The sequence below is a fragment of the Parahaliea aestuarii genome, from assembly GCF_008064635.1.
GTDB classification, from domain to species: domain Bacteria; phylum Pseudomonadota; class Gammaproteobacteria; order Pseudomonadales; family Halieaceae; genus Parahaliea; species Parahaliea aestuarii.
In genome coordinates, this window is the sequence record NZ_VRYZ01000007.1 from 57,672 (window position 1) to 115,342 (window position 57,671).

The window sequence follows — 57,671 nt, forward strand, 5'->3', positions numbered from 1 at the left end:
CCCCAGTGCAACAATACGATCGCCCTCCACCACCACCGCGCCGTCGCGAATCTCCGGCTGCTGCGGGTCCATGGTGAGGATGTAGTCGCCGTAAATAATCAGGTCCGGGGCGGCGTGAGCCGGTCCACTGCCCAGTCCGCCGGCCAGTGCGACACAGGCCAGCAGGCCGGCCACCGGCCCTGCCAATCGAGATATCACGGTTTCATTCCCCCTGTCATGAGATAGCTGCACCCGCAACGCAGCCTGTGCGGCGGTTGCGGAAAGCAATTCTGGTACTTTTGCTGAAACGGGCTGCGAGTTCCCTGCGATAAGAGTAAATTTTGCACACTTGTGCCAATAACACCAGTTGGGGTCGCCAGAGCCCTGCACATCCCCGCATAGAACAACATCAAGTGACCTTTGCTAGGAGACTCCCATGAAACGTTTCACCCCTGCGCGCCTGGCCCTTGCTGCCGCCACAGCGTCAGCCCTCAGTGCCGGTCCGGCTCTGGCCCAACTGGAAGAAGTGATTGTCACCGCCCAGAAGCGGGAACAAAGCCTCATCGACGTACCTCTTTCAGTGGCCACCCTGTCCGGTGAACGCTTCACCGCGCTGTTCGAGGGCGGCGCCGACATCCGCGGCCTGTCCGCCCGGGTGCCGGGCCTGTATGTGGAGTCCTCCAACGGCCGGGTGGCACCGCGCTTCTATATTCGCGGCCTCGGCAACATCGACTTCGACCTGGCGGCCTCCCAGCCAGTATCGGTGATCATGGACGAGGTGGTGAAGGAAAACGTCGTCCTCAAGAGCTTCCCCCTGTTCGACATCGACCGGGTGGAAGTGCTGCGCGGCCCCCAGGGCTCCCTGTTCGGCCGCAACACCACCGCCGGCATCGTGAAATTTGACTCCAACAAACCCACCTACGAGCCGGAAGGCCACGCCAAAGTCGATGTGGGCACCCTGGGCACGACCAACTTCGAAGGCGCCATGAGTGGCGGACTCAGCGAAACCCTGGCTGGCCGCATCGCCGTGCTCTACCAGAGCCGCGAGGACTGGATCGACAACGGCTTCACCGGCGAGGACGACGCCCTCGGCGGATTCGTGGAAAAAGCCGCCAAGGGCTTCCTGCTGTGGGAACCGAACGACCAGTTCTCTGCCCTGCTCGGCGCTCACTACCGGGATCTGGATGGCACAGCGGCCGTGTTCCGCGCCAATATCTTCGATCCGGGCAGCAATGACCTGAACGACAACTACGACCGCGATACGGTGTTCTTCGATGACGGCGACAACAATCCGCAGGAATACCAGAACGGCGGCGCCAACCTGAAGCTGGATTACGATATCGGCGCCGTTACCCTGACCTCCATCACGTCCTGGGACGAGGCCGACGGCCGCAGCCTGGGGGATATTGACGGCGGCAACCTGGTTACCGGCCCGGGCTTCATTCCCTTCCCCTCCGCCACCCAGGATTCAGCGGACGTGGAGCAGTTCACCCAGGAATTCCGTGTATCCAGCAACAGCGACGGCGCCTTCAACTGGCAGGCCGGCGCCTTCTACTTCGACGGTACCCTGGACGTAGAAACCGACCCCGGCTTCACTGCCCCTACGCTTGTTAACCACGACAACACCACCTGGGCGGTGTTCGGCCAGGGCGACCTGGCCCTCGGCGACCTGTGGACTCTGACCGCCGGTATCCGCTACACCGACGACGACAAGGACTTTACCGCCCCCGGCTACGATGTCAGCGCCTCTGACGATCATGTCAGCGGAGACGTCGCGCTGTCCTTTGCGATCAGCGACAACAGCACTCTGTGGGCCAAAGTCGGCAGCGGCTTCCGCGCGCCGACCATCCAGGGCCGCGACGTGGCCTTCGGCGCCGCCCCCTCGGTAGCGGATTCAGAGACCATTCTCTCCTATGAACTCGGCTACAAGGCGGAGCTGTTCAACAATCGCCTGCGCCTGAACACGGCCGTGTTCTACTACGAAGTCGACGACATGCAGTTCACCGCCGTGGGCGGTACCGACAACCTGATCCAGCTGGTCAATGCCGACCAGGGCACCGGCCAGGGCGTCGAACTGGACGTGGAGTGGGCCGTTACCGACAACCTGCAGGTGACTTTTGGCGCTGCCTATGCCGACACCGAAATCGAGGACGGCGACCTGCGCGTCGGCGGCTGCGGTTCCGGCATGTGCACCATCACCAACCCGGTGGACGCCAACGGCCTGGTGTTCGTAGACGGCAACCCCTTCCCCAACGCCCCGGAGACCACCTATAACTTCACCCTGTCCTACAGTGTGCCGGTGGGCCGGGAGTCCGAACTGTTCGCCTTCACCGACTGGTCCTACCAGGGCGACACCCAGATCTTCCTCTACGACGCGGTGGAGTTCCGCACCGAGGACCAGTTTGAAGGCGGTGTGCGCCTGGGCTGGCGCCTGCGCGACGGCGGTTACGAGATCGCCCTGTTCGGCCGCAACATCACTGACGAGGAGAACGTGCAGGGTGCCATCGACTTCAACAACCTGACCGGCTTCACCAACGAGCCGCGGGTGTGGGGTCTGTCTCTGGCTACCCGCTTCTGATGGCGCGTAGCTAGACTGAAAGCGATCTTCTACACTGGAAGAGCGCGTGTGAGAAAACCCCGGCCCGCCGGGGTTTTTTCTGCCCGGGCAATGATTGCCGTGCCTGACAACACAACAATAGAGGGCTGAATCATGTTTATTGTGGAAAGTTATGCCGTGGCGGTGGCACTGTGTTTTGTCACCATGCTGTGCTGGGGCTCCTGGGCCAACACCCAGAAAATGGCCACCCAGGAGTGGCGCTTCCAGCACTTCTACTGGGACTACTCGATCGGCGTAGTTCTACTGGCCCTGCTGATGGCCTTCACGCTGGGCAGCAGCGGCGAGCAGGGGCGCAGTTTCATCCCCGACATTTCCCAGGCCGACGGGAATGCCATCGCCATGGCCCTGCTGGGGGGCGCGGTGTTCAACTTTGCCAATATCCTGTTGGTGATTGCCATCGATATCGCCGGTATGGCGGTGGCCTTCCCGGTGGGTATCGGGCTGGCGCTGGTGATCGGCGTGATCGCCAACTACGACCCTGCCCAGGTACACAACCCGACACTGCTGTTTATAGGGGTGGCGCTGGTGGTAGTAGCCATTGTCATCGACGCCCTGATCTACCGCAAAATTCCCGGAGAAAAAGCCGCCAATGTCGGCAAGGGCCTGGCCATCTCCATCGTCGCCGGCATCGCGATGGGTTTTTTCTACCGCTTCGTGGCCCAGTCCATGTCCTTCAACTTCAGCGCGCCAGAGGCGGGCCTGATGACGCCTTACTCCGCCGGCGTGGTGTTTGCCATCGGCCTCCTCCTGTCCAACCTGCTGTTTCTCCTGCCGCTGATGTACAAACCGGTAACCGGTGAGGTCGCGCCACCCGGGGAGTACTTCAGCCGCGGCACGCCGCGCCTGCACATCGTCGGTATGCTGGGCGGCGCCATCTGGGCCACGGGTTTCTGTTTCAACATCATCGCCGCCGGCAAGGCCGGTTACGCGGTGTCCTACGGACTCGGTCAGGGAGCGACCATGGTCGCGGCCTTCTGGGGCGTATTTATCTGGAAGGAGTTCCGCGACACGCCGGCGGGCACCGGCAAACTGATCGGCGCCATGTTCGCCTGCTTTCTGGTCGGCCTGGGCCTGATCATCTACTCCAATCTGCAGGGGGCCGGCTGATGGCGCAGCTTCTCGTGGTCGGTTCCAGCAACACCGACATGATCCTGCAGGTGCCGCACCTGCCGCGCCCGGGTGAAACCGTGCTCGGCGGTACCTTCAGCACCGCCGCCGGCGGCAAAGGCGCCAACCAGGCGGTGGCCGCCGCCCGCGCCGGGGCAGACGTGAGCCTGATCGCCCGGGTGGGCGACGACAGCTTTGGTACCGCGGCCCTGGCCGGCTTCGCCGCCGATGGTGTGGACACCCGCTTCTGCAGCGTAGATCCGAAGCTGCCCTCCGGTATTGCCCAGATCCTGGTGGCGGCCGACGGGCAGAACTGCATCGGTGTTGCCTCGGGTGCCAACGACGCCCTCGCCGTGCGCCACCTGGAGGCAGCCAGCGCGGCCTTTCGCAGGGCTGCCGTGGTGCTGCTACAACTGGAGACGCCACTGGAAACCGTCCTCCACGCGGCCACTCTCGCCCGCGACGCCGACGCCGTTGTCATCCTCAATCCAGCGCCGGCCCGGGAATTACCCGCAGCACTCTACCCCCTGCTGGACATCATCACACCCAACGAATCCGAAGCGGAAATGCTGACGGGGATCGCCGTCGACAGCGAGGACAGTGCCGCTGCCGCGGCCAATGTGCTTCACGGGAGGGGAGTCGGCACCGTTTTGTTGACCATGGGCCAGCGCGGCGTGTACATGTCGCGCGACGATGGGCAAAATAGCGCCCAGCGGCAGCAGCTGCCGGCCTACCCGGTTCAGGCTGTGGACAGCACCGCTGCCGGCGATGTTTTCAACGGCTGCGTGGCCGCGGCCCTGGCCCGGGGACAGGCTCTGACCGATGCCATTGCCTTCGCCCAGGCAGCTGCCGCGCTGTCGGTGCAGACCCTCGGCGCCCAGACCAGCGCACCGCTTAGAGAGGCCATCGACCACTTTCTCCAGTCCCGTTAATCCAGCAAGGAATCTTCCGATGTTCAAAATGTTCCCTGTCATCGCGCTTGTGCTGCCACTGTTGGCGGCCAGCCTGTCACTGCGTGCGGCTGAGGGCCCCATCCCCGTCAAGGTGGTGGTGGTCACCATGTTTGAAACCGGCGCCGACAGTGGCGACGAAGCCGGCGAGTTCCAGCGCTGGAACGAACGGCTGCCACTGGACAAAGTCTTCCCGGCGCCGCACATGCACCACGACATCCACTACAACGAGAAGCTCGGCGTGCTGGGCATCGTCACCGGCATGGGCACGGCCAACGCTGCCGCCAATGTGATGGCCCTGGGACTGGACCCGCGCTTTGACCTGAGCAAGGCCTATTGGCTGGTGGCCGGCATCTCCGGCTTCGACCCGGAAGATGCCTCCCTCGGCTCCGTGGCCTGGGCCGAGTATCTCGTGGATGGCGACCTGGCCCACGAAATCGACGCCCGGGAAATCCCGGAAGACTGGGAGACTGGCTACTTTCCCCTGTTCAGCCAGGGCCCCAACGATCCCGAGCGCAAAAGCTACAGCCTGGGCGAAGTGTTCCAGTTGAACAGCACTCTGGTGGAATGGGCCTTCCAGTTCACCCGCGACATGGAGTTGCCGGACGACCCCGCCCTGGCCGCGACCCGCAAACTCTACCCCGACTACCCGGTGGCCCAGCGCACCCCCTTCGTACTCAAGGGCGACCAGCTCGCCGCCATGACCTTCTGGCACGGCAAGCTGCTGAACGACTGGGCCAATGACTGGACCGACTACTGGACCGATGGCAAGGGCGAATTCGTCAGCTCGGCCATGGAGGATACCGGCACCTTCCAGTCGCTGACCTACCTGCACGAAGCGGGCAGGGTGGACAAGAACCGCGTGCTGGTCTTGCGCACCGCCTCCAATTTCACCATGCCCCCCACTGGCAAGAGTGCCGCTGAATACCTGCGTGAAGAGCAGCACGACAGCTACGCCGGACTCGACGCCGCGCTGGAAAATGCCTTCCTGGTGGGCAGCAAAGTGGTACAGGAAATCAGCGGTAACTGGAGCCGTTACGCCACCGAGACACCGCAGGCAAAGTGAGTTCCGCACTCGCTTTGCCATTTTTTCACAATTATAGGCTGTACTTTTTACACCACTTGACAAACGTCCCGCACTAGACTCGAAGGTGTAGGGAATCCGTAGAGATGTAGAAGGTACAGTATGAAACGTCGCGATCAAGGCAAAGCGAGTCTGGTAGACATTCTTCGCAGCATTAAATTCAGCCGTGAAAGCAGCAGCCGCAACACCGACGATTGCAGCACGCATTTTGCCGATTTCGAGCAGCGCGCCCGCACCCGTCGCCAGTACAGCGCTGAAGACGCCCAGCTGATTCGCAGCGCCAACTAGGGCGCAGCCTGGCCAACCAGCGCAGCCGCCTGTGCTGCGCAGCTCCACAGCGGAGCGCCCCGGCGTTCCGTGCTAGAATTCGCGGCCATTTCCTTGCGCACTCACACAAGGACTACCCGTGAGCGACTCCCGCGATAACATCTACGCCGAGCCGGTCGACCCCGCCCTGTTTCGTTTTGACGACAAGGTGGCCGAGGTCTTCCCCGACATGATCAAACGTTCGGTGCCCGGCTACACCACCATTGTGGCCATGACCGGCCTGCTGGCCGGGCGCTACGCCAGCCCCGGCAGCAAGCTCTACGACCTCGGCTGCTCACTCGGCGCCTCCACCCTGGCCATGCGCCAGAATGTGCACCACAGCGACTGTGAAATCATCGGCGTGGACAACTCCCAGGCCATGCTGGAGCGCTGTCGCAGCGTGATCGATACCGACAGCCACGACGTGCCGGTCAGTCTGCACTGCGCAGATTTGCAGGACGTAGTCATCGAAGACGCCTCCGTTGTCGTACTCAACTTCACCCTGCAGTTCATCGCACGGGAAGAACGCGATGCGGTAATCCAGCGTATCCACGATGGCCTGCGCCCGGGCGGCATCATGGTGCTGTCGGAGAAGGTGACCTTCGAGGATCCCCACCTGGACGAACTCAATATCGACCTGCACCACAATTTCAAGCGCGCCAATGGCTACAGCGATCTGGAAATTGCCCAGAAGCGCCAGGCACTGGAGAACTACCTGCGCCCGGAAACGCTCGCCGAGCACAAGCAGCGCATTGCCGGGGCCGGCTTCGACAGCTGCGATGTGTGGTTCCAGTGCTTTAACTTTGCCTCGCTGGTAGCCCTCAAGCAGCAATGATCGACTACCAGCCACTGATCGAGCGCTGGCGCGATGGCGAACTCGACACCTGGGCCGGACGCTTGCCAGAGCAAATTGCCGCTGGCCTGTCCCACCAGCGCTACGGCGACCTGCCGCGCTGGCTGGAAGTGCTATCGGCCCTGCCAGACCTGCCGGTTACCGTGCGCCACCTCGACGGCGACCGTGTCGGCGCCGACTGCGATCCACCACTGGACGCAGTCACACAAAACGCCCTGCGGGAAACCCTGCAAGGGCTGCATCCCTGGCGCAAGGGACCCTTCGAGTTGTTCGGCGTGCACATCGATACCGAGTGGCGCTCAGACTGGAAGTGGGACCGCATCACTCCCCACCTGGATGACCTCGACGGCCGGCGGGTACTGGATGTCGGTTGCGGCAGCGGCTACCACTGCTGGCGCATGGCCGGCGCCGGCGCCGGCGAGGTGATCGGAATCGATCCGACGCCCCTCTTCGTGGTGCAGTTCTGGGCCCTGCAGAAGTACCTGCAGCAACCCCATGTCTGGCTGTTGCCGCTGGGCATTCAGGATGTACCGCCGAAACTGCAGGCCTTCGATACCGTGTTTTCCATGGGCGTCCTCTACCACCGTCGTTCACCGATGGACCACCTGCAGGAATTGCGCGACTGCCTGCGACCCGGCGGGCAGCTGGTGCTGGAAACCCTGGTGATCGAGGGTGGACCGGGTGACACGCTGGTGCCGGAAGGCCGCTATGCACGCATGGGCAATGTGTGGTTTCTGCCCAGCACGGATACCCTGCTCAGCTGGGCGCGCAAGCTCGGATTCGTCGACGCGGCGCTGGTGGATGTTGCCACCACCAGCGTCGAGGAACAGCGCGCCACGGACTGGATGCGCTTTCATTCACTGGCCAATTTCCTCGACCCGGAAGACGCGAGTAAAACCATCGAGGGCTACCCGGCTCCGCGCAGGGCGGTGATTACCGCCCGCGCGCCGGGCACTCGGAGAGCGAAAAATCCATGAAGCTGAACGACGGCGCCCGGACCGGCTTTTTCTTTGGCGCGACCTCCGGTGTGATCACGCCCTGCGGCCTGCTGGTCGGCCTGGCCGCCGGTACCGGCTCGGTCACCACCGTGATCAGCGGCATCCTGATCGTCGCCATCGCAGATTCAATGTCGGATGCACTCGGCATTCACCTGTCCGAGGAGTCCGGTGCCGGCAATAGCCACCGCCGGGTGTGGATTGCCACCATCACTACCTTCATCACCAAACTGCTGGTGGCGCTGACCTTCGTGCTCCCTTTCCTGATACTGCCGATGGATGGCGCGATCATTGCCGCCCTGCTGTGGGCCTCCATACTCATCACCTTTATGAGCTGGCAGATCGCACGCCTGCAGGGCGAACGGGCAGGGCCGGTGGTTGCAGAGCACCTGCTGGTAACCGCCGCGGTGGTAGTGGTTTCACACCTGGTCGGGATATGGATTCACGGACTGTTTGCCTAGCCTTCAGCTCGTGACAGAATCCCGCCGATGAGCGCTATCTTTTCCCACCCGCAGCTGGTGGTGGTTCACCAGATCGCCAGCCTGCTGCAACAATCCGGCATTGCCACCGAACTGCGCAACGAATACGCGGCGGGCGCCGCCGGCGAGCTGTCCCCCATCGATGCGTGGCCGCAGCTGTGGCTGCGGGATTCACGCCAGGCCGATTGGGCCCGGGAGGTCATCCGGCAGTTTCAGCACGCCGAGCCCGGTCCCGACTGGCACTGTCCCGCGTGCAACAATACCAGCCCCGACACCTTCGAGACCTGCTGGCATTGCGGGGCGGCGCGCAGCTGAAAATAGCGCAGATTCACGGCGCCAATCAGTGCAGGGCTTTTTCGAGCCGGTGCTCGTGGAACACATACTCGAAGACTTCGCGATAGGTGCGGGCAAAATGCACCGTCAAGCCGTCACGCAAGTAGTCAGGCAACTCCTCGAAATCGCGTTTGTTGGGATGGGGCAGGATCAGTTCCATGATCTTGCTGCGGCGGGCGGCAATCACTTTCTCGCGAATGCCGCCCACGGCCAGCACCTGACCGGTCAGGGTCAGCTCGCCAGTCATGGCCAGCGGGCGCTTGATGCGTTCCTTGCGCGCCAGTGACACCAGAGCCGTGGCCATGGTGATGCCGGCGCTGGGCCCGTCCTTGGGCGTGGCGCCCTCGGGCACATGCAGGTGCACCATGCTCATATCGAAAAAGTCCGGGTCGCAGCCGTAGTCCTTGAGGTGGGCAATCACATAGCTGTAGGCGATCTCCGCCGACTCCTTCATCACATCGCCCAGCTTGCCTGTGGTTTTGAAGCCCCGGTTGAGAGTGTGTATCTGGGAGGACTCGACGGCGAGCGTTGCGCCGCCCATGGCGGTCCAGGCGAGGCCGGTGACAACGCCGACGCCGCGCAGGGTTTTCTCCGGTGAAAACGGCGGCTTGCCCAGCAGGTCCTCGATATCCTTCTTGCCGACCCGCAGTTTCTCTTCGCTCTCGTCGAGCATCTTCACAATGCTCTTGCGCATGATGCGGGACAACTGTTTTTCCAGATTGCGCACACCCGCCTCGCGGCAGTAGGACTCAATCACGTACTTCATCGCCGCGTCGTTGATCTTCAGCTGATCGTCGGCAAGACCGTGACGCTCGAGCTGCTTGGGCCACAAATGGCCCTTGGCAATGGCGAGTTTCTCTTCCGCCACATAGCCCGCCAGGCGGATGATTTCCATGCGGTCCAGCAGCGGGCCGGGAATGGTGTCGAGCTGGTTCGCGGTGCACACAAACAACACCTTGGACAGGTCCAGGCGCAGGTCCAGGTAGTGATCCAGGAAGTCACTGTTCTGCTCCGGGTCCAGTACTTCCAGCAGGGCCGACGCCGGGTCGCCCTGGTAGGAGGCGCCGATCTTGTCGATCTCGTCCAGCATGATGACCGGGTTGGAGACTTCCACGTCTTTTAGCGCCTGCACCAGCTTGCCCGGCATGGCGCCGATATAGGTGCGGCGGTGGCCCTTGATCTCGGCCTCGTCGCGCATGCCGCCGAGACTGAAGCGATAGAATTTGCGCCCCAGGGCATCCGCCACCGAGTGGCCGATACTGGTCTTACCCACCCCGGGCGGCCCCACCAGCAGCAGGATGGAACCGGTGATCTCGCCCTTGTAGGCGCCGACGGCGAGGAATTCAAGGATGCGATCCTTCACGTCCTCGAGGCCGGCATGCTGCGTGTCGAGCACCTCGCGGGCGTGAGCGAGCTTGAAGTTATCCTCCGAGGTCACCCCCCAGGGCACCTGGGTGGCCCAGTCGAGATAGTTGCGGGTAACACCGTATTCGGGGGAGCCCGTCTCCAGTACCGACAGCTTGTCCAGCTCATCGTCAATGCGCTGGGCGGCGACTTCCGGCAGCGTCTTGCCGGCGATACGCTCGCGGAACAGTTCCACGTCCGAAGTGCGATCGTCCTTGGAAATGCCCAGCTCTTTCTGGATGACCTTGAGCTGTTCGCGCAGGAAGAACTCGCGCTGCTGCTCGGAAACCTTCTCGTTCACCTGGCTGGTGATCTTGCCCTGCAGTTCCGCTACCTCGCGCTCCTTGCGCAGCAGGGTCAGCGACTTGTCCATGCGCGACAACAGCGGCAGGGTATCGAGAATTTCCTGCAGTTCATCGCCCGCCGCTGAAGTAAGGGCTGCGGAGAAATCCGCCAGCAGGCTGGGCTGGTTGGGATTGAAACTGGACATGTACTGCTTGAGCTCTTCGCTGTACAGCGGATTCAGCGGCAGCAATTCCTTGATCTGTTGCAGCAGGGCCATGGCGTAGGCCTTGACCTCGTCCGAGTCGCGATCACCCTGGCTCTTGGGATACTCCACCTGCACCAGGTAGGGCGGCTTGTCATTCAGCCAGCGCACAATGCGGAAGCGCTTGAGCCCCTGGGCCAGAAACTGGCCGGGGCCGGCGCCGCTGCCCTCGGGGGGCTGGTGCAGGCGCACCACACAGCCGATGTCCGGGAACTGGCGTGGCCCGGGGCGCTCGCCATCGCCCTGGTCGACGTAGCTGAGACCGATCACATTGACTTTGGCCCTGGCGACAGATTTGAGGGTATCTCCCCAGTCTTTGGGGTTAATCGCCACCGGCTGTACCTGCCCGGGAAAGAACGGGCGCACAGGGTTGGGAATCAGGTAGAGGGTATCGGGGAGCATATCCTCCGCCACCGCCGGCGTCTGCCGGCCCTGTGGCTCCTCGTAAGACACTGAAAGCTGCTCGGTACCGCCGTTTCCGGATTCATCCATGCCTTTGGCCGCCTTGTTTCTCTGTGGAAAATGCTTCCCCACAATATGGGCCCGCACTGCGGGAATTCAAGCCGGGCCGCATTCAATACCGCAACCACAGGCGCTATACTTGCGGCCTTTTGTTTTTGCGGGCCCAGAGGCCCGCGCCACTCCAAAGGAGCACAGCGTGCATATCGAACAGGCCTCCGAGAGCGAGCTGAAAGCCCAGCTTGAAGCACTCTACGCCCGCTACGACCAACTGGCCGAGCGCAAGCTGGCCCTTGACCTCACCCGCGGCAAGCCAGGCAGTGCCCAGGTGTCCCTGTCCGACGCCCTGGACGGCATTCTCGACGGCGATTACCGCGCTGCCGACGGCACTGACGTGCGCAACTACGGCGGCCTCGACGGGCTGCCCGAGGCCCGCGCCCTGTTCGGTGCCCTGCTCGGCACCACCCTGGAGGAAACCCTGGTGGGCGGCAACAGCAGCCTGACCCTCATGTACCAGGTGATCGACTTCGCCATGAACGAAGGCCTGCGCGGCGAAGACACCGCCTGGGCGCTGAATGACAGGGTCAAATTCCTGTGCCCGGTGCCCGGCTACGACCGCCACTTCTCCATCTGTGAATACATGCGCATTGAAATGATCCCGGTGCGGATGCTGGACAGCGGGCCGGACATGGACGAAGTCGAACGGCTGGTTCAGGCAGACCCCTCGATCAAGGGCATCTGGTGCGTACCCCGTTTCAGCAATCCCTGCGGCACCGTATACAGCGACGACACCGTCGAGCGCATCGCGAAACTGCCGCAAATTGCCGGCGATCATTTTATCGTCATGTGGGACAACGCCTACGCCGTGCACACCCTGTATCCCGACGCCCCCGAACTGGCGTCCATCAGCGAGCTCTGCCGCAAGCACGACACCATGGACGGCGTATTCCAGTTCGGCTCCACCTCCAAAATCACCTTCGCCGGCGCCGGCGTTGCCTTTATCGGCTCCAGCGAGCGCAACCTCTCCACCCTCAAGGCCCACCTCGCCTTCCAGACCATTGGCCCGGACAAGGTCAACCAGTTGCGCCATGTGCGCTTCCTGAAGGATGCCGAGGGCATAGCCGCCCACATGGAACGGCACGCCGCCCTGATCCGCCCGCGCTTTGAAGCGGTGCTGGACACGCTGGAACGGGAACTGGCCGGCAGCGGCATGGGCGAGTGGACGGCACCCCGCGGCGGCTATTTTATTTCCTTCGATACCCGGCCGGGCCTGGCCCGGGAGGTGGTGGACCTGGCCGGCAATATCGGCGTGAAGCTGACCCCGGCGGGAGCCACTTTCCCCTACGGCAAGGACGAAGCGGACCGCAATATCCGCCTGGCGCCCACGTTCCCATCCGAAGCGGATGTGCAGGCGAGTGCGGATGCGTTTGTGCTGTGCGTGAAGCTGGCGAGTGTGAAGCAGCGGCTGGCGGAGATCGCCGCTTAATCATCCAAACATGCTGAGCGAGTCAATTCTCGCTGCGGCGGCGGCCCCCTGCCGGGAGGGACGCGAAACGACCGTCGACGGCCATGGATGGCCGGCGTCGAGCGCGCCATGGATGGCAAGCTGTTAGCGTGTCGTAGAGCGGCCCTGCCGGTAGGCGGGCGCCACCGAATTACAAAATAGAACTGCAGTGGACCGGTGAGAAAATCAGTCCTCCGTCTGCTGCCCCGGCAAATGCGCCCCGGAGAACGGAAAACTGGCCACATTGCTGCCCTCGCGCGCCGGGCTGTCGGAGACCTTCACCGAGCCCTCTTTCTCCACCTCGTCAATCCGGATCACCGACTGCAGCGGCACATAACTGCGCTTCACACCACTGAACTCGTTCTTCAGCTTCTCCTCACTCGGATCCACCACAATCTGCGAGCGCTCGCCGAAGATGAACTCCTCGATCTCGATAAAGCCCCACATATCGCTCTGGTAAATCTGCCGCGCAAAGACCTCGAACACCTGCGTGCCGTTCTGGAAGATCACCTTGTAGACGGGTTGGTTTGCCATGCTGTCCTCTGGGCGGGCCGCTCTCGACAGCGGCCGCGTGGTTGTCCCCGGCGACTCGGGTGGTAGACCCGATTCGTCAGGGCGCGCAATAGTACCACCGTGACAGGGAATTTCCACCCCACAGGCCGCGTAAATGCTGGGTTTTACAGGGATGACTCTGTATAATCCGCAGCCCTTTCGGAACCGGATTCGCCGCGGCAAGCGGCCACAAGCGTGCAAAAGAAGCTATACATCAAAACCCACGGCTGCCAGATGAACGAGTACGACTCCGCGCGCATGCGCGATCTGCTCGAGGCCAGCCACGGCCTGATCGCCACCGAAAATCCGGAGGAGGCCGATGTACTGCTGCTAAACACCTGTTCTATCAGGGAAAAGGCCCAGGAGAAGGTGTTCCACCAACTGGGCCGCTGGAAGCACCTGAAGCAGAAGAATCCGGACCTGATCATCGGTGTCGGCGGCTGCGTGGCCAGCCAGGAAGGTGAGGAGATCGGTAAACGGGCTCCCTATGTCGACCTGGTGTTCGGTCCCCAGACCCTGCACCGCCTGCCCGACATGATGGCCCAGCGCGCCGCCAGCGCAGGCAGCGGCCCGGGGGGCACGCTGGTGGTGGATGTGAGCTTCCCGGAAATCGAGAAGTTCGACAACCTGCCCGAACCCAAGGTGGAGGGCCCCACGGCCTTTGTCTCCATCATGGAAGGCTGCAGCAAGTACTGCACCTTCTGCGTGGTCCCCTACACCCGCGGTGAAGAGGTCTCCCGCCCGCTGGACGATGTGATCGCCGAGATCGCCCACCTCGCCGCCAGCGGTGTGCGCGAGGTCAACCTGCTGGGCCAGAATGTGAACGCCTACCGCGGCGACAACCACCTCGGCGAGACCGTGGACTTCGCCGAGTTGCTGCACTTCGTCGCGCGCATTCCCGGCGTCGAGCGCATTCGCTACACCACCTCCCACCCGGTGGAGTTTTCCGATGCGCTGATCGACGCCTACGCTGACATCCCCCAGTTGGTCGACCACCTCCACCTGCCGGTGCAGAGCGGCTCGGATCGCATACTGATGGCGATGAAGCGCGGTCACACCGCGCTGGAGTACAAGTCCAAGATCCGCCGCCTGCGCAAGATCCGCCCGGACATTTCCATTTCCTCCGACTTCATCATCGGCTTCCCCGGCGAGAGTGAGGCGGACTTCGCCGCCACCATGAAACTGGTGGAGGACATCGGCTTCGACACCTCTTTCAGCTTCGTTTACAGCGCCCGCCCCGGCACCCCGGCGGCGGAATTGCCCGACGAGACCGACGAGGACACCAAGAAGCAGCGCCTGCAGATCCTGCAGAGCCGCATCAACCAGCACGCCCAGGAAATCAGCCGGCGCATGGTCGGCAAGGCCCACCGGGTGCTGGTGACGGGGGTCTCCAAAAAGGACCCGGGCCAGCTACAGGGCCGCACCGAGAACAACCGGGTGGTCAATTTCGCCTGCGACGATCTCGAATTGATCGGCCAGTTTGCCGATATCATGGTCCACGAGGCCCTGCCCAATTCCCTGCGCGGCGAACTGCTGTGCGGTTGACTGTGCCCGATTCCCGTATATCCTTTGAATTTCAATCTCTTGCCCCCGTGGCCGACTATCGATTTGAACACTGAATCCCCGACGCCTCCCAGCGAGGCGGCGACACAACAAAGCCTTTCCCTGGAACCCAATGACCCGCGCCACCTGGCCCTGCTGTGCGGCCAGCTGGACAGTCACCTGCGCCAGATCGAAAAGCGCCTGGGTATCACCATCAACAACCGGGGCAACCAGTTCCTGCTGAGCGGGCCGGCGGACCAGGTCAGCGCCGCTGCCCGGCTGCTGCAGTACCTCTACGCCGAGGTCTGCCAGGGCGTGGGACTGTCACCGGAATCGCTGCACCTGCAACTGCAGCAATCCGGCCTGGAGGCACTCGATGAGCACGGCGCCGCCGGGGGCCAGGTGGCCGCCATCCAGGTCATTCGCACCAAGCGTGCCTCGGTCAAGCCACGCGGCAAGAACCAGCAGGGCTATGTACGCGCCATCAAGGATTGCGATATCAACTTCGGCATCGGCCCCGCCGGCACCGGCAAGACCTACCTCGCCGTGGCCTGTGCGGTGGAGGCCCTGCTGGAGGAGAAAGTACGTCGCATCCTGCTGGTGCGCCCGGCGGTGGAAGCCGGCGAGAAGCTGGGCTTTCTGCCCGGCGACCTGAGCCAGAAGATCGACCCCTATCTGCGCCCCCTGTACGACGCCCTCTACGAAATGCTGGGCTTCGAAACCGTCAATAAATACATCGAGCGTAACGTCATCGAGGTCGCGCCGCTGGCCTTTATGCGCGGGCGCACCCTGAACAATTCCTTCATCATTCTCGACGAAGCGCAGAACACGACCCGCGAACAGATGAAGATGTTCCTGACCCGTATCGGTTTCGGTTCCACGGCGGTCATCACCGGCGACGCCACACAGATCGACCTGCCCCGCGGAGTCCAGAGCGGCCTCACCCACGTCAGCAACATCCTGACCGAAGTGGAGGGCATCAGCTTTACCTGGTTTGGCAACAAGGACGTGGTGCGCCACCCGCTGGTGCAGCGCATCGTGGAGGCCTACGATGCCGCTGAAGACCGCGCCACCCCGCTGGACAAGAGCCGACCGTGACCCTGACCGTGGATATCCAGCGCGCCACCGCCGAACCTGTACCCGACGAGGACGACATACGACGCTGGATTGATGCCGCCCTGGCCGGCCACCGAGATGGCCAGGACACAGAAATCGCCCTGCGCCTGGTGGACCGAGAGGAAATGGCCATGCTGAACGGCCAGTACCGCGGCAAACCGCGCCCGACCAACGTGCTGTCCTTTCCCTCTGACCTGCCCGCTGAACTGAACCTGCCGCTGCTGGGCGACATGGTGATCTGCGCGCCGCTGGTCGCCGAGGAGGCCAGCCAGCAGCACAAGCCCGCCACAGCCCACTGGGCCCATCTCTGTGTCCACGGCACCCTGCACCTGCTGGGTTACGACCACATCGAGGACGGCGAGGCCGAGGCCATGGAAGCCCTGGAAACCCGGGTGCTGGCCACCCTGGGCTACCCCTGCCCCTACACTGAAACTGCCCATACCCCCTGCCCCGACGCGGCAGGAATCCCCGCAGACACCGCCAAGGAGCACAACCCCCAATGAGCGAAGACCGCAACGGCAGCGATTCAGGCGACAAGTCCTGGCTCGAAAAGATCGCCCTGCTTTTTTCCTCGGACCCTCACAGCCGTAACGACCTGGAAGAGGTTCTCCTGATCGCCGCCGAAAACGAGGTGATCGACGAAGACGCCCGCAGCATCATGGAAGGGGCGATGAAGGTCAGCGACATGCAGGCCCGGGACATCATGATCCCGCGCGCGCAGATGGTGGTGATCAAGGCGGAGTGCACCCTGGAGGAAATCCTGCCGCAGATCATCCGCTCGGCCCACTCGCGCTACCCGGTGGTGGGCGACAGCCCGGACGACGTGCTCGGCATTCTGCTGGCCAAGGACCTGCTGCCGCAGATTCTGGCCAAGGACAACGACAACTTCCAGATCCGCGACCTGCTGCGCCCCACCGTGGTGGTGCCCGAGAGCAAGCGCCTCAATGTGCTGCTGCGGGAATTCCGCGAGAACCGCAACCACATGGCCATCGTCATCGACGAGTACGGCGGCGTGGCCGGACTGGTGACCATCGAGGACGTACTGGAGGAAATTGTCGGTGACATCGAAGACGAAACCGACCACGAGGAAGACCAGTTCATCCGCAAGATCTCGGACGAAGACTACTTCATCAAGGCCCTGACGCCGATCGAGGACTTCAACGAGCACTTCAAGACGACCTTCAGCGACGAGGAGTTCGATACCATCGGCGGGCTGGTGATCCAGGCCTTCGGTCACATGCCCGCGCGCAATGAGGTCACCACCATCGACAACTTCGAGTTCAAGGTAATCAACGCCGACCAGCGCAAGATTCACAGCCTGCGCATGCGGCCGCTGGAAGAGTAACGCCGTGCCCGTGATGCAGCTGCCGGGGCGCCTGCAAAGCGTGGCAGTGGCGCTGGCCTGCCTGTTCGCCGGCGCGCTGGTCACCCTGTCGCTGGCGCCCTACAACTTCTGGCCGGCCGGCATCCTCTCCTGCCTGCTGCTGTGCGCCCTGCTCGACCGCGCCACGCCGCGCCAGGCCCTGTGGCGGGGCTGGCTCTACGGTTGCGGCTTCTTCGGTGCAGGCACCTCCTGGGTCTACGTCAGCATCCATGTCTACGGCTACGCCCCGGTACCGCTGGCGCTGTTTCTCACCGCGCTGTTCTGCGCCGGCCTGGCCCTGTTCCAGCTGTTGTTCGCCTGGTGCTATGTGCGCTGGGTGCGCGGCCAACCCGCCGGTGTGCTGCTGGGTTTTCCCGCCCTGTGGGTACTCTCGGAGTGGTTGCGCAGCTGGTTGTTGACCGGCTTTCCCTGGCTCTACCTCGGCTACGGCCACCTGGATACGCCGCTGTCCGGCTGGGCGCCGGTCACCGGTGTTTACGGCCTGTCCTTCGCCTGCGCCATCACTGCCAGCTGCCTGTTTATCAGCTGGCGACGCCGGCGCATCTCGGTATGGGTGTCTACCGCTCTGGCCCTGCTCATCACCTGGGCCGGCGGCGCCCTGCTGAGGCCGGTGGAGTGGGTGGCGCCGGCCAGTGAGGAGCCACTGCAGGTCGCCTTTTACCAGCCGAATATCCCCCAGGAACTGAAGTGGGAGCGCAGTTATCTGCCGCACATCCTGCGCCAGTACGGCGAGGCGATGGGCCCGCTGTATGGCAAGGACATCGTCATCTGGCCGGAGTCGGCCGTGCCGCGCTACTTCCAGGACATGCAGGACTGGTTCCGGCCGATCGCCGAACGCACCGGCAATGCCAACGGCACGCTGATCAGCGGCGTGCCCTATCGCGGCGACAGCGCCGGCGAGTACTACAACAGTGTGGTGGCCCTCGGCGACGGCGCGGGGGTCTACCACAAACAGCGCCTGGTGCCCTTTGGCGAGTACGTACCGCTGGAGGACTGGCTGCGGGGTCTGATCGCCTTCTTCGACCTGCCCATGTCCGGCTTCAGCGCCGGCGACAGCGACCAGCCCCCCCTGCTTGCAGGCCCCTGGCGCGTGGCACCGCTGATCTGCTACGAAATTGCCTATCCACAGCAGGCCGCCGAGGCCGCGCGCTCCGCCGACCTGCTGCTCACGGTCAGCAACGACAGCTGGTTTGGCGATTCCATCGGCCCCCTGCAGCACCTTGAAATGGCGCAGATGCGGGCCCTGGAGAATGGCCGCTACGTGCTGCGCGGCACCAACAACGGGGTGTCTGCGATTATCGACCCGCGGGGCAAAATTACGGCAGCCAGCGAACAGTTTGAGGAGACGGTACTCACCGGAGAAGCCCAGGTGATGCTGGGGCGCACACCGTTCACCAGCTTTGGTGTGTGGCCGATGATCGGCGGTTGTTTGCTGGCGCTTTTCGCGATGGGCATTGCCCAGCGGCGATAGTCGTTTTGGGTGATTTTCGGCTCAACTTCATACGCCACCTATCGTATCCCCCAGTGCACCTCCCCCGGTAAATCGCAGTACCATGACCCATCGTCATAATAATGAGGAGGGTAGTGGTGACCAAAAACACAGAGAACTGGGTGGAGATTCGCTCACGGGTCAAGACCTTCCTCGAAGAGAAAATCTACCCGGCGGAACCTGTATTACAGGGCAATGACCGCACCGCCGCCAACCTCGCCATGGCGGACCTGATCGAGCAGGCCAAGGCTGCCGGCCTCTGGGCGCTGGGCCACCCGAAGGAAATCGGCGGCCAGGGCATGCCCTTTATGGAATACGTCTACATCAATGAAGTGGTAGGTCGCTCGGAGTATGCCCAGACCGTGTTCGGCACTCTCAGCCACCAGGACTCCATCATGCTCAATCTCTACGCCTCGGAGAAATGGAAGGCGGAGTACCTGGGGCCGCTGGTGAACGGGGATATCTACCCCAGCTTCGCCATGACCGAGCCGGATATCGCCTCCTCCGACCCCACCCAGTTGCAGACCCGCGCCGAACTGGAGGACGGACACTGGGTCATCAACGGACGCAAATGGTTCACCACCGGCGCCGACCAGGCCGCCTATACCACCATTATGTGCCGCACCGAGCCCGATGCGCCCCCACACAAAGCCTTCAGCATGATCGTGGTGCCCACCAACACCCGCGGCTACAACATCCTGCGCGACACCCCGGTGCTGGGCCTCAACACCGGCCACTTCGAAGTCGCGTACGACAATATCCGGGTGCCGGAGGACCACCTGCTGGGCCGTCGTGGCGAGGGCTTCCTGATCGCCCAGAAACGCCTTGGCCCCGGCCGTATCTTTCACTGCATGCGCTGGCTGGGGCAAGCCCAGCGCGCCTTCGACCTGATGTGCGAACGCCTGCACGAGCGCAGCGCCTTTGGCGGCTCGCTGGCAGACAAGCAGCTGATGCAGAAGCACGTATTCGACAGCCTGTCCGAGATTTCCGCCTGCCGCCAGCTCACCCTGCAGGCCGCCCGCCGCATCGACAGCGGCGATCCGGCCCGTGTCGAGATCGGCGTAATCAAGGTGGTAGGGGCGCAGATGCTGCACAACGTCATCGACCGCGCCATCCAGGTCTTCGGCGCCAAGGGCCTCACCGACGACACCCCCCTGTCGCGCATGTACCGCCACGCCCGCGAAGGCCGTATCTACGACGGCCCGGACGAGGTGCATGTACAGTCGGTGGCGCGCCAGATTCTCAAGCGCTACCTGGATGGCGGCCCCGGCTGGGACTTTGGCGAACGCGACAGCGAACTGGTCTGAAGCGGCATCGGCATGGACAAGACAACCGTACAGGAGCGGCTGGGAACAGCCCTCTCCCGCAGCGTTAGCGAAGACTTCCGCGTTGACGGCCTGCGCCTTCTGACCGGCGGCTCCGCCGCCCAGACCTGGCGCTTTACCCTGCACCGCGACAGCGGCGCAGAGGACTTCATCCTGCGCCTGGCCCACGGTGGCGAGCCCTTCGAGATGGGCATCGACAAGCGCATGGAGGCCGCCGTGCAGTCTCACGCGGTAGCCCACGGGGTGCTGGCCCCGGACATCATCCTGGTCATCGAGCCGGAAGATCAGCTCGGTGAAGGCTTTGTCATGAAGCTGGTGGAAGGCGAGACCATTCCCCAGAAGATCCTGCGCCAGGAACGCTTCGCCAACGCCCGCCCGCGCATGGCGGCTCAGAGCGGCCGACTGTTGGCGGATATCCACCGGGTGCCGGTGGCGGAGCTGGACTTCCTGCCGGACCTCAGCGTAGCGCCGCAACTGGCGGCGCTGGAACGCTTCTACGCCAGCTTCGGCGAACCCGTCCCCCTGTTCGACTTCACCTTCCGCTGGCTGCAGCGCCGCATGCCTGCCGCCGCGCGCAAAACCCTGGTGCACGCCGATTTCCGCAACGGCAATCTGATGGTGGACGAGAGCGGTATTGTCTCCATTCTCGACTGGGAACTGGCCCACCTGGGCGACCCGATGGAAGATCTGGGCTGGCTCTGTGTCAATTCCTGGCGCTTCGGCAACCGCGAGCTGCCGGTAGGTGGTTTTGGATCCCGCGAAGACCTCTACCGCGGCTACCGGGAGGCAGGCGGCGAGCTGGATGAGGACGCTGTGTTCTTCTGGGAGGTACTCGGTGTGCTGAAATGGGGCTTGATCTGCCTCTACCAGACCGGTGTCCACCTCAAGGGCATCGACCGCTCCGTCAACCGCGCGGCCATCGGACGCCGCGTTTCCGAAACCGAAATCGACCTGCTGTCGCTGCTCAGCGATCCGCGGGCGCGCTGAAACGCGTCGCCCCTACCAGGAGAAGAGACATGCCCCTCAATCGACCGGACCGCAACGAGCTGGTAGCCAGTGTGCGGGAAATGCTGGAAACACAGTTCCTGCCGGTGCTCGAAGACAAGAACCTGATCTACCAGAGCCGGGTGGCCATCAACATCCTGAACATTGTCGAGCGCGAGCTCGACGGCAGCGAGGCCATGCTCGCCGCCGAACGGCAGCGTCTGGTTGAGCTGCTCGGCGAAGATGACGACGTCAAAAGACTGAATGAAAGGCTGGTCACAAGCATCCGCAACGGCGACTTCGACGACGATGACGAGGCGTTAATGCAGCATTTTCTGACGACCACCCTGGACAAGATCGCCATCGACAATCCGAGCTACTCTACATACACCGACTATCAGGAGAAGCGGCGCTCTATCAACTACTGAGCACCGCCCGGCGAGCCAGGACAGGCGGGGCACCCCGCTAGACAATCGGTAACGACAAGCCCCCGTCCACAGTGATACAGGTACCCGTCATGTAAGCTGACGCATCAGAGGCAAGCAACAGGATTGCACCGCTGAGATCGTCATATACGCCGAGGCGGCGCTGGGGAATACGCGCCAGCAGGGCCTTACCTTTTGGACTTTCAAGAAATTCGCCGGCGAGATCTGTGACGTAATAGCCAGGCGCAATGGCATTGACGGTGACACCGTATCGCGCCCACTCCACCGCCATATTACGAGTCAGGTGCAGCAGGGCGGCCTTTGACGCCGAATAGGGACCCGTGCCTTTTTGCACCGCCGATCCCAGGATGGAAGAAATGTTGACTACCCGGCCGGGCTTTTCCGCCGCTGCGAGACGGCGCACGGCCTCACGCGCAACCAGCCATGGCCCCTTCAGGTTTGCCGCCTGTACGTTGTCCCAGGTTTCCACGTCCGTATCCAGCAAAGAGGGCTTGGCCACCACACCCGCGTTGTTCACCACCACGTCGACAACGCTGTCCCCCACCGCAGCCGCGAACGCCTCCCTGACGCTGTCTTCGGAAGTCACGTCCATCGCCTGAGCGACGGCCTGGCCACCCGCTGCCTCGATCGCCGAAACCGTCTCCGTAAGCTTCTCTACACGACGGGCGCAAACGATAACGCGTGCCCCTGCTGCTGCCATTACTTCTGCAAAATGGCGGCCCAGGCCGGTGCCACCGCCTGTTACCATGACGGTCTTGCCGGTCAGGTCAAAGATAGAATCTTTCATGGTATTTTCCTGTCTTTACAACGCGTTCCGCTAAACTATCGCAGAATCCAGCCCCCTGTGAGCTGCCTGTTCATATAGGGTCAAATGTCAGACCACGCCTTCCGCGCGCAGGGCCTCAATAGCCCCGTCATCCAGCCCCAGCAGGCCACCGAGAATTTCATGGTTGTGACTACCCACCGCCTGCCCCGGCCAGTCCGTGCGGCCCGGAGTTCCCTCCAGTTTGGGCATGATAGCGGGAATATGCAGGGGCTTGCCGTCAACCTCCACCTCTTCGAACATACCCCTGGCATTGAAATGGGGGTCCCGCATCTGGTCTTCCACGCTGTACACCAACCCAGCCGGCACTCGCTCGGCTTCGAGAATGGCAACCACCTCCTCTGCCGAGTGGCTCGCACACCAGTCGGCTAGCGCTTTATCGATGACCTCGACATGTCGGACGCGACCTTCGTTGTGGGCCATCTCGGGATTCTCTGCCATTTCCGGATGCCCCGCCGCCACCATGAGTCGCTTGAAGATTGAATCGCCATTGCCGCCAATAATCACGTATTTTCCATCACTACAGGTGTAGGTATTGGTTGGCACAATGCCGGTTACGGTTGTGCCGGAAGCCTCGCGAATTACCCCGGCACCGGAAAACTCGGGGACAACGCCTTCCATCAGGTTGAACATGGATTCATACAGGGCTACATCCACCACCTGTCCTTCACCGCTATCACGCTGGCGCTGCAGCAAGGCAAGACAAATACCAAGCGCGGCATGAATGGCCGCAATCGTGTCACCGATACTGAGATTGGGCCGCACAGGCGGCTCCCCGGGAAAGCCATTCACAAAGCGGAAACCGCTTACACCCTCTGTCACTGAGGCATAGCCTGGTTTGGAAGCATAGGGCCCGGTCTGGCCGTAGCCCGAGATACGCGCATAAACTACGCCGGGGTTAGTCTTTTTGATGTCCTCTGGCCCCAGCCCCCAGTCTTCCACCACACCTGGCCGGAAATTCTCCACCACCACATCTGCCTTGCCCATCAGTTGGTACGCCAGTTCGCGGCCTTTCTCGCTGTTCAGATCGAGAGTGACGCTTTTCTTGTTGCGGCCCAGGCTGCGGTACCAGTAAGAGGTACCGTTATGCACTTCTCGCCATCCGCGGATGGGGTCTCCCCTGCCCGGCGGTTCAATCTTGATCACCTCTGCCCCAAAATAACCAAGAATGGTGCTGGTAAAAGGGCCGGCTAAAAGCTGGCCCAGTTCGATGACCCGGATACCATCGAGGGGACGCTGCGGCTTTGAAGTACTCATACTGTTCCCCAGCGAACGGTTACTGGCCCCGGTAACTCACCCGATACACCACACCGGCATAGTCGTCCGACAGCAGCAGGCTGCCATCCACCAGCGGCAGTAGCGCCACGGGCCGCCCCCAGTAGGAATCGTCTTCGTCGTTATTCAGCCAACCGTCAATGAAAGGCCGGTAAGCGGTGACTTCATTGCCCTCCAGCACCGCCATCTTCACCTGGTAGCCTACTTTTTTGCTGCGGTTCCAGGAGCCGTGCTCAACGATGAACAGGTGGCGGTACGCCTCCGGAAAGGCTTCTCCTTCGTAGAAGTACATCCCCAGCGGTGCCACATGGGCTCCCAGCTTTGCCACCGGCGCCGTGTAATCGCCCGGGTCTTTACCTTCGCCATACTCCGGGTCGCGCACGTCACCGGCGTGAAAATAGGGGTAACCGAAGTGCTCGCCGGGGGTGCTCACCCGGTTCAGTTCACAATCGGGAATATCGTCACCCATCATGTCGCGGCCGTTGTCGGTGAACCACAGCTCCCCGGTCTGCGGGTGCCAGTCAAAGCCGACGCTGTTGCGTACCCCGCGGGCGTAGACTTGGTAATCACTGCCATCGGCGGCCACTCGCAGGATGGTCGCGAAGGGCTCCTCTTCGTCGCAGATATTGCAGGGCGCACCCACCGGCACATAGAGGTGGCCGTCAGGCCCGAAATCGATGTACTTCCAGCCGTGGTGCTCCTCGGTGGGCAGTCCATCCACGAAGATCGAGAACTCCAGATCAGCACCGGAAGCCAGCTGGCTCTCGATAGCCGGGTAGCGGCGAATCTGGCTTACCTCTGCCACGTAGAGATCCCCCTCGTGCACCGCCACGCCAGAGGGCCGCGCCAGCTCCGAGGCAATCACCCGCTTCGCATCGGGACGTCCATCGCCGTCACTGTCCTCGACGGCGTAGACGTCACCCGCCGCACGGGTACCGATAAACAGTGTCCCCGCGTCTCCCAGCGCCATCTGTCGGGCATTGGCGACATCGTCGACATAAACCTCGATGACAAAGCCCTCCGGCAGATTCAGTTTCTCCAGCGGCAGCTCTGCCGCGGCGGCGCAACCCGCCATAGCCATCGCCAACAATCCACTTACCCAGCGCATACCACTCTCCTCACTCGACTTTGTCGGGCTGACCACAGGGCCACGCCACCGACAAATGCGTCATTATAGCGACACACCGGCAGGCTGCGTCACGGATCAAGGGTCACGATCGAGAATCACCGGCCCACTGCGCTCTTCGCCGAGTACATCCTCCGGGTTGTAAAGCGGGCAGTTGTCCATCGACAGGCAGCCACAGCCTATGCAGCCGGTCAGCGAGTCACGCAGCTTTTCCAGTTTGCGAATGCGGCTGCTGAGGGCTTCGTGCCAGCCCTCCGACAGGGCCTGCCAGTGCCGGCGATTCGGCGCCTTGTGGCGCGGCAGACTGGCAAATGCCGCCTCGATCTCGGCCAGCGTGACCCCCAGCTGCTGGGCGGCCCGGATCACCGACACGCGACGGATGACGTCCTTGCCATAGCGCCGCTGATTGCCGGCATTGCGGCCGCTGAAGATCAGGCCCCTGCGCTCGTAGAAGTGCAGCGCCGATACACTTACACCGCAGCGCTTCGCCACCTGCCCGACGCTCAGTTCCTGCCTTTCCATCCCTCTATCAAACCCCGCGCTCATATGCCCGAAAAAACGCTTTACCTTAACTTTAGTTGAGGTTTTAGCATGGCCTCACGATGTCGACAAGGAGCACATCATGAAAGAGCAGAACAACAACCGTAGCGATATCCACACAGCCGGAGCGCCGCACCGCCATGGCCAGTGGTGGCGGCAGTACTGCCGCCTGCTCCGCAACACCATGTACCTCAAATAGGAGAGTCACCCATGCTCAGAATTGAACACCTCAACCTCGTCGTCCGGAACCTCCCCCGCAGCCTGGCTTTCTACAGTGCCGCCCTGCCCCACTGGCGGGTTCGCGGCGAAGGCGAACAGGACTGGTACGGTACCCACCGCCGCTGGCTGCATTTCGGCGACGACTACAACTACCTCACCCTGAACGACCACGGCCAGGGCGACAACCGGGATCTGCAGGGCAACACCGTGGGACTGGCCCACTTCGGCCTGGAGGTCAGCGACCTCGATGCGGTGGTCGCGCGACTGGCAAAGGTCGGTTACCAGAAGGCCAAGCCCGGCAGCGACGACCCACATCGCAAAAACGTATACTTCGTCGACCCGGATGGTTTCGAGGTGGAATTTGTCGAATACACCAGCGACCAGCCCGCAGAGCGCAACCTGTACCGCGAGTGATCGGCCGGCCAGTCACCGGCATCGCGGCGCCCGCCGATAACTGTTAGAATTTCGCGCTTGATTTTGCCCCTGCACCCGCCCGATACAGCGCTGCAGCCGGGCCCTTCCCCGGAGGCGTCGAAGCGGCTGTAGCCCTGCGCAACCGTCAGCGCCCTGGATGGGCGCTGCCGAGCCCCCATGGACGGGTTCACGGCGTGTTGCGCAGGGCTGCAGGCGGTTCGGCGCCGGACCAGATATCAGCAGCCAGGATTCCGACGCGGGACCCTGGCGAGTTAACCGCAGCTCATTGCCCAACGCGACCAGAGACTAAACGCCCACAATGGACCAGCACTACAACGCCCAAGCCATCGAACAGTCCACCCAGCAACACTGGCTCAAGGACAACAGCTTCGCCGTGCAACAGGACGACAGCCGCGAGAAATTCTACTGCCTCGCCATGTTCCCCTACCCCAGCGGCCAGCTGCACATGGGCCACGTCCGCAACTACACCATTGCCGACGTCATCGCCCGCTACCAGCGCATGCTGGGCAAAAATGTGCTGCAGCCCATGGGCTGGGACGCCTTCGGCCTGCCGGCGGAAAACGCCGCGATCAAAAACAACGTGCCGCCGGCCAAGTGGACGGCCCAGAACATCGACTACATGCGCGAACAGCTGCGCCGGCTGGGCTTTGCCTACGACTGGGACCGGGAAATCGCCACCTGCAATCCCGAGTACTACCGCTGGGAGCAGTGGTTCTTCACCAAGCTGTTCGACAAGGGCCTGGCCTACAAGAAAAAGGCCGAGGTGAACTGGTGCGAAACCGACCAGACCGTGCTGGCCAACGAGCAGGTGGTGGACGGTTGCTGCTGGCGCTGTGACAACCCGGTAGAACGCCGCGAGATCGACCAGTGGTTTATCAAGATCACCGACTACGCCCAGCAACTGCTGGACGACCTGGGCCAGCTCGACCAGTGGCCCGAACAGGTGCGCACCATGCAGCGCAACTGGATCGGCCGCTCCGAAGGCGTGAACCTGCGCTTCGGCCTGCCCGATGGCGGTGATGTCCAGGTCTACACAACCCGCCCCGACACCCTGATGGGCGCCACCTACATGGCGGTCGCGCCCCAGCACCCGCTGGCAAAGGAAGCCGCCGCGTCCAACCCTGCGCTGGCCCAGTTCATTCGCGAGCAGGGCAATGTAAAAGTCGCCGAAGCCGACATGGCCACCATGGAAAAGCTGGGCATGGATACCGGCCGCACGGCCATCCACCCCGTCACCGGGCAGGAAATACCGGTGTGGGTCGCCAATTTCGTGCTGATGAGCTATGGCTCAGGCGCCGTGATGTCGGTACCCGGCCACGACCAGCGCGACTTCGAATTCGCCAACAAATACGGCCTGCCCATCGAGCAGGTGGTGGACAAGCCCGGTGAGGAGTTCCAGTACGACCCGAGCACCTGGCAGGACTGGTACGCCGACAAGGAAGGCACCATCAGCATCAACTCCGGGCCCTTTGACGGTCTGGACTTCCAGGGCGCTTTCGACGCCATCGCCAACTACCTCGAGGAAAAGGGCAAGGGCGAGCGCACCGTCAACTTCCGCCTGCGCGACTGGGGCGTGTCGCGCCAGCGCTACTGGGGTGCCCCCATTCCGATCATCAACTGCGGCAGCTGCGGCGCTGTGCCGGTACCGGAAAAAGACCTGCCGGTGGTCCTGCCCACCGAGGTGGAATTCGAAGGGGTGGGCTCGCCGATCAAGAAAATGGCGTCCTTCATCGACACCACCTGCCCCAAGTGCGGCGGCCCGGCCGAACGCGAGACCGACACCTTCGACACCTTTATGGAGTCCTCCTGGTACTACGCCCGCTACGCCTGCGCCCGCAATGACAGTGTCATGCTGGATAGCGAGGCCGATTACTGGGCGCCGGTGGACCAGTACGTGGGCGGTATCGAGCACGCCATCCTGCACCTGCTGTACGCACGCTTTTACCACAAGCTGCTGCGGGACGAGGGCCTGGTCAATTCCGACGAGCCCTTCACCCGCCTGCTGACCCAGGGCATGGTGCTGAAGGACGGCGCCAAGATGTCCAAGTCCAAGGGCAACACCGTGGACCCGCAGGACCTGATCGACCGCTACGGCGCCGACACCGTGCGCCTGTTCAGCATGTTCGCGGCGCCGCCGGAACAGTCGCTGGAGTGGTCCGACTCCGGCGTGGAAGGCGCCAACCGCTTCCTCAAGCGCCTGTGGAAACTGGTGCAGGGGCATGTCGAGGGCGGCGCGGTGCAGCCCCTGGATGTAAACAGCCTGGGCGAGGCGGAAAAGGCCGCCCGCCGCAAGACCCACGAAACCATCGCCAAGGTCGGCGATGACTACGGCCGGCGCCAGACCTTCAACACCGCCATTGCCGCGGTCATGGAGCTGTGCAACGAACTGGGCAAACTCGACTCGGCCAGCCCCCAGGGCCGCGCCGTGCTGGACGAGGGCCTGCGCGCCGTGGTGCTGATGCTCAACCCCATCGTGCCCCATGTCTGCCACAGCCTGTGGCAGCAACTGGGCGGCAGTGGTGAACTGCTGGATGCGCCCTGGCCCCGGGTGGATGCATCCGCCCTGACCCGCGAAAGTATCGACATGGTGGTGCAGGTAAACGGCAAGGTGCGAGCGAAAATGTCCGTGGCCGCAGACGCCAGCAAAGACGCGGTAGAAGCCGACGCCCTGGCCCAGGACAACGTGCAGCGCTTCCTCGATGGCGTGACGGTGCGCAAGGTCATTGTGGTGCCCGGTAAATTGGTTAACATTGTGGCGAACTGATGCCGGAGACCCTGATGTCACTTTCGTTCCAGCGCCTTGCCCGCTTATCCTTCGCGCTTGCGCTTTGTGGCCTGCTGTCCGCCTGCGGCTTCCAGCTGCGCGGCAACAGCAGCGCCACCGCCCTGCCTGAGAGCTGGCGCAGCCTCTACCTGGACACCGGCAACCCCAACAGCGAATTCAGCCGCGAAGTCATGGCGCGTTTTTCCGCCAACGGCATCACCTGGGTGGAAGAGCGCGAGGAAGCCGCCTTCATCCTGCAACTGGGGCCGGAAAATTTCAGCCAGCGCAACCTGTCGCTCAACCGCGAGGCGCGGGCGGCGGAATTCGAACTGACCATGCAGACCCGGTTTGCCGTGCTGCAGCCGGACAATACCGCGGTCATCGAGCCGAGCGGCGCCTCCGTCGTCAAACAGATGGAAAACGACCCGCGCAATGTAGTGGGCAAGGCAGAGGAAATCCGCATTCTCAAAGGGGAAATGCGCACCGAACTGGCACAGCAAATCCTGCGCCGTATCGGCTTCTTCGCCGCCAACGCCGCCGCCCAGCAGGCGGGCTGATCGCAGCGTGCGGCTCTATCCCGAGAAACTCGCCGCCCACCTCAAGCAACAGTGCCTGCCGGTCTATCTGGTCAGCGGTGATGAAACCCTGCTGGTACAGGAGTGCGCCGACCAGGTGCGCGCCGCCGCCCGCGCCGCCGGCTGCACCGAACGCGAGCTGATCGAGGTCGCCGGCAAGGATTTCGACTGGCAGGTGCTACTGAACAGCGCTGCCGACATGTCGCTGTTCGGCGACCGCAAGCTGATCGAGCTGCGCATCCCCTCTGGCAAACCCGGCGCCGATGGCAGCAAGGCGATCTGCGAATACCTGGAGCGCAGCAGCGGCGACGACATCCTCCTGCTGGTGCTCGGCAAAATCGACAAATCTTCCCAGAACAGCAAGTGGTTCAAGGCCATCGATGCGGCCGGCGCCTGGCTGCAGGTGTGGGAGGTCAAAGCCCAGGAACTACCGCGCTGGCTGCAGCAGCGCATCGAGGGTGCCGGCATGACCGCGGACCGCGATGCCCTGCAACTGCTGGCAGACCGGGTGGAGGGCAATCTGCTGGCGGCGGTACAGGAAGTGGAAAAGCTGAAGCTGCTGGCCCCGGACAACCACATCAGCGCCGAAACCGTCACCAGCGCCGTGGCCGACAATGCCCGCTTCAACCTCTTCGCCATGGTGGACTGTGCCCTGCAGGGCGATGCCGCTGGCAGCCTGCGCATGCTGCACGGCCTGCGCGGCGAAGGCACCGACGCGACCGTGGCCCTGTGGGCCCTGGCGCGGGAGATCCGCAGCCTCTACGAGTTGCAGGCACAGTGCCAGCGCGGCCCTTCGCAACAGCAGGTGCTGCAGCAGGCAGTGAAGCAGCGCAAGCTGTGGCAGAACCGCCTGCCCATGGTGCAGAGCGCCCTTGGTCGCCACGATCTGGATGCGCTGGGCGAACTGCTGCAACTGGCGGCTGCCGTCGATGGCAGTATCAAAGGCTACGCCCGGGGCAATACCTGGAACCAGCTCGACAACCTGGTGACTGCTCTTTCGGGCACACGGACAGGCAGCCTGGCTGGCGCGGGCCGTTAGCGCAGTACCGGCAACTGCAGACTGTTTTCAATCTTCAGGCTTTTCGAACAGCAACACAAAACGATCCGTCTTGCCGCGAATCACCGGGTCGAATACCTGCAGGCTGCGATCATCTTGCGGGTTGCGCAGGACCTCGGTGCCACCGATATAGCTCAGGCCAGCAGCTTCTATGTCCCGCCTGGCGACACTCTCCTCGATACGGTGCAGCGTATGGGTCGCTTCCAGCCCGGCGCCTTTCCGTGCAGCGTGGTCAACGATCAAAAATCGCCCTCCCGGCTTCAGGGCCGCAACAATCTGCCCCATGAAATCTTCCCGGTCGATGGCCGGCCAGCCCTCTTCGCCATAGTAGAGGTCGTGGTAGGACATGACGATCAGTGCCGCGTCCAGAGTATTGACGCCCAGTCCCAATTGCTCTGCTTCGCTGTCCAGTCGCTCCACGCCCCGCACATCGCGCCCGTCGAAGCGAGTGGCGAGCGCCTCGGTGGCATATTCGAGATAGGGCGCATTATTCTGCAGATAGACTTTGCCGCCCGGCGCGACCACCCGCCCGATCAGCTCGCTGTAGTAACCGCCGCCGGCAAAAATATCAGCCACCACATCGCCCTCACGCAGCTGTAGCAGGGCGAGAATTTCACCGGGATGGTCGCGGGCGTCGCGCTCCCTATCCGCCGCTGGCCGCTCCGGGCTCGCCAGGGCATCGGCGACTGTCCCGGCTTGCGCCAGCTGCAGTCCAGCGACCAGTGCGGCCACCAGAACGATCAAACCCGCCGTAGACTTACCCATCACCGCCTCCTGTCAGGCACCGTGCAATCTCCAGTGTCGCCCCGGAGCACCTGTCGCTCAAGCCAACTGGTCGCAACCAGAGCTCTACTCACCCCGTTCCGGGCCTATTGCATTATCCCCGGCGGCCGACTACTGTATATCCATACAGTTAATCACAGTAGCCCGCGGGAGCACTGCCATGAATCCAGCCAACAACCCCTTTGAACAGGTTATGCGCCACCGCGACACCTGGCGCGGCCGCACCTCTGATTTCAGCGCCATGACCGGCTCGGCCAACAGCGAACGGCACCATCCGGCGGGCCTGCCCACCGGCTACACCGGGCTCGACGCCGCCCTGGTGCACGAAGGCTGGCCGCCCGGCACCTGCATCGAAGTCCTCAGCGACAGCTGCGGCATGGGCGCCATGGGCCTGTTCCTGCCGGCGATGGAGACTCTCACTGCCCAGGGGCGCTGGCAGGCCTTTATCGCCCCGCCCTTCACCCCCTACGCCCCGTTGCTGAAGGCCCGTGGCGTCGACACTGGCCAGGTGCTGCTCATTCACCCCACCAGCCGCGAGCAGCAGCTTCGCAGTATCGAAAAGGCCCTGCGCAGCACCCACTGCAGCGCGGTATTCAGCTGGCTGGGGGCCGCTGATTATCCCTGCGACGAGTTGCGCAGGCTGGAACGGGCCGCCGCTGACAGCGACACACTGGCGGTGTTGTTCCGCGCTACCAGTGCCGCCTACAGCCCCTCACCCGCCGGCCTGCGGCTGCAGATAAGCGATTACCGCAAGGTGCGTATCCTGCAGCAGCTGGGTGGCAGTCAGTGGGGTGATATCTGTCTGTCAGCCGATGACGACATGCCCCAGCAGCCACAGCTGTGGGACCTGCCTGCTGCACTTTGACAGTGCCCTGCCCGCCCCCGACAATCCTCCGGCACAGGCCGAAAAGGACGGAACGGGCAGGATGAAATTCGATGAATGGCTGAGCGACTGGGGCGTCACACTCGGCGTAGGCGCCCTTATCCTGTTGATGATCTTTATCGTCTGGGATCTCGCCCGCCGCAGCAATGCCGGCAGGTTCGGCACAATGATTCTCTATATCGGCCTGGCGATGGGGATTTTCGGCTTCCTGATCAAGGTAGTGATCACCTACATGATGGAGCGGGCCGGGGTTTAGGTGAGGGTCTAGGTGAGGGGCCAGGCGAAGGTCCATGACAGGGTATAGCCGGGGAAGCCCCGGCTGCATAAGGCGGTGTCTACAACGCCGGAATCCGCAAACTCTGCCCGGGATAGATTTTGTCCGGATCCTTGAGTATGGGCTCGTTGGCCTTGAAGATCACCATGTACTTGCCGGCATCACCGTAGTGGGCCTTGGCGATGGCGCCCAGGGTGTCGCCGGACTGCACGGTATAGAACGCCGACTCGCCGGCAGGGCTCGCCGCAGGTTCTGCGCCACTGGCCGTGGCTGCAGCGGGAGCGTCCACCGACAGCTGGCAATCCACCTGGGCAATACCGTGCTGGTTGCCGGCGCAGAGTACGATTTTCTCCAGTGCCTCCTGGCTGGGGGCGGACCCTCTGAGCGTGGCCTTGTCACCGCTGACACTGACCTCGACCTGCTCACCGTCGATATCAAGTTCAGCCACCATACGGCTGATATTCTGCTGGCGCAGTTCATTCATGCGCTCCGGGGATATTTCCACCGGCTTGTTGATGTCCGGATTGTCGGTGCTGCCCAGTACTTTCTCGGTCAGCTTTTCTCCGGCCTCACTCACAAAATCGAATAATCCCATGGTCCCATCCACTCCTGTCCTGAATAAACACAGCCACCGACGCTGGTGGCCTGCATCCACTATAGTCCAGGATGTCACCGGGCGTACCATCACAACACCGGAATGCAAGGAGAACAACATGAGGCGAATAGCCTTGATTCAGGGCGACATCACCGACGCCAGCGTGGACGCCATTGTAAACGCCGCCAACGAGGGCATGCTGGGTGGCGGCGGCGTGGACGGGGCGATCCATCGGGCCGCCGGGCCCGCTCTTCTGGCCGCATGCCGCGAGGTGGCCGCAGTCAACGGCGTGCGCTGCCCCACCGGCGAAGCGAGAATAACCGCGGCAGGGGCACTGGATGCGCGGTATGTTATCCACACTGTCGGCCCGCGTTACGGAATCGACCCGGCACCGGCTCAGCTGCTGGCCGATGCCTACCGGAGCACATACCGGCTGGCACTGGAAAATGACTGTGTCAGCCTCGCCGTACCCGCCATCTCCTGCGGCGTCTACGGCTACCCTCTGGAAGAAGCGGCGACAATCGCCGTGGGCGTCAGCCTGGAAGATGAGTTCCAGCCGCTGGCGATCACTTTCTACCTGTTCAACGCGGCGATCCACCGCATCTGGGAAGCCGAACTGCAGGCGGCAGAGGGCCGGGCCTGAGCAGCGACCGCAGCCCTGGCGATAGCAGCCGCGAGCACCGCCAGCCGCGTCTCAATGCCGGGCTTCCAGCGCCTGCATTTCCCGGGCGATCGCACCGGGCGAGCCGGTGCGCCGCGCCAGCAGGTTATAGAGCCCGGGCACCACGTAGAGGGTGAACAGGGTCGCGGTGGCCACGCCGAACAGAATCACCGCGCCCAGCACATTGCGGCTCGCAGAACCCGGCCCGGTCATCAGCAACAACGGCAGGGCGCCGACCAGGGTGGACACGGTGGTCATCAGCACCGGGCGCAGGCGCAGGCCACAGGCATCGACGATGGCTTCCCGGAACTCCCGGCCCTCATCGCGCAACTGGTTGATGAACTCCACCAGCAGAATCCCGTTCTTGGTGGCGATACCGATCAGCATCAACAGCCCGATCTGGCTGAAGATATTGAACGACTGCCCGGTGATTACCAGCCCGGCCAGGCCGCCGACAATGGCCAGCGGGACCGTCACCATAATGATGGTGGGGTGGACAAAACTCTCGAACTGGGCCGCCATGACCAGGAAGGTCACCAGCAGTGCCATGCCGAAGGTGGCGTAAATGGCCCCGGTGGACTCCTTGTAGTTCAGGGACTCGCCTTTGTAATCCACTTTGGCCGATACCGGCAGTTCGCTTCTTGCCACATTCTCGAGAAAGGCCAGCGCATCGCCCAGGGCGACACCCGGGGCGAGGCTCCCCTCAATGGTCACGGCGCGCATGCGGTTGTAGCGGTGCAGGGCGGGAATGCTGGCCACGCTCTCCAGCGACAGCAGATTGGCCAATTGCACCAGCTCCCCCTGGTCGCCGCGCACGAATACGTTGCGGATGTCGTCGGGGCTACTGCGCTGGGACGGCTCCAGCTGCACAATCACCGGGTATTCCTCGCCGCGGTCACTGAAGGTCGTGGCCTCCTGTTCCGCCATCAGGGCCTGCAGCGCTTCGCCCAGTTCCTGCGCACTTACCCCCAGGGCGGCGGCACGGGCCAGATCGGTTTTCACGTGCAGCTGCTGCTGGTTCTTGCGCAGGTCGCTGTCCAGACTGCCAAACAGGCCGCTGTCCCGCGCGGCATCGACAACGGTATCCCGCCAATCGGCCAGACTGTTGTAGTCCGGCCCCTGCAGCACAAATTCCACCGGCGTGCTGGCGCCGCGCTGACCCAGCCCCGCCGGCAGGAAGGTCATAATGGAAACACCCGGCAGGTCACGCCAGTAGCCCACCATATCGTTGCGCATGTCGAAGGCCGAGAAGTCCCGCTCGGTCGAGCTGACCAGCGACACACGGGCAAAGGCGGCATCGGGTGTGGTATCCCTGAAGGAGGGTGACACAAACAGCACCCGCGGAATGGTGCCATCCTTCTGGCGTTCCAGCAGCGGCGCCTGCATTTCGGCAATGATGTCGCGCATGGTATTGACGTTGGTCCCGGTATCCGCACGGATGGCCACCATGACCGAATCCTGGTCTTCCACCGGTACCTGTTCCAGTTGCAGTGAACCCGCCTCGTGCCAGGCGAGCAGTACCGCCAGCACCACCACGCCGACCATCAGCAGGGGATGGCGCAGGCTCCACTCGAGGCTGCGTCGATAGGACCTCGCCAGGGCATCCAGAAACCGCTCGGTCCCGCGGTGCAGCCAGGACTTGCGCTCCTTGGCCCGCATCAACTTGCTGCACAGCATGGGCACCAGGCTCAGGGCCAGCACCGACGAGGCGATCACGGAGACACTGATGGCCACCGCCAGCTCGGAAAACAGGCGCCCGGTCATGTCTTCCATGAAGACGATCGGCGAGAAAACAGCGAGGATAACGGCGGTGGTGGCGACCACGGCAAAACCCACCTGGCTGGCACCGCGGCTGGCGGCCAGCAGCGGCGGTTCACCCTCTTCGATGCGCCGGTGAATGTTCTCCAGCACCACAATGGCATCGTCCACCACCAGCCCGATGGCCAGCACCATGGCCAGCAGGGTGATCAGGTTGATGGAGTAACCAAAGGCCAGCAGGGCGATGCAGCCCGCCAGCAGCGACAGCGGAATACACACCACCGGCACCAGGGTGGCCCGGAACGCCCCCAGGAACAGGAAAATCACCAGGGCCACCAGGGCGGTGGTAATCAGGAGAGTCCAGTACACACCGCCGATGGCCGAGCGGATAAAGGCCGAGGCATCCCCGGAGGGGGTGATACCCATGCCCTCAGGCAAGTCCTGGCGAATGGCCTCGATCTCCCGGTGCACGGCGTCCAGCACTTCAACCGTGTTGGCATTGGACTGTTTCACCACCCCCAGGGCCATACTTTCCCGGCCGTTGGTGATGAACAGCCGGCGGGTATCTTCACTGCCCAGGGCAACCCGCGCCACTTCGCCCAGGCGCACCAGGTGGCCGTCTTCGCCGCGGGTGATGACCAGCTGCCGGAAGTCCTGCTCGCTGTGGTAGGCCCGCTGCAGGCGCAGCGGGAATTCCATCGCCGTGGATTCCACCAGACCGGCGGGCAGCTCGATATTCTCGCGCTGCAGCGCGTCCATTACATCGCCGATACTGAGCCGCCGGGCGTTCAGTTTGTGGCGGTCGATCCAGATGCGCATGGAGCGGGCGCCACCGCCGTAGGTATTGACCGAGGCCACCCCGTCGAGGGCGGCAAAGCGGTCGCGCAGGTAGCGCTCCGCGTAGTCCACCACCTCCACCTGCGGCAGGTTGCTGCTTTCAACGCTGATAAAGACGATCGGCGAGGCGTCGCTGTCCGCCTTGGACACTGTCGGGCTCTCTGCCTCCTCCGGCAGGCGTCCCAGGGCCCGCGACACCTTGTCGCGAACGTCGTTGGCGGCGGCATCGAGGTCGCGGGACAGATTGAATTCGATATTGATATTGGAGCGGCCATCGATGCTGCTGGAGCGGATGGCCCGCACCCCCTCGATACCGCCCAGCTCGTCCTCCAGCACCTGGGTAATGCGCGATTCCACCACGTCAGCCGCGGCGCCCCGGTAGGTGGTGCTGACCGACACCGCCGGGATCGTCACATCGGGATATTCGCGGGTGGAAAGCTGGGTGAAGGCCATCACGCCGAACACCGCCAGCAGCAGCGCCAGTACCGTGGCAAAGACCGGCCGCTGGACCGACAGATTGGAGAGCTTCACGGTGCGTTACCCAGTTCAACCTGCCCGGTGGCCTGCATCACTGCTACGGGAATACCGGGGCGCAGGTTGACCTGCCCGCGAATGACGACGGGCTGCCCTGATTCAATCCCCCCTTCGATCACCACACCGCCGCCCACCCGGCGCGCCACCTCCACCGGCACCCGCACCGCCAGATTGTCGGCGTCCACGCTGTAGACGTAACTCGACTGGCCATCCTGGATCAGGGTCTGCTCTGGCAGCACCAGGGCCGAGGTCTCCCCGGCCAGCAGGTCGACCGTCAACAGCATCCCCGGGCGCAGGCGACCGCTGGCGTTATCCAGCACTCCGCGCACGGTTACCGCCCGCGTGATGGGGTCCACCCGGGTACCGACACTGCGCACCGTGGCGACAAACACGTCCTCCGGCCAGGCCGGGCTGTAGGCCTCTACCCGGTCCCCTACCCCAATCCGTGACAGGTAGACTTCAGGGATGGTGAAATCCATCTTGAGGCGGCGGGTATCGTCCAGCTCTGTGACCACCGTGCCGGGCGTGATCAGCGCGCCGACACTCACCTGACGGAAGCCGAGCGTACCGGAAAACGGCGCGTGCAGGCGATGATCTGCCAGCGCGGCCCGGGCCTGGTCCAGGCGGGCCTCTTCGGCGGAGACATTGGCCCTGGCGATATCGAGGGCCGCGCGGGTGGAGATATCCGCTCCCAGCCGGCCCAGGCGTTCCAGATCCAGGGTCGCCTCGCGCAGGGAGGCCTCCACCTCGCGCACCCGGGCCGCGGGTTCGGTGGTATCCAGTTCCAGCAGCAGCTGCCCCTTCTCCACGGTGTCGCCATCGTCAAAATGCACGGCGCTCACTTTGCCGCTGGTCACCCGGGCGGTGAGCACAACGGACTCAAAGGCGCTGAGGGTGGCAACGGATTCGATACGGTCTTCGATGGTGGAGGGCTGCGCAGTCCACAGCTCAACCGGCACCGCACGCACCGTGCGCTCGGGGGCCGGCGCCGCAGATTTCTCACAACCAGCAACGGCAAGCAGGATCAGGCCCAGGGGCCAGAATTTTCGTAGATTCATGGGTTCGCAATCGGCAGCGGGAGCAACGCCGCTTGGACAGGCAACGGCCCCGAAAGTTCGTCAGAGTAAGTTACAGATATCAGGCCAGTGCATCGAGCACCCTGGGCAGGGCATCGACGTACATCTGGACGTCTTCCAGGCGGCCCATGCTAACACGCGACCAGTGCGTATAGTCGCGGTAGATACCGCGGATCATCACCTTGTGCTCCGCCATCGCCGCCCGGAACGCCTCAGCGTCGATAGTACCCAGATCAACGAACATGAAATTGGTCTGCGAGGGCAGTGCCGTCAGCCCGCTGGCCTTTATCGCTTCCCCGACCATGTCTCGCGCCTCGCGGATTCTGGCCCGCGACATATCCATGAAGGCGCGATCTTCATAGCTGGCAATCGCCGCCGCCAGACCGGCCTGGTTAAGGCCGTACCAGCCGATTCCGTAGCGCTCCATGGACGCAATGATGTCCGGCGGCGCAATCAGGTAGCCCACCCGCAGGCCGGCCATGCCGTAAATCTTGGAGAAGGTACGCGCCACGATGACCCGATGCCCCTGCCTGACCAGCGGGATCATGCTGTTCTGCTCCGGCATTTCGGTGAGTTCGTTGTAGGCTTCGTCGGCCAGCACCAGCGCTTTCTTCGAGGCCTTGATACAGAAATCACGCATCCTGGCCGGTTCCAGCAACAGGCCGGTGGGATTGTTGGGATTGGTCACCTGCACCATGGCGATGCCGTCGTCGATGGCTGCGTACATGGCGTCGAGGTCGATGCCCATATCGGCCGTTTTCGGCGTGCGCACAATCTCGCCCAGGGCCTGCTGCTCGATGGCCCGGGCGGTGGTGTCCCAGAACAGGTCAGGGCCGAGGATATTACCGCTCTGCCCGGCCATCACCGCCGCCGCCACCAGGCCGCCACTGGATCCCGAGCTGAGCGTGACGTACTCGGGGCTGAGGCCGTGGTACTCGGCGATCATGGTGCGCAACTTCAGCGCACTGTCATCGACATAGTAGGCCCCCTGGGCACTGGCCTCGGCCAGCGCCTTGAGCGCGGCAGGGCTCGGACCGTAGGGGTTTTCGTTGGCGTTGAGACGGGCGACGCCGGGCGGCGGCCCGTAGCGCACGCTGGGGCGCAGAGGCGAGGGCTTCGCGGTAGCCGCCCGGGCCAGCCCCACTCCGCTGGCCAGCGTGGCGGCGCCGGCAACGGCACCGAGAAACATTCTGCGATTCAGCGAGACTGACATGGCTTGCTCCCTATTCCCTGTTAGATTTCTAGCGTCATCAATGCGTTCAAGCCTTGGCGTACATCGCCATTGCAACCAGCACCAGGTAAACACCGAAAGCGCGCTTGAGCTGGCGCTCGTCCAGGCGGTGCGCCAGACGCGCACCGATGGGGGCTGTGACCAGCGAGCAGGCAGCCACCGCCAGTAACGCCGGGACGTTGATGTAGCCGATGGAACCCCGGGGCAGGTTTTCCGTTCCCAGCCCCAGCAGCATGAAGCCGATGGCGCCCGGTATCGCGATCAGCACCCCCACGCCAGAGGCCGTGGCCACGGCCTGGTGCACGGGCCGGTTGCACAGCACCATGGTCAATACCGTCGCGGTGCCGCCGCCAATACCGAGCAGGGAGGAAAATCCACCGAGGGCGCTGGCCAGCAGTGCCCGCCCTGGCCCCACGGGCATGGCCAGCTTGCCCTTGAAGCGCTGGAAGGCATCCGGAAACAGGAAGTACACCGAGTACAGCAGCACGCCGATGGCGAACACCAGAATCAGTTCGCTACCGTCGACCAACGAGGCCACCAGCAGGCCGCCCCCCACGCCCACCAGTAGCCACAGAGACCAGTCCCGCAGCAACTGAAAGTCGACTGCCCCGCGCCTGGCGTGAGCAGTCATGGCGCACGCAGAGGACACCACGATCGTGGCCAGCGATGTCCCCACGGCCACCAGCATCAGGTGGTCGGTCTGATCGGTCAGGAAGGGAAATACCGCCAGCAGGGCCGGCACCACGACAAACCCGCCGCCAACGCCGAACAGTCCGGCGGTCAGCCCCGCGACAATGCCTGCACCGGACAACAAAGCCAGAAACATCAGCATTTCGGAGCCCATTCCCTCATCCACCCGACACACGGCACGGTTTTGATCCTTCCTGCACTGATTTGGGCACGCAAAGCACGCAATTGGCCCGAAACTGTCGCTCCACCATTGCCACTGCAATTTTGATACCAGCGAGAGCCGGTCAGGAAAGGGAACGGCCTACCAAGGCCAAGGCAGGCGGGAGCCGCCTGCAGGAGAGGTACTAGTGGGCCGGCGCGCTACACGCGCGCCGGCCGGAGGTCATCAGGCCTTGCCACCCCGGGCAACGAGCGCATCGATCTTGCTCTCGAGAATAGACAGCGGCACCGGGCCGTCTTTCAGCACTTCGTCGTGGAAGGCGCGGATATCAAAATCCTCGCCCAGCGCTTGCCGTGCCTTTTCCCGCAGCTCCACGATCTTCAGCTTGCCGATCAGGTAGGCGGTGGCCTGCCCGGGCATGGCAATATAGCGCTCGATGGCCTTGGTGGAATCCCCCGCTGAGTTGGGTGTGTTCTCCAGCAGGTAGTCGATGGCCTGCTCGCGGGTCCAGCGCTTGCTGTGAATGCCGGTGTCCACTACCAGGCGACAGGCGCGCCACAGCTCCATGGCCAGACGGCCGAAGTCGGAGTACGGATCCTGGTAGAAGCCCATCTCTTTCGGCAGCTGCTCGGTGTACAGGCCCCAACCTTCGGTGTAGGCGGTAAAGCTGGCGTACTTCTGGAAGTCGGGAATACCGTCAAGCTCTACCGAGATAGCGCGCTGCATGTGGTGGCCCGGAATACCCTCGTGATAGGCCAGGGCCTCCATCTGGTACTTGGGCATGTCCATCATGTTGTAGAGGTTGGCGTAGTAGATGCCGGGACGTGAACCGTCGGCAGGCGGGCCATTGTAGAAGGCCTTGCCCGCGGACTGTTCGCGGAAGGGCTCGACTCGCTTTACCACCAGCTCCGCTTCGGGAATCAGGCCGAACTGCTCCGGGATGTGCTCGCGCATCACGTCGATCAGGCGCGTAGCCTCTGCCAGGTACTCCGCGCGCCCCTCGTCGGTGTTGGGGTAGTAAAACTGTTTGTCAGTCCGCATGTACTCGAAAAAGTCGACCAGAGTGCCGTCGAAACCCACCGCATCCTTAATGGCATTCATTTCCTTGTGAATGCGCGCCACCTCCCGCAGGCCGATGTCGTGTACTTCGTCTGCGCTCAGGTCGGTGGTAGTAAACCAGCGCAGGCGTTCGGCGTAGAAGGCATCGCCGTTCTTGAACTTCCACACGCCGTCATCGCCTGAGGCCTTGGTCGCCTGTTTCTCGATCGCTGCGATGAGTTTTTCGTAGGCGGGTTTGACGACATCGACCAGTGCTGTTTTAGCCGCATCGAGCAGGCGCTGGCGCTCGTCGTCGCCGATCTCCAGTGCCGCAACCTTGGCCTGGAAGTCCGCCCACAGAGTTGAGTCCTCGGCGGATTCCTCGAACGGCACGCCGCTAATGACATTTTTCGAGGCCTGCAACATGGGCGGGTACTGCCAGTCCGCCAGTAGCAGGTTCTGTTGTTCGCGAATGGCCATCTGTTCGATGACCTCGTCAAACCAGGTGCCGACATTGCTCAGGCGGCCGATGTAATCCTCGGCATCCTTCACGCTCTTTACGGTGTGAATATTGATCAGGTTGCTGGCCACCTGGGTATGGGGGCCACGGAACTGCTGAATTACAAACTTGTGATGGCGGAAGTTGTCACTGTCGATCTGGCGCTCCAGATCCAGTTTGTAAAGATCGTAGGACAGTTGCTCGGAGGGGCTCAGGGCGGCGCGGTCGAAGCCGCTGATCTGTTCCAGCCGCGCCTCGAGGATGGCTCTCTCCTCCTCGTAGTATTCCTCGGAGTCCGGGTCCCACTGGTCATTGTTGAGCTTGATGCCGCGGTAACTGGCGCTCATCGGGTGGCGGGCCATGTCCACCGCGTAGTTCTCATCCAGGAAGGTGCGGAAGGCGGCACTGACATCGGCATCAGCGCTGGTCGGAGCCGGCCCGGCATCCGCCACGGATGCTGCCTGGGTCGCTTGCGGGGCCTCGGCCCCTGCCTTTTCTTCCTCTTTGGAACAGGCGCTCAGCAGCAGGGCACCCATCCCCGCCACGGCCACAGCTTGGGCTAGTTTTCTCAAAACGGATCCTCTCGTCGTATACATCGTCTTACACAGTGGGGAATATCGAATATTGCAGGACATGTCCGGCAAAGTTGGGGGCATCATCCCCCAGCGGGCAGCTGATTTCCAGTTTGGAGGGCGCTGCGCCAGGCATGGGAATTGTCCCGAACTCCACTCCCCCGTTGACCCGCGCAACGCCCGCCAGTAGCCACGACGGCCCTCAAGGCGAGTCGAAGAAGAATATAACCTCATGATTTTAAAATGTTTTTACCAATACAAAAGGTCATACACGATAAATATGAAATTATTATGACAACTGCATGACAGTGATAGATGCACCGCGAAAGACCGCCGTATGATGATTCTCGACACGGCGGGAAGCTGTCCTGCCACAACAACAATGCGCCGCGAGGCGCCGATACCAGCCGTTACCAAAACGGCGGCTCTGGAGGTACACACACGATGAAAACATTGACCAAGCTAGTCGCCCTGTCAGTCCTGCCCCTGCTCACAGCAGGCGCCTGGGCGGAAGTCACACAGGACTGCATCGTTGAAGGCACAGTGAACAAACAGAAAGCCCGCGAAACCGGCAAGGATGTCTACGTCAGTTTCCACTCCGCCAGCCGCGCCAGCGACGACGCCAGCTGCCAGCTCAACCGCCGGGGCAGCCGGGTGGTCTTCAAGGAGCCGCGCAACGCACTGATCGAAAACGCCCCGGACGGCGCCACCGTCCAGTACCGCTACACCGAACTGAATCACCAGCAGGGTGAGTGGACGCTGCTGAACGTTTCGCTGTAAACAAGCACGCTCAATACAGCAAAGCGCCCACCAAAGCGAAAGCAGCCACCAGCAGGAGCAGGGGCAGCCGCCAGAACCACAGCGCGGCGATACCAGCCAGCACCAGGCCGACATCGACTGCACTGTGGATGCTGGATTGCCACAGGGGCCGGTATAGCGCCGCCAGCAGCAGTCCAACCACCACGGCATTGACTCCGGCAACGGCCCCGGCCACACGCCGGCGCCTGGACAGGGTCGCCCAGCGCCCCTGCAAACCCAGCAGCAGCAGGAAACCAGGCAGGAAGATCCCCGCCACGGCCAGCAGGGCACCGGCAAGCGGCAGTTGCGGGTTCAGCAGTGCACCGAGGTAGGCAGACAGGGAAAACATGGGGCCCGGCACCGCCTGGGCGGCGGCATAACCGAGCAGAAAGTCATCGGCCGGGAGACTCCCCGCCAGCCCCTGCTGCAGTAGCGGCAGTACCACGTGGCCACCCCCGAAAACCAGGCTACCCGCCTGGAAGAAAGCGTTGAACAGGGTTGATAGCGGCTGGTCGGCGACCAGGGGCAGCAACAGGAACAGGGCGGCGAAACAGACCAGCGGCGGCCATTGCCAGCGCCCGTCCGCCGCTGTTCCTGCAGTTTCCTTACGCTCGCAAAGCAACCAGCCACCGACCGCAGCGCCACTCAGCAACACCAGGTACTGCGCCCACATCCGGCTCGACAGCAACAGCACGACGGTAGCCAGTAGCGCTAGCAACAGGGCAACTCGCCGCCGACAATACATGCGGCCCATCTGCCATACGGCATCGGCGACCACCACCACCGCGAGCAGCTTCATACCCTGGGCAACCCCCGCCAGGGGCCCTGCCATGACATCGGCGCCCCACACGGCCAGCAGGTACATCAACACCAGTGAGGGCAAGCTGAAACCGATGAATGCACACAGGGCACCCGCCAACCCGGCACGCTGCCGGCCGATGGCAAAGCCGAGCTGGCTGGATGCCGGCCCCGGTAGAAACTGGCACAAGGCGAGCAGATCGCCAAACTGCCGCTCGTCCAGCCATTGCAGGCGCTCGACAAAAGCGCGCCGAAAATAGCCGATGTGTGCGGCGGGGCCGCCAAAACTGACGCAACCCAGCAACAGAAAGCGCCACAGTACGGGCCAGGGTGAATGGCGTGTGCTCGAGCTCACGGCGGACTGAATCCCGGGTCAGACCAGCGCCACCACTGCGCTGATGACGATATTGAGGCCGATAGCCAGCAGCCCGGTAATGTAGAGCACCTTCGGTGCCGAGGGGGAAGGCAGTTCCTGCTCGCCCAGGCGGGCGATGGACAGGCGGGTCTGCCAGAAAGACACCATCGACATTCCCACCACCAGCAGACACATCCCGAGCAGGGCGCCCTCGGCCAGGAGCAGCGCATCGGAATCGATGGCGTCTTCTATCCCGAACTTCTTGATCAGGAAAGCCAGCGCCAAAATAGAAAGCTGGGTGCGCACCCAGGCCAGATAGGTGCGCTCAATGGCGTAGTAAACCCGCGGATCCTGCAGATAGGCCACGGGCCAGCCCTAGCCCCGACCCCTGGGCTTGTTGGGGCCGGCCTGGGAGTCCTTTTCGACGTAATCGATGATCTTGCTCGCCACATTGATGCCGGTGGCGGTCTCGATACCTTCCAGGCCGGGCGAAGAGTTCACCTCGATCACCAGCGGGCCGTGGGCCGAGCGCAGGATATCCACCCCCGCCAGGTCCAGCCCCATGACCTTGGCGGCGCGAATGGCGAGGCGTCGCTCTTCGGGCTGCAGTTTGATCACCTCGGCGGTGCCGCCGCGGTGCAGGTTGGAGCGGTACTCTCCCTTGCTCGCCTTGCGCTGCATGGCGGCGATCACTTTCTCTCCCACCACAAAACAGCGAATGTCGGAGCCGCCGGCCTCCTTGATGAATTCCTGCACCAGGAAGTCGGAACCGATCCCGCGGAAGGCGTTGATCAGCGCCTCGGCGGCTTTCTTGGTTTCCGCCAGCAGCACGCCGTTACCGTGGGTGCTGTTGGTCAGTTTGAGAATCAGGGGCGCACCGCCCACCGACTCTATCAGGTGATCCGTGGCCCGCGCCGAGTGCGCATAGGCAGTAACGGGCTGGCCGATCCCGCGCCGGGCCAGCAACTGGTGCGCCCGCAGCTTGTCGCGGGAGCGGGTGATGGCAATGGACTCATTGATCGAATAGGTGTGGCCCACCTCGAACTGGCGCAACACGGCGCAACCATAGGCGGTCACACTGGCACCGATGCGCGGGATCACAGCCTCAAAAGCCACCGGCTCCACCTGGTCGGCGGAGCGCTGGTAATACACCGTGGGATCGTTGGCAGTGATGTTCATATAGCACTTGAGCACGTCGATAACGCGCACTTCGTGCCCTCGCGTCTGGGCCTCTTCCACCAGACGCCGGGTGGAGTAGAGGTTCCGATTGCGGGAAAGAATACCTATTTTCATAAACCTGCCTGGTTGGTGAATGTGCAGCGGGTACCCGGGATCACCGGGACGCATTCCGCGCCGCCTCAAAACAGACTATAGGGGCCACTTTCAGAGAACGCAAAGCGGGCCCGTCAGCCGCTCGGGAAAGGCGGCGCATTATCCACGAATGGCCGCCACTGGCAATGAAAGTTCCAGCGGCGCTTAACTGGCCAAAGCAAAGTCCACTGCCATTGCGGCGTGGACTGCGGTCGTATCGAGCAGGCACACGGCGCTGTGCTCCTGCTGCACCAGCAGGCCGATCTCGGTACAGCCGAGCACCACGGCCTCGGCGCCGCGGGCGGCCAGTGTATCGATAATGCGCAGGTACTCGCCGCGTGAGGCATCGAGCACCTGCCCCTGGCACAGCTCCTCGTAAATAATACGGTGCACTACAGCGCGATCATCCGCCTCGGGCACCAGGGTCGAGATGCCAAAACCGCTGCTCAGGCGCTCGCGGTAGAAGTCCTGTTCCATGGTGAATGCCGTGCCGAGCAGGCCAATCTGGGTAACACCCTGCGCCGCCAGGGCTTTACCTGCGGCATCGGCGATATGCAGCAGGGGCAAATCCACTGCGGCCTCGATCTCCGGCGCCACCTTGTGCATGGTATTGGTACAGATCATCACGCAGTCCGCCCCGGCCGCGGCAACCCTGCCCGCGCCATCCACCAGCAGTGCCGTGGCGCCCGACCAGTCGTCCGCGCCCTGCAGGTCGGCCAGTTCCTGGAAATCGACGCTGTCGAGCACGATGCGCGCGGAATGCAGGCCACCCAGCGCCTTCTGCACTCCCTGGTTGATCAGGCGGTAATAGGTCTGGGTGCTCTCCCAGCTCATGCCCCCCAGCAGACCAATGGTCTTCATGAAAGTACCTCAACCACCACGCTGGTCGAGGACTTTGCGGCGGCTGTGCTCCATCAGGGCCCACAGCACATTGTTGGAACTGACCTGCCCCACCAGCTTGCCACCCTCCACTACGGGGCGCCGGCGCTGGCGGGTGTCCACCATGGCCTGGGCCACCTCGACAATGCTGGTTTCGGAGGTGCAGGTCTGGACATCGCCGTCCATCGCGTCCTCTACCAGCTTGTGCTCCGGGTCGCCATCGTTGTAAATGGCGGTCAGCACGGCGCGGATACAATCCAGTTCCGACAGGATGCCCACCACTGCGCCCTCGCCATTGGTGACAGTTAGTCCGGTGAGCTTGTACTCCAGAATCATGGAGATCGCCTTCACCAGATTCTCGTCCTGGCGGATGGTCAGGGGGTTGCGGTGCATGCAGTCGCGGATCTTGGTCGGGTTCGCCATGGCGATTCTCCAGTGTTGGAACGATAGAGCGATTGTATATCAGGCGGTCAATCGGACGCGCCAATCGTCAGCCCCAGGTGCGCGGCCATAAAGGCCCACATATCAGCGTACTCGCGAATCAGCATGGAAGTCGGTTTACCGGCTCCGTGTCCGGCGCGAGTCTGGATGCGTATCAGCACCGGCTCGTCGCCAGACTGTGCATCCTGCAGGCGGGCGATGTATTTGAAGCTGTGCCCCGGCACTACCCGGTCATCGGTATCGGCGGTCGTCACCAGCACCGCGGGATAATCACCGCCCTTCTGGATATTGTGATAGGGCGAGTAGGCGTAGAGGGCCTTGAATTCCTCCGGGTTGTCGGACGAACCGTAGTCATCCACCCAGAAGCGACCGGCGGTAAAGCGCTGGAAACGCAGCATGTCCATGACCCCGACCGCCGGAATCGCAGCGGCAAAAAGGTCGGGCCGTTGGTTGACCACCGCCCCCACCAGCAGGCCGCCGTTGCTGCCGCCGTAAATACCGAGGTGTTCCGGGCTGGTGTACTTCTCTGCCTCGAGGTATTCCGCCGCGGCGATAAAGTCGTCAAACACGTTCTGCTTCTGCAGTTTGGTCCCCGCCCTGTGCCAGGCTTCACCATACTCGCCGCCGCCGCGCAGGTTGGCCTGGGCGTACACCCCGCCCAGATCCATCCACGCCAGGCGTGTCACCGAGAACGTCGGGGTCAGGGAAATATTGAAACCGCCGTAGCCGTACAACAGGGTGGGATTGCTGCCATCCAGCTTGAGCCCCTTGCGGTGGGCGATAAACATCGGCACCCGGGTACCATCGGCGGAGGAGTAGAACACCTGTTTGACCACAAAGTCATCCGGGTTGAACGCCAGCTCCGGCGCCAGCGCGACTTCGCTCTTGCCGCTGTCGACATGGTAGCGATACACCGTCGCGGGGCGATTGAGGGAAGAAAAACTGTAGTAGGTGACAGGATCATCCGGCGCGCTGGCAAAGCCCGACACGGTACCGAGACCGGGCAGGGCCACCTCGCGCAGGGTTTTGCCCTGCAGACTGTGAATGCTCACCTTGCTGTGGGCATCCTGCAGGTAGTCCAGCACCAGCTTGTCACCCACCAGACTGGCCCCCTGCAGTACCGGTTCCTGCTGTGGCACGACTTCCCGCCAGGTGCCGCCCGCGCCCTGACGCAGATCGTAGCTGACTATGCGGCCCCGGGGGGCATCCAGGGTGCTGCGAAACAGGGCGGTATGGTCAACGACCTCGATCAGGGAAAAGTCCGCCCGGAATGCATCCTCAAGGACAGTGACCCGGCCGGCTTCGTCCTCGAGGTCGATGACTTCCACCCGATAGCGATCATCGGTGCCGATCCAGGTGTTGATGAACAGGTAGCGCCCACTGTGGCTGACCTCGGCGTTAAAGCCCCAGTCCGGATGATCGGGCCGCGCATAGACCTGCCGGTCCTGGTCCTGGGCCGTGCCCACCCGGTGGAAGTACACCGCCATATCGGTGTTCAGGCTCTGGAACTGCTCGCCCTCGGCCGGTTCCGGATAGCGGCTGTAATAGAAGCCGCTGCCATCCGCCGCCCAGCTGGCATGGGAGAACTTGATCCAGCGCAGTTCGTCGTCCAGCACCTTGCCGCTGCCGAGATCCTTTACCCGCCAGGTGCGCCAGTCACTGCCGCCGTCCTGGATGCCATAGGCCACATAGCGGCCATCGGGACTGACAGAAACCTCCGCCAGCGCCACAGTACCATCCTGCGACCAGCCGTTCGGATCCAGCACCACCTGCGGATCGACCCCCGGCTCCCTGCTGCGATACAGCACAGCCTGGTTCTGCAGACCGTCGTTGCGGCTGTAGAAATAGAAGTCACCGTAGCGCCGCGGGGTGGAATAGCGCTCGAAGTCCCACAGGGCGGTCAGGCGCTGCTCAATCGTCTCGCGCCCCGGCAGGTCGTCCAGGTAGCCGAAAGTGACCTTGTTCTGCGCCTCGACCCAGGCGGCCACCTCGGCGGACTCGCGCACATCCTGCTCCAGCCAGCGGTAGGGATCCTGCACGACGGTGCCGTGATAATCATCCTGCTGCTCAACGGTCTGCGTTTTCGGATAATCCAGCGCAAGCGCCGGCAATGCGCAGGCTGCAGCCAGGGAAACTGCCGGCAGCAGAACGCGGCTCAAGGGCTTCGACATGGTCTTCTCCAGAAGGCAAAGAGGACCTGCGATCATACCACTGGCGCCGCAGCCGGGGACTGCAGGGGCCGGCTGACCTGCATGATTTCTGCATCGTCCGGGTCGCGGCGCAGGGTGAAACCGAGACCGCGACAGAGCTTCAGCATTTTGCTGTTCTGGGCCAGCACGTCGCCCTCCATTTCCCGGAAGCCGCGTTGGCGCGCCATCTCCATCAGGCGGCGCATCAGTTCACTGCCGATACCCTGGCGTTGCATATCGTCCGCCACCGCCAGGGCAAATTCGCAGGACTCGCCGCCAGGATTGGCGACATAACGCGCCACCGCCTTGATGGCGGCCGCCTCGCTGTCGTCGTTCTCCACCACCACCAGGGCCATCTCCCGGTCGTAGTCGATCTGGGTAAAGCGCGCCAGCATGGCGGGCGTGATGTCGCCCATGCCATACATAAAGCGAAAATAGCGACTCTCGGACGACAGGCCATCGACGAAGCGCCGCTCCATCGCGGCATCTTCGGGCCGAATGGGACGCACCAGGAACTGGCGACCGTCGCGACTCGTCAATGCACTCGTCATACCTGGGGGATAGGGGTGGATGGCCAGATGATCGAAGGGCCCTGCCTCGCTGCGGACAGGAGACACCGCCAGCCAGGCATCCACCGCCAGCACACCGTTCTCGTCCACCAGCACCGGATTGAGAATCAGGCGCTGGATTTCCGGCAGCTCGCAGGCCAGTTCCGAGGCCCGCATCAGCAGTTCCACCAGTGCCTCGCGATCCACCGCCGGCAGGTAGCGGTGCGCCACCAGCTGGCGCTGGGCGGGGCTGCGCTGGATCAGTTCTTCGCAGAGGAACACGCTGAGCGGCGGGATCGCCACCGCGGTATCGGTGAGGATATCCTCCGCCAGTCCGCCGGGGCCAAAGCGGATCACCGGGCCAAACACCGGGTCGCGCTCGATCGCCACCACCACTTCCCGGGCGTGGGGGCGCAGTTCCATGCTCTCCACAGTCACGCCGTGTACCCGGGCGTCCGGCGCCCGGTCCGCTACCGCGGCGCGAATCTCCCGGTACGCCGCGGGTACCGAGTCCGCCTCGCGCACGTTCAGGCGGACTCCACCGACGTCGCTCTTGTGCGAGATATCCGGGGAGTTGATTTTCAGCACTACCGGCAGGCCCAGCGTCTCGGCGGCGCGCCGGGCCTCCTCCGGATCAGTGACGTTGGTACAGGCAGACACCGGGATATCAAAAGCAGCCACCACAGCCCGCGCTTCCAGATTGTCCAGATGCCTGCGCTCATCGCCCAGCGCTGCGCGGATAATGTCCCGGGCCTGTTGCACCCGCGGCGCGCGGTGTGCCGCCAGCGGCGGCGGTGCCTGCAGCAGCTTCTGCTGGTTGCGGTAATACGCGGCGAGATAGCCGAAACCGTTCACCGCCGCTTCCGGGCTGTTGAAATGGGGTATCCCTTCGCGCTGCAGTTTCCAGCGCCCTTCGCGCACCTGGTTCTGCCCCATCCAGCAGGCCAGCACGGGCTTGCGCTTGCCTCGCGCGGCGGCAATGACCGCCTCGGCACAGGCCTCGGGTTCGGTCATGCCCTGGGGGGTGAGCAACACCACCACGCCATCGACGTTGCGATCCGCCAGCACAATCTCCAGTGCCCTCTGGTAGCGCTCCGGGCCGGCGTCCCCCAGCAGGTCCACCGGATCCGAGAGGGACCAGTGGGGAGGCAGGATTTCACCGAGCGCCTCGATACTGGAGTCGGACAATTGCGCCAGCGGTACCTCGAGTTCCGCGGCGCGATCGGCCGCCATAACGCCCGGACCGCCACCGTTGGTGAGAATGGCCAGCCGGTCACCGGTGACCCGCACACCTGACGCCAGGGTGTTGGCCGCCGCCAGCAGTTCATTCACCGTATTCACCCGCACCGCGCCGGCCCGTTCGAGGGCGGCATTGAATACCTGGTCGCTGCCCCGGTGGCCGCCGGTGTGGGTAACCGCTGCCCGGCGCCCGGCCTGAAAACGGCCGGGCTTGATCACCACCACCGGTTTCAGCCGCGCCGCCGCCCGCAAGCCGCTGAGGAAGGCGCGGGCATCGTTGACTCCTTCTATGTAAAGCAGAATGCTGCGGGTATGGGCGTCGAGCGAGAGATAGTCCAGCACCTGGCCAAAATCGACATCGGCAGTGGCGCCAAGGGAGGCCACCGCGGAAAACCCCCGCCCACCGGACCAGGCGGCATCCAGCAGCGCGGTACAGAAGGCCCCGGACTGCGACACCAGCGCCACCGGCCCGTGACGCACCTCGCTGTGGGCAAAGGTCGCATTGAGGCCGAGCCTGGGGCGCATCACCCCCAGACAGTTGGGGCCGACCAGGGGAATGTTGGCGGCCCGGGCCAGTTCGACGATCTCGTCCTGCAATTGCCGACCCAGCGGGCCCACTTCGCCAAAGCCGGCGGAGATCACCACTACGCCGCCGACCCGCGCCTCAACACACTGGTGCATGACCCCGGGGATACGCTCGGCCGGAATGGCCATCACCACCAGGTCCACCGCCTGGCCGATATCTGTCACGCTGGCGAAACAGGTCAGGCCAAGAATGTCACTGTGGCGGCGATTGACCGGGAAAATCGCGCCCTTGAAACCCGCCGCCTGCAGATTGTGCAGCACCTGGTAGCCCACTGAACCCTGCCGCGGGCTGGCGCCGACCACAGCCACCGAGGCGGGTTCAAAGATGCGGTAAAGGCGGTGTCGTCTCATTGGCGCGCGGCCCTTAACCTGGAAGGGCTCCTGTACTAGAGTTACGCCCAGTATAGACGCCAGAGGATGGGCAATGCTCCCCGCCCGGCCCATTCCTGCGGGAGCCAATCGATGACTATTGCCTATATCACCCACCCGGAATGCCTCCAGCACGAGATGGGGCCGCACCCGGAACAGCCGGCGCGACTCAACGCCATCAATGATCGCTTGCTGGCCAGCGGCCTGGATGTAGCCCTGCGCCACTACGAGGCTCCGGCGGTAGAACGCGACCTGCTCGAACGGGTCCATGACAACGACTACATCCAGTCCCTGTACCTGCGCTCACCAACCAGCGGCCATATCCAGCTGGATGAAGACACCGCCATGAACCCGCACACCCTGAGCGCGGCCCTGCACGCCGCCGGCGCCGCCCAACTGGGCGTCGACCTGGTAATGAGCGGCGCGCACAGCAAGGCCTTCTGCGCCGTGCGCCCACCCGGACACCACGCCGAGCGCGCCCGCGCCATGGGCTTCTGTCTGTTCAACAATGTGGTGGTGGGCGCCTATCGCGCACTGCGGGATCACGGCCTGCAACGGGTGGCCATCCTCGACTTTGATGTGCACCACGGCAACGGTACCGAGAACATCGTGGCCGGCGACGAGCGCATTCTGTTCTGCTCTACCTTCCAGCACCCCCTCTACCCCTACAGCGGCAGCGGCCCCAGTGCCGGCAACGTGGTCAATACACCGCTGCCGACCGGCAGCGACGGCGCCGCGCTGCGCACTGCGGTAGAACGCGACTGGCTGCCGCGGCTGGCGGATTTTGCACCGCAACTGCTGCTGGTTTCAGCGGGGTTTGACGCCCACCAGGCCGACGACATGGCCGGGCTCAACTTCGTCGACAGCGATTACGCCTGGGTGACCCGGCGCCTCTGCGAGCAGGCCGACGCCAGCGCCGGGGGCCGGCTGGTATCCTGCCTGGAAGGCGGCTATCACCTGCTGGCCCTGGGGCGCTGCGTGGAGGCCCATCTCAAGGCCATGCTCGGCGCCACCTAAAGCGCACTGCCCGCCCAGCGCAAATTGATAAACCAGTCCGCGTTCGCGCCTTCGTCGCGGCCTTTACCCTCCGCCGCGGAGTGCTAGTCTAGGACTCTGCCCATTGCACCGGCAGCGCCATGGCGCTGCGCTGCCCCGGGCGTCTCCAGATAATCATAAGGACGGAGGATAGCGCGTGTACGACACCCTTATCATCAACGGTACGCTGGTCGACGGTACCGGCGCACCCGCCCGGCGGGCCGATGTCGCCATCCGCAATGGCCGCATCGCCGCTATTGGCACCGATCTCGGTGAAGCCCGGGAAACCATCGACGCCGGCGGCGCCCTGGTCACTCCCGGCTGGGTGGACACCCACTCCCACATGGATGGCCAGGCCACCTGGGATGCCCTGTGCAGCCCCGCCGCCCACCACGGCATCACCACCCTGATCATGGGCAACTGCGGCGTCGGTTTCGCCCCCTGCCGCGCCGATGACAGAGAGCGCCAGCGCATGATCGAAGTCATGGAAGACGTGGAGGACATTCCCGGCGCGGCCCTGGCCGAGGGTATCCAGTGGCAGTGGGAGAGCTTCCCCGAATACCTGGACGCACTGGATCGCAAACCCCGCGCCATCGACATCGGCGCCCAGGTGCCCCACTGCGCGGTGCGCACCTATGTCATGGGTCAGCGCGGCGTCAACAACGAGCCGGCTTCCGAGGACGATGTGCGCCAGATGGCCGCCATTGTCCGCGAGGGCATCGAGGCCGGCGCCATCGGCTTCACCACCTCGCGCACCAAGCTGCACACGACCCGCGACGGCCAGGTCATGCCTGGGACCTACTCCGATGCCGGCGAACTGCTGGGCATCGGCAGCGCCATCGGCCAGATGGGCAAGGGCATCTACGGCCTGGTGTCGGATTTCGACGACTGGGAGGAGGAAATGGCCTGGATGAAGCAGCTGTCGATCGACAACAACTGCCAGGTCAATTTCGTGCTGTTCTTCCGCGAGGAAAGCGACTGGGAGCGCGTCCAGAAACAGCTCGCCTATGTGCGCGAAGCGCGCAAGGAAGGCGCCCGCCTGATTCCCCATGTGGGGGCGCGGCCGGTCAACATCCTGATGGGCTGGGACGGCACCGTGAACCCCTTCATGTTTCATCAGCACTACGCACCCCTGGCCGGCCTGTCGCGGGAAGAGCGACTCGAACAACTGCGCAAGCCCGAGGTGCGCGAGGCCATTATCAATGAAACCCCCATCGACACCGGTGGCGACTTCTTCCTCAACGCCATCACCCGCGGCTACGATAACCTCTACGTGATGGGCGACACCCCCAACTACGAACCGCGCTACGAGGACAGCATCGAATACATGGCACAACAGGCCGGTGTATCCAGCGCGGCCTATGCCTATGACGCCCTGCTGGCCAACGGCGGTACCACCCTGCTCTACTGCCCCCTGTTCGGCTATGACAGCCGCGACCTGTCACGGCAGTTCGCCATGCTCAAGGATGAAAACTCGGTACTCAGCCTGGCCGACACCGGCGCCCACTGCGGTGTGCTGTGCGACGCCAGTGTGCCCACCTACCTGCTCAGCTACCTGGTGCGCGACCGCGCCAGCGGCGGCCGCCTGGGGCTGGAAGAAGCGGTGAAAATGCACACTCACGACACCGCCCGCTGCATGGGGCTGGACGATCGCGGCACCCTGGAACCCGGCATGAAAGCCGACATCAACATCATCGATTTCAACGCCCTGCAGGTGAAGCGCCCGGAGATCATCTTCGATTTGCCTGCCGGCGGCCGCCGCGTGTTCCAGGGCGCCGAGGGCTATCGCTACACCCTGGTGGGGGGCGAAATCATCATGCGCGACGGCGAACCCACCGGTCGCCTGCCCGGCAAGCTGATTCGCGGCGCCCAGCAGGCACCTGCGGCGGCGGCCGCCTGAACCGCCCGCCCACCGCCGCGGGCGGGCGGTGGGCACCAACCGACTTCGGTAATTCTGCACTGGCCGATTGACGGCCCCCGCAAGTGGGCAAATACTTCGCCGGCATTCCCGCAATACACCCTCAATAACACCCCGAGAGTCACTGATGTCCCAAACCCTGATCGTGATCGACAAACGCAGCGACTGGGCACCCTACTACCCCAGCGAGCAGGTGATCACCTTCGCCGACTACATGAACGGCAACTATCCCGAGGGCCAGGCCCGCACCCGGGTGATCAACCTCAGCCGCAGCTTTGCCTACCTGAGCCAGGGCTACTACTGTTCCCTGCTGGCCGAGGCGCGCGGGCACAAGGTGATCCCCTCGGTTCGCACCCTCAACGATCTCAGCAAGCGGGCCCTGTACCGCATCCACCTCGACGACCTCGACGAGGAGCTGGATAAAACCCTGAAGCACGCCGATACCGGCAGCGAAATCAGCCTGTTGAGCTATTTCGGCCACACCGCGGACGAGCGCTTTGGCGATCTGGCCAGGGAGCTGTTTGAAACCTTCCCCTGCCCCATCCTGGAAATCACCCTGCGCCACCGCCGCCAGTGGGAAATCGCCAGTCTCAAGCCGCGCTCACCGAAAGGACTGAGCGAAGAGGAAGAAAACGGCTTCGCCGCCGCCGTTGACGAATTCAGCCGCAAGGTGTGGCGCAAGCAGCGCGAGCAGAAAGCCGCCCGCTACGACCTGGCGGTGCTGGTGGACCCGTCCGAGGCGATGCCGCCCTCGGACGACAAGGCCCTGAAGCGCTTTGTAAAAGCCGGCAAGGAACTGGGCGTGGACGTGGAGCTGATTACCCAGCGCGACTACTTGCGCCTGCCGGAGTTCGACGGCCTGCTCATCCGCACCACAACCAATATCGACCACTACACCTACCGCTTTGCCAAGAAGGCCGAGAGCGAAGGGCTGGTGGTGATCGATGACAGCAACTCCATCCTGCGCTGTACCAACAAGATCTACCTGGCGGACCTGTTCCGCACCCACAAGGTGCCGTCGCCGAAAACCGTGGTGCTGTACAAGGACCAGCCCGGACAGCTGGATACCCTCGGCGACCAGCTCGGCTACCCCATCGTGGTAAAAATCCCCGACGGCGCCTTTTCCAAGGGCGTGGAAAAGGCGGCCAACCGCGAGGAGCTGGAGAGCATCTGCAAGCGCCTGTTCCAGCGCTCCACCCTGCTGCTGGCCCAGGAGTTCCTGTACACCGACTTCGACTGGCGGGTTGGCATCCTCGACCGCAAACCGCTGTATGCCTGCCGCTATTACATGGTGAAGGACCACTGGCAGATCTACCGCCACGGCGACAAGACGGACTCCGGCGGTTTCGACACCCTGCCCACCTTCGAGGTACCGCCGGCGGTGCTGGACGCCGCAGTGCGAGCCACCCGCCCTATTGGCGATGGCTTTTACGGTGTGGATGTGAAGGAAAGCAAAGGCAAGGGCTTTGTGATCGAAGTCAACGACAACCCCAGTATCGACAGCGGCGTGGAAGACAAGTACCTGGGGATGGAGCTGTACAAGATGATCATGTCCACCCTGCTCAAGCGGATGGAAGCAAAGCGGGGGCACTAGTGGGCCGTGCCCCCGTTCATATCATCAATGCCGGATTAACGCCGGCGTCATTCTCAGGCTTCGCTCAGCCGTGCGGTAACCTGGATCTCGATCTTCATGGCATCGTCCAGCAGGCGCGCCTCGAACACGGTGGCCGCCGGACGCACCTCTCCCAGCCATTTGTTCAGGGCCGGCCAGCAGGCTTCGAAGTCATCCCGGTTGGGCAGGATGTAGGTGACGCGCACGATGTTGGCGATACCGCTGCCGGCCTCCTCCAGCGCCGCCTGGATATTGCGAAAGCACTGTTCGGTCTGCTCGACGACATCGTCGCTGACGCGGTTGGCGGCGTAGTCATAGCCGGTGGTACCGGAGACGAAGACGTAATCGCCATCCACCACCGCGCGCGAGTAGCCAATTTTCTGCTCGAATTCCGAGCCGCTGGAAATCAGTTTGCGGGACATCTATCAGATCCTTAACCCGATAAAAGGAACCGCAGGCCAACCGGGTTCAATACAGCCTGCGGCAATCACGCTTTGTGCCCCCCGCGCAGGCGGTGATTCGCCATTGGGCGGGTTGCCCAGTGCTCCGATTTACAGCCGCAGCACCTTCTCGCCGCGGGCGATGCCCGCCACGCCGGAGCGCACCACTTCGAGGATTTCCGCCTCGGCCATGGCGGCGACGAAGGCGTCCAGCTTTTCACCGGTGCCCACCAGCTGGATGGTATAGACGTTGGGGCCCACATCCACAATCTGGCCGCGGAAGATGTCGGTGGTGCGCTTGACCTCGTCCCGCGCCGCGCCGCCGCTGGCGCGCACCTTGATCAGCATCAGGTCGCGCTCGATATGGGTGCCCTCGGTCAGGTCCACCAGCTTGACCACATCCACCAGCTTGTTGAGCTGCTTGGTGATCTGCTCGATGGTTCGGTCATCGCCGATGGTGGTCAGGGTCAGTCGCGACAGCGTGGCGTCTTCGGTCGGCGCCACATTGAGGGTCTCGATGTTGTAACCGCGCTGGGAGAACAGGCCCACAACCCGCGACAGCGCGCCGGGCTCGTTTTCCAGCAGGATGGAGATGATACGTCGCATGTTCAGGTCCTCTCGTTCTTGCTCAACCACATATCTTTCATGGAGCCGTTGGGCGCTACATGCATCGGGTACACGTGCTCCATCGGGTCGATGAAGATATCGAGGAAGACCAGCTTGTCTTTCATGGCGAAGGCCTCGTCCATCTTCGCATCCAGTTCGTCCAGCCTGCGCACCTGCATGCCGACGTGGCCGTAGGCCTCCATCAGCTTGACGAAGTCCGGCAGGGAGTCCTCGTAGGTGCTCATGGCGTAGCGGCCTTCGTACTGCATGTCCTGCCACTGCTTCACCATGCCGAGATAGTTGTTGCGCAGGTTGATGATTTTTACCGGCAGGTTGTACTGGGTGCAGGTGGACAGCTCCTGGATGTTCATCTGGATGCTGCCCTCGCCGGTGACACAGGCCACATCCGCATCCGGAAAGGCCAGCTTGGCGCCCATCGCCGCCGGCAGGCCGAAGCCCATGGTGCCGAGGCCGCCGGAGTTGATCCAGCGGCGGGGCTGGTTGAAGCGGTAGTACTGGGCGGCAAACATCTGGTGCTGGCCGACGTCGGAGGTCACATAGGCATTGCCGCCGGTGGCCCGGGACAGGCTTTCAATCACCTGCTGGGGCATGATCATGTCACTCTCGCCGTAGCGGCGTCCCGTCCACAGGCCGTGCTTGCCGCGCCATTCGTCGATCTGCTGCCACC

At 63.4% G+C, this 57,671-nt stretch carries 53 protein-coding genes (2 of these 53 cut by a window edge); 29 read left to right on the forward strand and 24 right to left on the reverse strand.

Going from position 1 to position 57,671, the window contains the following annotated elements:
• A protein-coding gene (locus FVW59_RS15235; protein ID WP_148065226.1) for an amidohydrolase family protein crosses the window boundary here: on the reverse strand, positions 1 to 198 show its 5' end (the start). Its footprint begins 1,224 nt before the window's first position; 198 of the gene's 1,422 nt are visible here — the first part of the coding sequence; it begins with the start codon at positions 196 to 198; the stop codon falls past the left edge of the window.
• Between the two features lie 217 nt (positions 199 to 415).
• On the opposite strand from FVW59_RS15235, the gene FVW59_RS15240 reads away from it, so the two are divergent.
• The 9 genes from FVW59_RS15240 to FVW59_RS15280 all read left to right on the forward strand — a co-directional run bounded on the left by FVW59_RS15240 (position 416) and on the right by FVW59_RS15280 (position 8,685).
• On the forward strand, positions 416 to 2,557 hold the full coding sequence (locus FVW59_RS15240; protein WP_148065227.1) for a TonB-dependent receptor: 2,142 nt from the start codon (positions 416 to 418) through the stop codon (positions 2,555 to 2,557).
• Positions 2,558 to 2,689: 132 nt separating this feature from the next.
• A complete protein-coding gene (locus FVW59_RS15245) occupies positions 2,690 to 3,703 on the forward strand; it encodes a GRP family sugar transporter (protein WP_148065228.1) in 1,014 nt (337 codons plus the stop codon).
• Positions 3,703 to 4,635, forward strand: coding sequence for a ribokinase (rbsK, locus tag FVW59_RS15250; RefSeq protein ID WP_148065229.1), 933 nt, complete (start codon positions 3,703 to 3,705; stop codon positions 4,633 to 4,635). The genes FVW59_RS15245 and rbsK overlap by 1 nt, the downstream gene beginning before the upstream one ends.
• Before the next feature lie 28 nt (positions 4,636 to 4,663).
• On the forward strand, positions 4,664 to 5,719 hold the full coding sequence (locus FVW59_RS15255; protein ID WP_222711541.1) for a purine-nucleoside phosphorylase: 1,056 nt from the start codon (positions 4,664 to 4,666) through the stop codon (positions 5,717 to 5,719).
• Between the two features lie 120 nt (positions 5,720 to 5,839).
• A complete protein-coding gene (locus FVW59_RS15260; RefSeq protein WP_148065231.1) occupies positions 5,840 to 6,025 on the forward strand; it encodes a hypothetical protein in 186 nt (61 codons plus the stop codon).
• A gap of 118 nt (positions 6,026 to 6,143) precedes the next feature.
• On the forward strand, positions 6,144 to 6,878 hold the full coding sequence (cmoA, locus tag FVW59_RS15265) for a carboxy-S-adenosyl-L-methionine synthase CmoA (protein ID WP_148065232.1): 735 nt from the start codon (positions 6,144 to 6,146) through the stop codon (positions 6,876 to 6,878).
• On the forward strand, positions 6,875 to 7,873 hold the full coding sequence (cmoB, locus tag FVW59_RS15270) for a tRNA 5-methoxyuridine(34)/uridine 5-oxyacetic acid(34) synthase CmoB (protein ID WP_148065233.1): 999 nt from the start codon (positions 6,875 to 6,877) through the stop codon (positions 7,871 to 7,873). Before cmoA ends, cmoB begins: the two co-directional genes overlap by 4 nt.
• On the forward strand, positions 7,870 to 8,352 hold the full coding sequence (locus tag FVW59_RS15275; protein ID WP_148065234.1) for a hypothetical protein: 483 nt from the start codon (positions 7,870 to 7,872) through the stop codon (positions 8,350 to 8,352). The genes cmoB and FVW59_RS15275 overlap by 4 nt, the downstream gene beginning before the upstream one ends.
• Before the next feature lie 27 nt (positions 8,353 to 8,379).
• On the forward strand, positions 8,380 to 8,685 hold the full coding sequence (locus FVW59_RS15280) for a putative signal transducing protein (protein ID WP_148065235.1): 306 nt from the start codon (positions 8,380 to 8,382) through the stop codon (positions 8,683 to 8,685).
• A 25-nt stretch (positions 8,686 to 8,710) separates the two neighbouring features.
• On the opposite strand, the gene lon is transcribed toward FVW59_RS15280, so the two are convergent.
• Entirely contained in the window at positions 8,711 to 11,146 is a 2,436-nt protein-coding gene (gene lon, locus FVW59_RS15285; protein ID WP_148065236.1) for an endopeptidase La, read from the reverse strand.
• A 166-nt stretch (positions 11,147 to 11,312) separates the two neighbouring features.
• Between lon and FVW59_RS15290 the strand changes: the two genes are divergently transcribed.
• On the forward strand, positions 11,313 to 12,599 hold the full coding sequence (locus FVW59_RS15290) for an aspartate aminotransferase type Ic (RefSeq protein WP_246139753.1): 1,287 nt from the start codon (positions 11,313 to 11,315) through the stop codon (positions 12,597 to 12,599).
• Positions 12,600 to 12,803: 204 nt separating this feature from the next.
• On the opposite strand, the gene FVW59_RS15295 is transcribed toward FVW59_RS15290, so the two are convergent.
• Positions 12,804 to 13,151: a DUF1820 family protein gene (locus FVW59_RS15295; protein ID WP_148065238.1), complete on the reverse strand. Its 348-nt coding sequence runs from the start codon at positions 13,149 to 13,151 to the stop codon at positions 12,804 to 12,806.
• Positions 13,152 to 13,364: 213 nt separating this feature from the next.
• Between FVW59_RS15295 and miaB the strand changes: the two genes are divergently transcribed.
• From miaB to FVW59_RS15335, 8 genes are all read left to right on the forward strand, one after another.
• The gene (gene miaB, locus FVW59_RS15300) at positions 13,365 to 14,714 is read left to right on the forward strand and encodes a tRNA (N6-isopentenyl adenosine(37)-C2)-methylthiotransferase MiaB (RefSeq protein WP_148065239.1); all 1,350 of its coding nucleotides are present in this window, start codon (positions 13,365 to 13,367) and stop codon (positions 14,712 to 14,714) included.
• Between the two features lie 57 nt (positions 14,715 to 14,771).
• Complete coding sequence (locus FVW59_RS15305) at positions 14,772 to 15,809, forward strand: PhoH family protein (RefSeq protein ID WP_148065411.1); 1,038 nt, start codon at positions 14,772 to 14,774, stop codon at positions 15,807 to 15,809.
• Positions 15,806 to 16,330: an rRNA maturation RNase YbeY gene (gene ybeY, locus FVW59_RS15310; RefSeq protein ID WP_148065240.1), complete on the forward strand. Its 525-nt coding sequence runs from the start codon at positions 15,806 to 15,808 to the stop codon at positions 16,328 to 16,330. Before FVW59_RS15305 ends, ybeY begins: the two co-directional genes overlap by 4 nt.
• Positions 16,327 to 17,172, forward strand: a complete 846-nt coding sequence (locus tag FVW59_RS15315) for a CorC family transporter (RefSeq protein WP_148065241.1) — start codon at positions 16,327 to 16,329, stop codon at positions 17,170 to 17,172. Before ybeY ends, FVW59_RS15315 begins: the two co-directional genes overlap by 4 nt.
• Before the next feature lie 13 nt (positions 17,173 to 17,185).
• Positions 17,186 to 18,682 (forward strand): apolipoprotein N-acyltransferase, encoded by a 1,497-nt coding sequence (lnt, locus tag FVW59_RS15320; RefSeq protein WP_148065412.1) that lies wholly within the window; start codon positions 17,186 to 17,188, stop codon positions 18,680 to 18,682.
• A 116-nt stretch (positions 18,683 to 18,798) separates the two neighbouring features.
• Positions 18,799 to 20,007, forward strand: a complete 1,209-nt coding sequence (locus tag FVW59_RS15325) for an acyl-CoA dehydrogenase family protein (protein ID WP_246139754.1) — start codon at positions 18,799 to 18,801, stop codon at positions 20,005 to 20,007.
• 12 nt (positions 20,008 to 20,019) lie between these two features.
• A complete protein-coding gene (locus FVW59_RS15330) occupies positions 20,020 to 21,012 on the forward strand; it encodes a phosphotransferase family protein (RefSeq protein WP_148065243.1) in 993 nt (330 codons plus the stop codon).
• Positions 21,013 to 21,041: 29 nt separating this feature from the next.
• Positions 21,042 to 21,437 (forward strand): DUF6285 domain-containing protein, encoded by a 396-nt coding sequence (locus FVW59_RS15335; RefSeq protein ID WP_148065244.1) that lies wholly within the window; start codon positions 21,042 to 21,044, stop codon positions 21,435 to 21,437.
• Positions 21,438 to 21,474: 37 nt separating this feature from the next.
• Here FVW59_RS15335 and FVW59_RS15340 read toward each other — a convergent pair whose 3' ends face one another.
• The 4 genes from FVW59_RS15340 to soxR all read right to left on the reverse strand — a co-directional run bounded on the left by FVW59_RS15340 (position 21,475) and on the right by soxR (position 25,201).
• On the reverse strand, positions 21,475 to 22,242 hold the full coding sequence (locus tag FVW59_RS15340) for an SDR family NAD(P)-dependent oxidoreductase (RefSeq protein WP_148065245.1): 768 nt from the start codon (positions 22,240 to 22,242) through the stop codon (positions 21,475 to 21,477).
• Positions 22,243 to 22,329: 87 nt separating this feature from the next.
• On the reverse strand, positions 22,330 to 23,535 hold the full coding sequence (locus tag FVW59_RS15345) for a CaiB/BaiF CoA transferase family protein (RefSeq protein ID WP_148065246.1): 1,206 nt from the start codon (positions 23,533 to 23,535) through the stop codon (positions 22,330 to 22,332).
• A gap of 19 nt (positions 23,536 to 23,554) precedes the next feature.
• Entirely contained in the window at positions 23,555 to 24,661 is a 1,107-nt protein-coding gene (locus tag FVW59_RS15350) for a PQQ-dependent sugar dehydrogenase (protein ID WP_148065247.1), read from the reverse strand.
• Between the two features lie 96 nt (positions 24,662 to 24,757).
• Positions 24,758 to 25,201, reverse strand: coding sequence for a redox-sensitive transcriptional activator SoxR (gene soxR, locus FVW59_RS15355; protein WP_148065248.1), 444 nt, complete (start codon positions 25,199 to 25,201; stop codon positions 24,758 to 24,760).
• Positions 25,202 to 25,429: 228 nt separating this feature from the next.
• Here soxR and FVW59_RS15360 point away from each other — a divergent pair, with 228 nt between their 5' ends.
• The 4 genes from FVW59_RS15360 to holA all read left to right on the forward strand — a co-directional run bounded on the left by FVW59_RS15360 (position 25,430) and on the right by holA (position 30,251).
• Entirely contained in the window at positions 25,430 to 25,852 is a 423-nt protein-coding gene (locus FVW59_RS15360) for a VOC family protein (RefSeq protein ID WP_148065249.1), read from the forward strand.
• 319 nt (positions 25,853 to 26,171) lie between these two features.
• Entirely contained in the window at positions 26,172 to 28,637 is a 2,466-nt protein-coding gene (gene leuS / locus FVW59_RS15365; RefSeq protein ID WP_148065250.1) for a leucine--tRNA ligase, read from the forward strand.
• A 14-nt stretch (positions 28,638 to 28,651) separates the two neighbouring features.
• Complete coding sequence (locus tag FVW59_RS15370; protein WP_148065251.1) at positions 28,652 to 29,194, forward strand: LPS-assembly lipoprotein LptE; 543 nt, start codon at positions 28,652 to 28,654, stop codon at positions 29,192 to 29,194.
• 7 nt (positions 29,195 to 29,201) lie between these two features.
• Positions 29,202 to 30,251 carry a DNA polymerase III subunit delta gene (gene holA / locus FVW59_RS15375; RefSeq protein ID WP_148065252.1) on the forward strand — a complete coding sequence of 350 codons (1,050 nt, stop codon included), beginning with the start codon at positions 29,202 to 29,204 and terminating at the stop codon, positions 30,249 to 30,251.
• Between the two features lie 27 nt (positions 30,252 to 30,278).
• Here the strand turns inward: holA and FVW59_RS15380 are convergent, their stop codons facing one another.
• On the reverse strand, positions 30,279 to 31,034 hold the full coding sequence (locus FVW59_RS15380) for a class I SAM-dependent methyltransferase (protein ID WP_148065253.1): 756 nt from the start codon (positions 31,032 to 31,034) through the stop codon (positions 30,279 to 30,281).
• Between the two features lie 178 nt (positions 31,035 to 31,212).
• Between FVW59_RS15380 and imuA the strand changes: the two genes are divergently transcribed.
• Positions 31,213 to 31,917 carry a translesion DNA synthesis-associated protein ImuA gene (imuA, locus tag FVW59_RS15385; RefSeq protein WP_148065254.1) on the forward strand — a complete coding sequence of 235 codons (705 nt, stop codon included), beginning with the start codon at positions 31,213 to 31,215 and terminating at the stop codon, positions 31,915 to 31,917.
• A 61-nt stretch (positions 31,918 to 31,978) separates the two neighbouring features.
• Positions 31,979 to 32,191, forward strand: a complete 213-nt coding sequence (locus FVW59_RS15390) for a DUF2788 domain-containing protein (RefSeq protein ID WP_148065255.1) — start codon at positions 31,979 to 31,981, stop codon at positions 32,189 to 32,191.
• A 79-nt stretch (positions 32,192 to 32,270) separates the two neighbouring features.
• Here the strand turns inward: FVW59_RS15390 and lysM are convergent, their stop codons facing one another.
• The gene (gene lysM, locus FVW59_RS15395; RefSeq protein WP_148065256.1) at positions 32,271 to 32,804 is read right to left on the reverse strand and encodes a peptidoglycan-binding protein LysM; all 534 of its coding nucleotides are present in this window, start codon (positions 32,802 to 32,804) and stop codon (positions 32,271 to 32,273) included.
• A 118-nt stretch (positions 32,805 to 32,922) separates the two neighbouring features.
• Here lysM and FVW59_RS15400 point away from each other — a divergent pair, with 118 nt between their 5' ends.
• Complete coding sequence (locus tag FVW59_RS15400) at positions 32,923 to 33,447, forward strand: macro domain-containing protein (protein WP_148065257.1); 525 nt, start codon at positions 32,923 to 32,925, stop codon at positions 33,445 to 33,447.
• Positions 33,448 to 33,498: 51 nt separating this feature from the next.
• Here the strand turns inward: FVW59_RS15400 and FVW59_RS15405 are convergent, their stop codons facing one another.
• The 5 genes from FVW59_RS15405 to FVW59_RS15425 form a co-directional block, all read right to left on the reverse strand.
• The gene (locus FVW59_RS15405; RefSeq protein WP_148065258.1) at positions 33,499 to 36,591 is read right to left on the reverse strand and encodes an efflux RND transporter permease subunit; all 3,093 of its coding nucleotides are present in this window, start codon (positions 36,589 to 36,591) and stop codon (positions 33,499 to 33,501) included.
• Positions 36,588 to 37,652 carry an efflux RND transporter periplasmic adaptor subunit gene (locus FVW59_RS15410; protein ID WP_148065259.1) on the reverse strand — a complete coding sequence of 355 codons (1,065 nt, stop codon included), beginning with the start codon at positions 37,650 to 37,652 and terminating at the stop codon, positions 36,588 to 36,590. Before FVW59_RS15410 ends, FVW59_RS15405 begins: the two co-directional genes overlap by 4 nt.
• 79 nt (positions 37,653 to 37,731) lie before the next feature.
• Positions 37,732 to 38,883 (reverse strand): pyridoxal phosphate-dependent aminotransferase, encoded by a 1,152-nt coding sequence (locus FVW59_RS15415; RefSeq protein ID WP_148065260.1) that lies wholly within the window; start codon positions 38,881 to 38,883, stop codon positions 37,732 to 37,734.
• Positions 38,884 to 38,929: 46 nt separating this feature from the next.
• The gene (locus FVW59_RS15420) at positions 38,930 to 39,733 is read right to left on the reverse strand and encodes a sulfite exporter TauE/SafE family protein (protein ID WP_222711530.1); all 804 of its coding nucleotides are present in this window, start codon (positions 39,731 to 39,733) and stop codon (positions 38,930 to 38,932) included.
• A 243-nt stretch (positions 39,734 to 39,976) separates the two neighbouring features.
• Positions 39,977 to 41,860, reverse strand: a complete 1,884-nt coding sequence (locus tag FVW59_RS15425) for a DUF885 domain-containing protein (RefSeq protein ID WP_246139755.1) — start codon at positions 41,858 to 41,860, stop codon at positions 39,977 to 39,979.
• Between the two features lie 444 nt (positions 41,861 to 42,304).
• Here FVW59_RS15425 and FVW59_RS15430 point away from each other — a divergent pair, with 444 nt between their 5' ends.
• The gene (locus FVW59_RS15430) at positions 42,305 to 42,640 is read left to right on the forward strand and encodes a hypothetical protein (protein WP_148065262.1); all 336 of its coding nucleotides are present in this window, start codon (positions 42,305 to 42,307) and stop codon (positions 42,638 to 42,640) included.
• A gap of 10 nt (positions 42,641 to 42,650) precedes the next feature.
• On the opposite strand, the gene chrA is transcribed toward FVW59_RS15430, so the two are convergent.
• From chrA to FVW59_RS15465, 7 genes are all read right to left on the reverse strand, one after another.
• Complete coding sequence (gene chrA / locus FVW59_RS15435) at positions 42,651 to 43,811, reverse strand: chromate efflux transporter (protein WP_222711532.1); 1,161 nt, start codon at positions 43,809 to 43,811, stop codon at positions 42,651 to 42,653.
• Positions 43,812 to 43,829: 18 nt separating this feature from the next.
• Positions 43,830 to 44,177 (reverse strand): YidH family protein, encoded by a 348-nt coding sequence (locus FVW59_RS15440; protein ID WP_148065263.1) that lies wholly within the window; start codon positions 44,175 to 44,177, stop codon positions 43,830 to 43,832.
• A 9-nt stretch (positions 44,178 to 44,186) separates the two neighbouring features.
• On the reverse strand, positions 44,187 to 45,104 hold the full coding sequence (gene rimK / locus FVW59_RS15445) for a 30S ribosomal protein S6--L-glutamate ligase (protein WP_148065264.1): 918 nt from the start codon (positions 45,102 to 45,104) through the stop codon (positions 44,187 to 44,189).
• Between the two features lie 183 nt (positions 45,105 to 45,287).
• On the reverse strand, positions 45,288 to 45,983 hold the full coding sequence (locus tag FVW59_RS15450) for an aspartate/glutamate racemase family protein (protein WP_148065265.1): 696 nt from the start codon (positions 45,981 to 45,983) through the stop codon (positions 45,288 to 45,290).
• Between the two features lie 9 nt (positions 45,984 to 45,992).
• On the reverse strand, positions 45,993 to 46,424 hold the full coding sequence (locus FVW59_RS15455; protein WP_246139756.1) for a CBS domain-containing protein: 432 nt from the start codon (positions 46,422 to 46,424) through the stop codon (positions 45,993 to 45,995).
• Positions 46,425 to 46,471: 47 nt separating this feature from the next.
• Complete coding sequence (locus FVW59_RS15460) at positions 46,472 to 48,613, reverse strand: prolyl oligopeptidase family serine peptidase (protein WP_187275923.1); 2,142 nt, start codon at positions 48,611 to 48,613, stop codon at positions 46,472 to 46,474.
• A 32-nt stretch (positions 48,614 to 48,645) separates the two neighbouring features.
• Positions 48,646 to 51,354, reverse strand: a complete 2,709-nt coding sequence (locus FVW59_RS15465) for a bifunctional acetate--CoA ligase family protein/GNAT family N-acetyltransferase (protein ID WP_148065266.1) — start codon at positions 51,352 to 51,354, stop codon at positions 48,646 to 48,648.
• 111 nt (positions 51,355 to 51,465) lie between these two features.
• Here FVW59_RS15465 and FVW59_RS15470 point away from each other — a divergent pair, with 111 nt between their 5' ends.
• The 3 genes from FVW59_RS15470 to FVW59_RS15480 all read left to right on the forward strand — a co-directional run bounded on the left by FVW59_RS15470 (position 51,466) and on the right by FVW59_RS15480 (position 55,919).
• Positions 51,466 to 52,389: a histone deacetylase family protein gene (locus FVW59_RS15470; RefSeq protein ID WP_148065267.1), complete on the forward strand. Its 924-nt coding sequence runs from the start codon at positions 51,466 to 51,468 to the stop codon at positions 52,387 to 52,389.
• A 175-nt stretch (positions 52,390 to 52,564) separates the two neighbouring features.
• Positions 52,565 to 54,307, forward strand: a complete 1,743-nt coding sequence (locus tag FVW59_RS15475; protein ID WP_148065268.1) for an N-acyl-D-amino-acid deacylase family protein — start codon at positions 52,565 to 52,567, stop codon at positions 54,305 to 54,307.
• Positions 54,308 to 54,452: 145 nt separating this feature from the next.
• Positions 54,453 to 55,919, forward strand: coding sequence for a RimK family protein (locus FVW59_RS15480; protein ID WP_148065269.1), 1,467 nt, complete (start codon positions 54,453 to 54,455; stop codon positions 55,917 to 55,919).
• 53 nt (positions 55,920 to 55,972) lie between these two features.
• On the opposite strand, the gene FVW59_RS15485 is transcribed toward FVW59_RS15480, so the two are convergent.
• The 3 genes from FVW59_RS15485 to FVW59_RS15495 all read right to left on the reverse strand — a co-directional run.
• Complete coding sequence (locus FVW59_RS15485) at positions 55,973 to 56,359, reverse strand: RidA family protein (RefSeq protein WP_148065270.1); 387 nt, start codon at positions 56,357 to 56,359, stop codon at positions 55,973 to 55,975.
• 129 nt (positions 56,360 to 56,488) lie between these two features.
• Positions 56,489 to 56,983, reverse strand: coding sequence for an acetolactate synthase small subunit (gene ilvN, locus FVW59_RS15490; protein ID WP_148065271.1), 495 nt, complete (start codon positions 56,981 to 56,983; stop codon positions 56,489 to 56,491).
• A 2-nt stretch (positions 56,984 to 56,985) separates the two neighbouring features.
• On the reverse strand, positions 56,986 to 57,671 hold the 3' end of the coding sequence (locus tag FVW59_RS15495; protein ID WP_148065272.1) for an acetolactate synthase 3 large subunit. The gene runs 1,060 nt beyond the window's last position; only the last 686 of its 1,746 coding nucleotides appear in the window; the start codon falls outside the window, past its right edge — the gene reads right to left on this strand; it ends in the stop codon at positions 56,986 to 56,988.

Coding starts and splice junctions, on each gene's coding strand:
- FVW59_RS15240 (WP_148065227.1), top strand. CDS start 416: ATGAAACGTTTCACCCCTGCGCGCCTGGCCCTTGCTGCCGCCACAGCG.
- FVW59_RS15245 (WP_148065228.1), top strand. CDS start 2,690: ATGTTTATTGTGGAAAGTTATGCCGTGGCGGTGGCACTGTGTTTTGTC.
- rbsK (WP_148065229.1), top strand. CDS start 3,703: ATGGCGCAGCTTCTCGTGGTCGGTTCCAGCAACACCGACATGATCCTG.
- FVW59_RS15255 (WP_222711541.1), top strand. CDS start 4,664: ATGTTCCCTGTCATCGCGCTTGTGCTGCCACTGTTGGCGGCCAGCCTG.
- FVW59_RS15260 (WP_148065231.1), top strand. CDS start 5,840: ATGAAACGTCGCGATCAAGGCAAAGCGAGTCTGGTAGACATTCTTCGC.
- cmoB (WP_148065233.1), top strand. CDS start 6,875: ATGATCGACTACCAGCCACTGATCGAGCGCTGGCGCGATGGCGAACTC.
- FVW59_RS15275 (WP_148065234.1), top strand. CDS start 7,870: ATGAAGCTGAACGACGGCGCCCGGACCGGCTTTTTCTTTGGCGCGACC.
- FVW59_RS15280 (WP_148065235.1), top strand. CDS start 8,380: ATGAGCGCTATCTTTTCCCACCCGCAGCTGGTGGTGGTTCACCAGATC.
- lon (WP_148065236.1), bottom strand. CDS start 11,146: ATGGATGAATCCGGAAACGGCGGTACCGAGCAGCTTTCAGTGTCTTAC.
- FVW59_RS15295 (WP_148065238.1), bottom strand. CDS start 13,151: ATGGCAAACCAACCCGTCTACAAGGTGATCTTCCAGAACGGCACGCAG.
- FVW59_RS15315 (WP_148065241.1), top strand. CDS start 16,327: ATGAGCGAAGACCGCAACGGCAGCGATTCAGGCGACAAGTCCTGGCTC.
- lnt (WP_148065412.1), top strand. CDS start 17,186: ATGCAGCTGCCGGGGCGCCTGCAAAGCGTGGCAGTGGCGCTGGCCTGC.
- FVW59_RS15330 (WP_148065243.1), top strand. CDS start 20,020: ATGGACAAGACAACCGTACAGGAGCGGCTGGGAACAGCCCTCTCCCGC.
- FVW59_RS15335 (WP_148065244.1), top strand. CDS start 21,042: ATGCCCCTCAATCGACCGGACCGCAACGAGCTGGTAGCCAGTGTGCGG.
- FVW59_RS15340 (WP_148065245.1), bottom strand. CDS start 22,242: ATGAAAGATTCTATCTTTGACCTGACCGGCAAGACCGTCATGGTAACA.
- FVW59_RS15345 (WP_148065246.1), bottom strand. CDS start 23,535: ATGAGTACTTCAAAGCCGCAGCGTCCCCTCGATGGTATCCGGGTCATC.
- FVW59_RS15350 (WP_148065247.1), bottom strand. CDS start 24,661: ATGCGCTGGGTAAGTGGATTGTTGGCGATGGCTATGGCGGGTTGCGCC.
- soxR (WP_148065248.1), bottom strand. CDS start 25,201: ATGGAAAGGCAGGAACTGAGCGTCGGGCAGGTGGCGAAGCGCTGCGGT.
- FVW59_RS15360 (WP_148065249.1), top strand. CDS start 25,430: ATGCTCAGAATTGAACACCTCAACCTCGTCGTCCGGAACCTCCCCCGC.
- leuS (WP_148065250.1), top strand. CDS start 26,172: ATGGACCAGCACTACAACGCCCAAGCCATCGAACAGTCCACCCAGCAA.
- FVW59_RS15370 (WP_148065251.1), top strand. CDS start 28,652: ATGTCACTTTCGTTCCAGCGCCTTGCCCGCTTATCCTTCGCGCTTGCG.
- FVW59_RS15380 (WP_148065253.1), bottom strand. CDS start 31,034: ATGGGTAAGTCTACGGCGGGTTTGATCGTTCTGGTGGCCGCACTGGTC.
- imuA (WP_148065254.1), top strand. CDS start 31,213: ATGAATCCAGCCAACAACCCCTTTGAACAGGTTATGCGCCACCGCGAC.
- FVW59_RS15390 (WP_148065255.1), top strand. CDS start 31,979: ATGAAATTCGATGAATGGCTGAGCGACTGGGGCGTCACACTCGGCGTA.
- lysM (WP_148065256.1), bottom strand. CDS start 32,804: ATGGGATTATTCGATTTTGTGAGTGAGGCCGGAGAAAAGCTGACCGAG.
- FVW59_RS15400 (WP_148065257.1), top strand. CDS start 32,923: ATGAGGCGAATAGCCTTGATTCAGGGCGACATCACCGACGCCAGCGTG.
- FVW59_RS15410 (WP_148065259.1), bottom strand. CDS start 37,652: ATGAATCTACGAAAATTCTGGCCCCTGGGCCTGATCCTGCTTGCCGTT.
- FVW59_RS15415 (WP_148065260.1), bottom strand. CDS start 38,883: ATGTCAGTCTCGCTGAATCGCAGAATGTTTCTCGGTGCCGTTGCCGGC.
- FVW59_RS15420 (WP_222711530.1), bottom strand. CDS start 39,733: ATGCTGATGTTTCTGGCTTTGTTGTCCGGTGCAGGCATTGTCGCGGGG.
- FVW59_RS15430 (WP_148065262.1), top strand. CDS start 42,305: ATGAAAACATTGACCAAGCTAGTCGCCCTGTCAGTCCTGCCCCTGCTC.
- rimK (WP_148065264.1), bottom strand. CDS start 45,104: ATGAAAATAGGTATTCTTTCCCGCAATCGGAACCTCTACTCCACCCGG.
- FVW59_RS15450 (WP_148065265.1), bottom strand. CDS start 45,983: ATGAAGACCATTGGTCTGCTGGGGGGCATGAGCTGGGAGAGCACCCAG.
- FVW59_RS15455 (WP_246139756.1), bottom strand. CDS start 46,424: ATGGCGAACCCGACCAAGATCCGCGACTGCATGCACCGCAACCCCCTG.
- FVW59_RS15460 (WP_187275923.1), bottom strand. CDS start 48,613: ATGTCGAAGCCCTTGAGCCGCGTTCTGCTGCCGGCAGTTTCCCTGGCT.
- FVW59_RS15465 (WP_148065266.1), bottom strand. CDS start 51,354: ATGAGACGACACCGCCTTTACCGCATCTTTGAACCCGCCTCGGTGGCT.
- FVW59_RS15470 (WP_148065267.1), top strand. CDS start 51,466: ATGACTATTGCCTATATCACCCACCCGGAATGCCTCCAGCACGAGATG.
- FVW59_RS15480 (WP_148065269.1), top strand. CDS start 54,453: ATGTCCCAAACCCTGATCGTGATCGACAAACGCAGCGACTGGGCACCC.
- FVW59_RS15485 (WP_148065270.1), bottom strand. CDS start 56,359: ATGTCCCGCAAACTGATTTCCAGCGGCTCGGAATTCGAGCAGAAAATT.
- ilvN (WP_148065271.1), bottom strand. CDS start 56,983: ATGCGACGTATCATCTCCATCCTGCTGGAAAACGAGCCCGGCGCGCTG.